At 59.8% G+C, this 57,671-nt stretch carries 52 protein-coding genes and 2 pseudogenes (2 of these 54 running past the window's edge); 45 read left to right on the top strand and 9 right to left on the bottom strand.

The annotated features are described in order from the left end of the window. From BST95_RS17535 to mutT, 17 genes are all read left to right on the top strand, one after another. A protein-coding gene (locus BST95_RS17535) for a peptidoglycan D,D-transpeptidase FtsI family protein (RefSeq protein ID WP_066050498.1) crosses the window boundary here: on the top strand, positions 1 to 747 show its 3' portion. 990 nt of this gene lie to the left of the window's left edge; the window shows 747 of its 1,737 coding nt (coding positions 991–1,737); the start codon falls outside the window, past its left edge; its stop codon occupies positions 745 to 747. Beyond that, on the top strand, positions 747 to 2,204 hold the full coding sequence (locus BST95_RS17530; RefSeq protein ID WP_084200746.1) for a UDP-N-acetylmuramoyl-L-alanyl-D-glutamate--2,6-diaminopimelate ligase: 1,458 nt from the start codon (positions 747 to 749) through the stop codon (positions 2,202 to 2,204). The genes BST95_RS17535 and BST95_RS17530 overlap by 1 nt, the downstream gene beginning before the upstream one ends. Next, entirely contained in the window at positions 2,201 to 3,571 is a 1,371-nt protein-coding gene (locus BST95_RS17525; protein ID WP_084200745.1) for a UDP-N-acetylmuramoyl-tripeptide--D-alanyl-D-alanine ligase, read from the top strand. Before BST95_RS17530 ends, BST95_RS17525 begins: the two co-directional genes overlap by 4 nt. Then, positions 3,571 to 4,653, top strand: coding sequence for a phospho-N-acetylmuramoyl-pentapeptide-transferase (gene mraY / locus BST95_RS17520; RefSeq protein WP_084200744.1), 1,083 nt, complete (start codon positions 3,571 to 3,573; stop codon positions 4,651 to 4,653). Before BST95_RS17525 ends, mraY begins: the two co-directional genes overlap by 1 nt. A 14-nt stretch (positions 4,654 to 4,667) precedes the next feature. Then, positions 4,668 to 6,011 (top strand): UDP-N-acetylmuramoyl-L-alanine--D-glutamate ligase, encoded by a 1,344-nt coding sequence (murD, locus tag BST95_RS17515; RefSeq protein WP_229801618.1) that lies wholly within the window; start codon positions 4,668 to 4,670, stop codon positions 6,009 to 6,011. Next, a complete protein-coding gene (gene ftsW, locus BST95_RS17510; protein WP_229801617.1) occupies positions 6,008 to 7,141 on the top strand; it encodes a putative lipid II flippase FtsW in 1,134 nt (377 codons plus the stop codon). Before murD ends, ftsW begins: the two co-directional genes overlap by 4 nt. Continuing rightward, the gene (murG, locus tag BST95_RS17505) at positions 7,138 to 8,223 is read left to right on the top strand and encodes an undecaprenyldiphospho-muramoylpentapeptide beta-N-acetylglucosaminyltransferase (protein ID WP_084200742.1); all 1,086 of its coding nucleotides are present in this window, start codon (positions 7,138 to 7,140) and stop codon (positions 8,221 to 8,223) included. The genes ftsW and murG overlap by 4 nt, the downstream gene beginning before the upstream one ends. Beyond that, on the top strand, positions 8,216 to 9,652 hold the full coding sequence (gene murC, locus BST95_RS17500) for a UDP-N-acetylmuramate--L-alanine ligase (protein ID WP_205737404.1): 1,437 nt from the start codon (positions 8,216 to 8,218) through the stop codon (positions 9,650 to 9,652). The genes murG and murC overlap by 8 nt, the downstream gene beginning before the upstream one ends. Next, a complete protein-coding gene (locus BST95_RS17495) occupies positions 9,649 to 10,572 on the top strand; it encodes a D-alanine--D-alanine ligase (protein WP_066050480.1) in 924 nt (307 codons plus the stop codon). The genes murC and BST95_RS17495 overlap by 4 nt, the downstream gene beginning before the upstream one ends. 1 nt (position 10,573) lies before the next feature. After that, a complete protein-coding gene (locus tag BST95_RS17490) occupies positions 10,574 to 11,482 on the top strand; it encodes a cell division protein FtsQ/DivIB (RefSeq protein WP_084200740.1) in 909 nt (302 codons plus the stop codon). A gap of 14 nt (positions 11,483 to 11,496) precedes the next feature. Continuing rightward, positions 11,497 to 12,741 carry a cell division protein FtsA gene (ftsA, locus tag BST95_RS17485; RefSeq protein ID WP_084200739.1) on the top strand — a complete coding sequence of 415 codons (1,245 nt, stop codon included), beginning with the start codon at positions 11,497 to 11,499 and terminating at the stop codon, positions 12,739 to 12,741. A gap of 55 nt (positions 12,742 to 12,796) precedes the next feature. Next, the gene (gene ftsZ, locus BST95_RS17480) at positions 12,797 to 13,969 is read left to right on the top strand and encodes a cell division protein FtsZ (protein ID WP_084200738.1); all 1,173 of its coding nucleotides are present in this window, start codon (positions 12,797 to 12,799) and stop codon (positions 13,967 to 13,969) included. A 66-nt stretch (positions 13,970 to 14,035) separates the two neighbouring features. Next, positions 14,036 to 14,950: a UDP-3-O-acyl-N-acetylglucosamine deacetylase gene (gene lpxC / locus BST95_RS17475; protein ID WP_084200737.1), complete on the top strand. Its 915-nt coding sequence runs from the start codon at positions 14,036 to 14,038 to the stop codon at positions 14,948 to 14,950. Between the two features lie 120 nt (positions 14,951 to 15,070). Continuing rightward, positions 15,071 to 16,000 (top strand): M23 family metallopeptidase, encoded by a 930-nt coding sequence (locus BST95_RS17470; protein ID WP_084200736.1) that lies wholly within the window; start codon positions 15,071 to 15,073, stop codon positions 15,998 to 16,000. Between the two features lie 82 nt (positions 16,001 to 16,082). Continuing rightward, complete coding sequence (gene secA, locus BST95_RS17465) at positions 16,083 to 18,785, top strand: preprotein translocase subunit SecA (protein WP_084200735.1); 2,703 nt, start codon at positions 16,083 to 16,085, stop codon at positions 18,783 to 18,785. Between the two features lie 9 nt (positions 18,786 to 18,794). Next, positions 18,795 to 20,021: a bifunctional glutamate N-acetyltransferase/amino-acid acetyltransferase ArgJ gene (argJ, locus tag BST95_RS17460; RefSeq protein ID WP_084200734.1), complete on the top strand. Its 1,227-nt coding sequence runs from the start codon at positions 18,795 to 18,797 to the stop codon at positions 20,019 to 20,021. Further along, entirely contained in the window at positions 20,022 to 20,417 is a 396-nt protein-coding gene (gene mutT / locus BST95_RS17455; protein WP_084200733.1) for an 8-oxo-dGTP diphosphatase MutT, read from the top strand. It begins immediately after the preceding gene. Here mutT and coaE read toward each other — a convergent pair. The 4 genes from coaE to pilB are packed head-to-tail and all read right to left on the bottom strand — an operon-like array spanning position 20,409 to position 24,853. Then, complete coding sequence (coaE, locus tag BST95_RS17450) at positions 20,409 to 20,999, bottom strand: dephospho-CoA kinase (RefSeq protein ID WP_084200732.1); 591 nt, start codon at positions 20,997 to 20,999, stop codon at positions 20,409 to 20,411. The two genes, mutT and coaE, sit on opposite strands and share 9 nt — an antisense overlap. Next, positions 20,996 to 21,859 carry a prepilin peptidase gene (locus tag BST95_RS17445; RefSeq protein WP_084200731.1) on the bottom strand — a complete coding sequence of 288 codons (864 nt, stop codon included), beginning with the start codon at positions 21,857 to 21,859 and terminating at the stop codon, positions 20,996 to 20,998. The genes coaE and BST95_RS17445 overlap by 4 nt, the downstream gene beginning before the upstream one ends. Positions 21,860 to 21,889: 30 nt before the next feature. Further along, complete coding sequence (locus BST95_RS17440; RefSeq protein WP_084200730.1) at positions 21,890 to 23,107, bottom strand: type II secretion system F family protein; 1,218 nt, start codon at positions 23,105 to 23,107, stop codon at positions 21,890 to 21,892. Positions 23,108 to 23,137: 30 nt separating this feature from the next. Next, a complete protein-coding gene (gene pilB, locus BST95_RS17435) occupies positions 23,138 to 24,853 on the bottom strand; it encodes a type IV-A pilus assembly ATPase PilB (protein WP_084200729.1) in 1,716 nt (571 codons plus the stop codon). A 426-nt stretch (positions 24,854 to 25,279) separates the two neighbouring features. Here pilB and BST95_RS17430 point away from each other — a divergent pair, with 426 nt between their 5' ends. The 4 genes from BST95_RS17430 (at position 25,280) to BST95_RS17415 (ending at position 30,620) form a co-directional block, all read left to right on the top strand. Then, positions 25,280 to 25,771: a pilin gene (locus BST95_RS17430; protein WP_157114514.1), complete on the top strand. Its 492-nt coding sequence runs from the start codon at positions 25,280 to 25,282 to the stop codon at positions 25,769 to 25,771. A gap of 164 nt (positions 25,772 to 25,935) precedes the next feature. Beyond that, the gene (locus BST95_RS17425) at positions 25,936 to 27,858 is read left to right on the top strand and encodes a hypothetical protein (RefSeq protein ID WP_157114513.1); all 1,923 of its coding nucleotides are present in this window, start codon (positions 25,936 to 25,938) and stop codon (positions 27,856 to 27,858) included. Continuing rightward, positions 27,855 to 29,744, top strand: coding sequence for a hypothetical protein (locus BST95_RS17420; protein WP_084200727.1), 1,890 nt, complete (start codon positions 27,855 to 27,857; stop codon positions 29,742 to 29,744). The genes BST95_RS17425 and BST95_RS17420 overlap by 4 nt, the downstream gene beginning before the upstream one ends. A gap of 3 nt (positions 29,745 to 29,747) precedes the next feature. After that, on the top strand, positions 29,748 to 30,620 hold the full coding sequence (locus BST95_RS17415; RefSeq protein ID WP_084200726.1) for a glycosyltransferase family 2 protein: 873 nt from the start codon (positions 29,748 to 29,750) through the stop codon (positions 30,618 to 30,620). Between the two features lie 73 nt (positions 30,621 to 30,693). Here the strand turns inward: BST95_RS17415 and BST95_RS17410 are convergent. Both BST95_RS17410 and BST95_RS17405 read right to left on the bottom strand, forming a co-directional pair. After that, positions 30,694 to 32,873: pseudogene (locus tag BST95_RS17410) on the bottom strand (malate synthase G). A gap of 103 nt (positions 32,874 to 32,976) precedes the next feature. Beyond that, the gene (locus BST95_RS17405; protein WP_084200725.1) at positions 32,977 to 33,975 is read right to left on the bottom strand and encodes a LysR family transcriptional regulator; all 999 of its coding nucleotides are present in this window, start codon (positions 33,973 to 33,975) and stop codon (positions 32,977 to 32,979) included. A 188-nt stretch (positions 33,976 to 34,163) separates the two neighbouring features. Between BST95_RS17405 and BST95_RS17400 the strand changes: the two genes are divergently transcribed. Together BST95_RS17400 and rraA are read left to right on the top strand one after the other, a co-directional pair. Continuing rightward, positions 34,164 to 35,933 carry an acyl-CoA dehydrogenase gene (locus BST95_RS17400; RefSeq protein ID WP_084200724.1) on the top strand — a complete coding sequence of 590 codons (1,770 nt, stop codon included), beginning with the start codon at positions 34,164 to 34,166 and terminating at the stop codon, positions 35,931 to 35,933. Between the two features lies 1 nt (position 35,934). Beyond that, the gene (gene rraA / locus BST95_RS17395; RefSeq protein ID WP_066050423.1) at positions 35,935 to 36,417 is read left to right on the top strand and encodes a ribonuclease E activity regulator RraA; all 483 of its coding nucleotides are present in this window, start codon (positions 35,935 to 35,937) and stop codon (positions 36,415 to 36,417) included. Here rraA and nadC read toward each other — a convergent pair. Beyond that, positions 36,412 to 37,266, bottom strand: a complete 855-nt coding sequence (gene nadC / locus BST95_RS17390) for a carboxylating nicotinate-nucleotide diphosphorylase (RefSeq protein WP_084200723.1) — start codon at positions 37,264 to 37,266, stop codon at positions 36,412 to 36,414. The genes rraA and nadC overlap by 6 nt on opposite strands. A gap of 135 nt (positions 37,267 to 37,401) precedes the next feature. Between nadC and ampD the strand changes: the two are divergent. From ampD to BST95_RS17370, 4 genes and pseudogenes are all read left to right on the top strand, one after another. Beyond that, a pseudogene (gene ampD / locus BST95_RS17385) lies at positions 37,402 to 37,967 on the top strand (1,6-anhydro-N-acetylmuramyl-L-alanine amidase AmpD). Continuing rightward, positions 37,964 to 38,803: a regulatory signaling modulator protein AmpE gene (gene ampE / locus BST95_RS17380; RefSeq protein ID WP_084200722.1), complete on the top strand. Its 840-nt coding sequence runs from the start codon at positions 37,964 to 37,966 to the stop codon at positions 38,801 to 38,803. The pseudogene ampD and the gene ampE overlap by 4 nt, the downstream one beginning before the upstream one ends. An 86-nt stretch (positions 38,804 to 38,889) precedes the next feature. Then, the gene (locus tag BST95_RS17375; protein WP_084200721.1) at positions 38,890 to 40,461 is read left to right on the top strand and encodes a sigma 54-interacting transcriptional regulator; all 1,572 of its coding nucleotides are present in this window, start codon (positions 38,890 to 38,892) and stop codon (positions 40,459 to 40,461) included. Beyond that, positions 40,458 to 41,873: a serine/threonine-protein kinase gene (locus BST95_RS17370; RefSeq protein ID WP_084200720.1), complete on the top strand. Its 1,416-nt coding sequence runs from the start codon at positions 40,458 to 40,460 to the stop codon at positions 41,871 to 41,873. Before BST95_RS17375 ends, BST95_RS17370 begins: the two co-directional genes overlap by 4 nt. On the opposite strand, the gene BST95_RS17365 is transcribed toward BST95_RS17370, so the two are convergent. Then, positions 41,858 to 42,523, bottom strand: coding sequence for a lysoplasmalogenase (locus BST95_RS17365; RefSeq protein ID WP_084200719.1), 666 nt, complete (start codon positions 42,521 to 42,523; stop codon positions 41,858 to 41,860). The two genes, BST95_RS17370 and BST95_RS17365, sit on opposite strands and share 16 nt — an antisense overlap. Continuing rightward, entirely contained in the window at positions 42,516 to 43,403 is an 888-nt protein-coding gene (locus BST95_RS17360; RefSeq protein WP_169843989.1) for a 2-dehydropantoate 2-reductase, read from the bottom strand. The genes BST95_RS17365 and BST95_RS17360 overlap by 8 nt, the downstream gene beginning before the upstream one ends. 155 nt (positions 43,404 to 43,558) lie before the next feature. On the opposite strand from BST95_RS17360, the gene BST95_RS17355 reads away from it, so the two are divergent. From BST95_RS17355 to BST95_RS17270, 18 genes are all read left to right on the top strand, one after another. After that, positions 43,559 to 44,701 carry a GGDEF domain-containing protein gene (locus tag BST95_RS17355; protein ID WP_169843988.1) on the top strand — a complete coding sequence of 381 codons (1,143 nt, stop codon included), beginning with the start codon at positions 43,559 to 43,561 and terminating at the stop codon, positions 44,699 to 44,701. Positions 44,702 to 44,775: 74 nt separating this feature from the next. Continuing rightward, positions 44,776 to 45,486: a tRNA (guanosine(18)-2'-O)-methyltransferase TrmH gene (gene trmH, locus BST95_RS17350; RefSeq protein ID WP_084200716.1), complete on the top strand. Its 711-nt coding sequence runs from the start codon at positions 44,776 to 44,778 to the stop codon at positions 45,484 to 45,486. Then, on the top strand, positions 45,479 to 45,661 hold the full coding sequence (locus BST95_RS17345; RefSeq protein ID WP_084200715.1) for a hypothetical protein: 183 nt from the start codon (positions 45,479 to 45,481) through the stop codon (positions 45,659 to 45,661). The genes trmH and BST95_RS17345 overlap by 8 nt, the downstream gene beginning before the upstream one ends. A gap of 233 nt (positions 45,662 to 45,894) precedes the next feature. Continuing rightward, positions 45,895 to 46,800: a type II secretion system protein GspC gene (gspC, locus tag BST95_RS17340; protein ID WP_240500308.1), complete on the top strand. Its 906-nt coding sequence runs from the start codon at positions 45,895 to 45,897 to the stop codon at positions 46,798 to 46,800. Positions 46,801 to 46,888: 88 nt separating this feature from the next. After that, the gene (gene gspD / locus BST95_RS17335; RefSeq protein ID WP_084201226.1) at positions 46,889 to 48,847 is read left to right on the top strand and encodes a type II secretion system secretin GspD; all 1,959 of its coding nucleotides are present in this window, start codon (positions 46,889 to 46,891) and stop codon (positions 48,845 to 48,847) included. Beyond that, positions 48,837 to 50,357 carry a type II secretion system ATPase GspE gene (gene gspE / locus BST95_RS17330; protein ID WP_084200713.1) on the top strand — a complete coding sequence of 507 codons (1,521 nt, stop codon included), beginning with the start codon at positions 48,837 to 48,839 and terminating at the stop codon, positions 50,355 to 50,357. The genes gspD and gspE overlap by 11 nt, the downstream gene beginning before the upstream one ends. Before the next feature lie 13 nt (positions 50,358 to 50,370). Next, positions 50,371 to 51,591: a type II secretion system inner membrane protein GspF gene (gene gspF, locus BST95_RS17325; protein WP_084200712.1), complete on the top strand. Its 1,221-nt coding sequence runs from the start codon at positions 50,371 to 50,373 to the stop codon at positions 51,589 to 51,591. A 4-nt stretch (positions 51,592 to 51,595) separates the two neighbouring features. Next, positions 51,596 to 52,030 carry a type II secretion system major pseudopilin GspG gene (gene gspG, locus BST95_RS17320; protein ID WP_066050383.1) on the top strand — a complete coding sequence of 145 codons (435 nt, stop codon included), beginning with the start codon at positions 51,596 to 51,598 and terminating at the stop codon, positions 52,028 to 52,030. 5 nt (positions 52,031 to 52,035) lie between these two features. Continuing rightward, positions 52,036 to 52,611: a prepilin-type N-terminal cleavage/methylation domain-containing protein gene (locus BST95_RS17315; RefSeq protein ID WP_084200711.1), complete on the top strand. Its 576-nt coding sequence runs from the start codon at positions 52,036 to 52,038 to the stop codon at positions 52,609 to 52,611. After that, a complete protein-coding gene (gene gspI / locus BST95_RS17310) occupies positions 52,608 to 53,033 on the top strand; it encodes a type II secretion system minor pseudopilin GspI (RefSeq protein WP_229801616.1) in 426 nt (141 codons plus the stop codon). The genes BST95_RS17315 and gspI overlap by 4 nt, the downstream gene beginning before the upstream one ends. After that, a complete protein-coding gene (gspJ, locus tag BST95_RS17305; RefSeq protein WP_084200709.1) occupies positions 53,026 to 53,673 on the top strand; it encodes a type II secretion system minor pseudopilin GspJ in 648 nt (215 codons plus the stop codon). The genes gspI and gspJ overlap by 8 nt, the downstream gene beginning before the upstream one ends. Then, positions 53,654 to 54,676 (top strand): type II secretion system minor pseudopilin GspK, encoded by a 1,023-nt coding sequence (gene gspK / locus BST95_RS17300; protein WP_157114511.1) that lies wholly within the window; start codon positions 53,654 to 53,656, stop codon positions 54,674 to 54,676. The genes gspJ and gspK overlap by 20 nt, the downstream gene beginning before the upstream one ends. 30 nt (positions 54,677 to 54,706) lie before the next feature. After that, the gene (gspL, locus tag BST95_RS17295) at positions 54,707 to 55,909 is read left to right on the top strand and encodes a type II secretion system protein GspL (protein ID WP_084200708.1); all 1,203 of its coding nucleotides are present in this window, start codon (positions 54,707 to 54,709) and stop codon (positions 55,907 to 55,909) included. After that, entirely contained in the window at positions 55,906 to 56,379 is a 474-nt protein-coding gene (gspM, locus tag BST95_RS17290) for a type II secretion system protein GspM (RefSeq protein ID WP_169843987.1), read from the top strand. The genes gspL and gspM overlap by 4 nt, the downstream gene beginning before the upstream one ends. A 2-nt stretch (positions 56,380 to 56,381) precedes the next feature. After that, entirely contained in the window at positions 56,382 to 56,945 is a 564-nt protein-coding gene (gene gspN / locus BST95_RS19990) for a type II secretion system protein N (protein WP_084200706.1), read from the top strand. Next, on the top strand, positions 56,837 to 57,124 hold the full coding sequence (locus BST95_RS21175) for a hypothetical protein (protein WP_338073426.1): 288 nt from the start codon (positions 56,837 to 56,839) through the stop codon (positions 57,122 to 57,124). The genes gspN and BST95_RS21175 overlap by 109 nt, the downstream gene beginning before the upstream one ends. A 110-nt stretch (positions 57,125 to 57,234) precedes the next feature. Further along, entirely contained in the window at positions 57,235 to 57,414 is a 180-nt protein-coding gene (locus tag BST95_RS17275) for a rubredoxin (protein WP_066050367.1), read from the top strand. Between the two features lie 51 nt (positions 57,415 to 57,465). Then, on the top strand, positions 57,466 to 57,671 hold the start of the coding sequence (locus tag BST95_RS17270) for an aminopeptidase P family protein (protein WP_084200704.1). 1,582 nt of this gene lie beyond the right edge of the window; 206 of the gene's 1,788 nt are visible here — the first part of the coding sequence; the start codon lies at positions 57,466 to 57,468; its stop codon lies beyond the right edge, outside the window.

The raw sequence follows: 57,671 nt of genomic DNA, 5'->3' as shown, positions 1-57,671 counted from the left end.
GGGCCAAAGACCTATCCAGACCCGCGCAACTATGGCGATATCAGCCTCTCGCGGGTCATCGAGAAATCCAGCCAGGTGGGCGTGACCAAGCTGGCGGTCGAGCTGGGGCATGAGCCTATCTGGGAAGTCTTTAGTCGCTTCGGTATCGGCCAGCCCCTGGGTACAGGCTTCCCCGGCGAAAGCGCAGGCCTGCTGCCAAACCGCCCGCGCTGGTATTCGACCGAGAAAATTTCCCTGGCCTTTGGTTACGGCATTACTGCAACACCTTTGCAATTGGCCCGCGCTTACAGTGCCTTCGCCAATAATGGCGTGATGCAGGAAGTGTCCTTGCTGGCCCACGATGGTGTACCCGAAGAGGGTGTACAGGTGGTAAGCCCCGATGTGGCCGCCCAGGTTCTGACAGTATTGGGGCGGGTCACCGGTGACAATGGTACTGCGCGCAAGGCGCGTGTGGCCGGTCACCAGGTCGGCGGAAAGACCGGTACGGTTCACAAGGTGGGTCCGCAGGGGTATGTCGACAACGCCTATGTGGCGCTGTTTGCCGGCGTTGCACCGGTCGACGATCCCCGGGTGGTCACCGTGGTGGTGATTAACGATCCGCAGGGCGAATCCTACGGCGGTGGTGCTGCAGCAGCGCCGGTCTTCTCCGCTGTGACCCAGGGTGCGCTGCGCCTGCTGGGTGTGACTCCGACTGAACTGCCCGAAGAAGTGGCCGTTGCCGGCGCCGGGCGCGGAGGTGCAGCGTGATGGCGCTGGCTGAGCTTATTGCAAGCCCTGGCTGCGAGGGTGGGGCAACTGCGGTGCGCGGCATTGAGCTGGATAGCCGTAAAGTCCAGCCAGGCGATGTATTTCTGGCGATGCCGGGCGAACTGCACGACGGCCGGCAGTTTATTGAGCAGGCTGTGGCCAACGGCGCTAGCGCAGTGATTGCCGAGCCGCCGGTGGCCGGTTTTGTAGATGCAGTGCCGGTGCCGCTGGTTGAGCTGCCGGAATTGCAGCAGGAGTCCGGTTACCTGGCGGCGAGATTCTTCGGTGAGCCTTCAAGCGCGTTGCACATGGTGGGCGTCACGGGTACCAACGGTAAGACCACAACCAGTCGTCTGGTGGCGCAACTGATGAGGGCGCTGGGTAAACCCTGTGGCGTGATTGGTACGCTGGGAGCAAGCCTGGAAGATGGCGTGGCGCAGGGCGGTAATACCACGCCGGATGCCGTGTCACTGCAGCGCCAGTTGGCGGCCTGGGTCGACGAGCAAGTGCTTGCCGTATGTATGGAAGTGTCTTCGCATGCGCTGGTGCAGGGTCGGGTGAATGGCGTGGCCTTTGAGACAGCGGTCTTCACTAATCTTTCGCGCGACCACCTCGACTACCACGGGAGCATGGAAGCCTACGGGCGGGCCAAACTGGCCTTATTCGACACCGACGGCCTGCGCCAGGTGCTGGTGAATGCAGATGATCCGTTCTCTGCCCGTATTCTTGATGTCATAGGGCCTGACGTGCAGGCCTACCGCTACTCCTTACAAGACGCCTCCGCTGACGTTGTCATCGAGCAGACAGGCTTTGCGAATGGCCGTGTCCATGGCCGTATGCGCACGCCCTGGGGCGAGGGTGACTTCGCCAGCCCGTTGGTCGGTCACTTCAATCTCTCTAACCTGGCTGCTGCAGTGGCAGCGGTGGTGCTGGAGGGAGAAGAGCTGGAACACGTACTTGCTGCCGTGGCCGATCTGCAACCTGTTCCCGGACGCATGCAGGCCATCGAAAACTCGCTGGGTTTTCAGGTAGTGGTGGATTACGCGCACACGCCCGATGCCCTGGAGCAGGCGCTGGTGGCACTGCGCCCCTACGTAAGCGGCCAGCTCATCACCGTATTTGGCTGCGGCGGCGACCGTGATCCCGGCAAGCGCCAGGTGATGGGGCGCATAGCCTGTGCCCGCTCCGACCGGGTGGTTGTCACCAGTGATAACCCCCGAGGCGAGGATCCCGCTGCCATCCTGGCGGATATTGAAACCGGATGCAGCGGCAAATACATGTTGGAAGTGGATCGCAAAAAGGCTATCGAGGCTGCCGTTGGTCTGGCCCGGCCTGGCGACTGTGTGGTGATTGCCGGCAAGGGGCACGAGGACTACCAGATTATTAACGGTGAAAAATTGTATTTCTCTGATGAGGCCGAGGCCCGCAGTGCGCTGCAAATGAGGGCCTCAGTATGATGCGGGCCTATAGCCTCAGTGAATTGCGCGAACCCCTGCAGGCAACACTGCAGGGCGAGGATTGCACTATCGAAGGCGTATCCACCGATAGCCGCGATATAGCCGCCGGCGATTTGTTTGTTGCCCTCAAGGGTGAAAATTTTGACGGCCATGACTATCTCGAGCGCGCTGCCAATAGCGGAGCTATTGCGGCGCTGGTAAGTGATAGCGCCGACGTGTCGATGCCCTGCCTGACGGTGGCTGATACCGAGCGTGGCCTGGGCTTGTTGGGAGCCTATAACCGCGCCCAGTTCGATGGCCCGCTGGTGGCGATCACCGGCAGTTCCGGTAAGACCACGGTCAAAGGCATTGTGCAGTCGGTATTGTCGCAGCGGGGTGAAACCCTGGCGACAGACGGCAACTTTAACAACGAAATCGGTGTACCCCTGACGCTGCTGCGTTTAACGCCGTCGGCGGAGTTTGCGGTGGTGGAAATGGGCGCGGCAGGCAAGGGTCATATTCGCTGGCTGTGTGACATTGGTCGGCCAACGGTATCGGTGCTGCTCAACGCCATGCCTGCCCACCTGGATGGTTTTGGCAGTGTCGAGCAGGTCGCTGACGCTAAGGCGGAAATCTACGATGGTCTGGATGGTGCAGGTGTCGCGGTGATTAATGCGGATCAACCCTGGGCAGACAGCTGGCGTCAGCGTGCCGCACAGGCGCGGGTTGTCGACTACTCCATCGTTTCCGGTGCGGCTGAGGTCAGTCTCGTTCAAGCGCGCTCTCGCGGCATCGAGGGCAGTGAATTGCGGATTTCCACGCCCCGGGGCGAGTTCGATACAACTATTGCATTGCCGGGTGAACACAACCACAGCAATGCCCTGGCCGGTGTTGCGGTTGGCCTGGCCTGCGGGTTGAGCCTGGATGAAATCGCGGCTGGTATCGCTGCGGTGCAGCCTGTGTCAGGCCGCTTGTCTGCGGCGCGCAACGCCGCTGGCACACTGGTCATCGACGATTGTTACAACGCAAACCCGGGATCTGTCCGGGCCGCCATGAAGACCCTGGCAGAGACGGCGGGTCGACGCACCATCGTGCTGGGTGCCATGCGTGAGCTGGGCGCCGATAGTGCCAGCCTGCACCGCGATATGGGTGAATATGCGCAGCAATTGGGTTTGGAACAGTTCTGGGGCGTCGGTGAGGAATTGCGCGATGCAACCGAGGCATTTGGTGCGGGCGGTCGGTGGTTTGCTGATTGCGCCGCGGTGCTCGAGGCATTGCCCGGCGCTTTCGGCACCGAGGATGCGGTATTGATCAAGGGCTCACGCGGTGCGCGTATGGAGCGCGTGTTGGAAGGGCTTATGGTGCGCCGTGGTGGGGGAGAACACTGATGCTGCTATTGCTTGCTGAATATCTGAGTCAGTTTGAGGGCGGGTTCCAGGTCTTTCAATACCTGACACTGCGCGGCATTCTGGCGGCGGGAACGGCACTGGCTATTTCCCTTATCGTCGGCCCCTACATGATCCGTAAGCTCAGCTACTACCAGGTGGGACAGGCTGTGCGCGACGACGGGCCGCAAAGCCATTTGAGCAAGGCCGGCACGCCGACCATGGGGGGTGCGCTGATTCTGGTGGCGATAGCGATCTCCACACTGTTGTGGGCGGATTTGCGCAATGTTTATGTGTGGATTGCGCTAATGGTGACCGCGGTATTTGGCGCGGTTGGCTGGGTGGATGACTATCGCAAGGTGGTGGAGAAAGACTCCCGGGGCCTGCCTGCCCGCTGGAAGTACTTCTGGCAATCCGTGGCGGGCCTTGCGGCCGCGTTGTACATGTATTTCTACATTGATACACCGGTGACCACTGAGCTGTATGTGCCCTTTATTAAAGACTTTGCCTGGAATATGGGGCCGCTCTTCATCTTGCTCACCTACTTCGTGATTGTCGGCTCCAGCAATGCGGTCAACCTGACCGATGGTCTCGACGGGCTGGCAATCATGCCTACCGTGATGGTGGGCGGTGCGCTGGGCATTATTGCCTACCTCACCGGCCACGTGAATTTCGCCGAGTACCTGCAAATTCCCTATGTCGCCGGTAGCGGTGAAATGGCGGTCTTCTGCGGCAGCATCGCCGGTGCGGGGCTTGGCTTCCTGTGGTTTAACACCTATCCCGCCCAGGTCTTTATGGGTGACGTGGGTGCACTGGCACTGGGTGCGGCACTGGGTACGGTGGCGGTTATTACGCGCCACGAGATTGTGTTCTTTGTGATGGGCGGCATTTTTGTGTTGGAGACTGTGTCCGTGATTCTGCAGGTGGCGTCTTTCAAGCTTACCGGTAAGCGGATCTTCCGCATGGCGCCCATTCATCATCACTTTGAATTGAAAGGCTGGCCCGAACCACGGGTCATTGTGCGCTTCTGGATTATTACCGTCATGCTGGTTCTGTTTGGGCTGGCGACGCTGAAGTTGAGATAAAGGTGAATCAGGCAGTGATACAAGGTGTCATAGCAAGCAGTGTGAATCGGGTCGTGGTGGGACTCGGGGTCACTGGTTTGTCGTGCGCGCGCTTCCTGCACTCGCAGGGGCAGGCCTTCTCCATTGTCGACACCCGCGAAGATCCGCCCGGCCTGGCGGAGATTGAGGCCGAGATGCCGGAGGTGCCGGTTTACGTTGGCCAGTTCCCCGCAGAAATACTGGCTGCCGCCGATGAACTCATTGTGAGCCCGGGCATTGCCCCCGACGATCAGATGCTGGCACCGGCGATCGCCGCAGGCGCGCGCATCATGGGCGATGTTGATCTGTTTGTGGCCGAGGCAACTGCGCCAGTGATTGGTATTACCGGATCCAATGCCAAGTCCACAGTGACCGAGTTGCTCGGCGCCATGGCCCGCGAGGCGGGGCTGGATGTTGGTGTGGGTGGCAACCTGGGTACGGCGGCGCTGGACTTACTTGCCCCGGAGCGAAAGCTGTATGTGCTTGAGTTGTCCAGCTTTCAGCTGGAGAGAGCCAGCCATTTGAACCTCGCGGTGGCCACCGTGTTGAACGTGAGTGCCGATCATCTTGATCGTCACGGCAACATGGTGCGTTATCACCAGGCCAAGCATCGTATTTTCCAGAGCTGCCACAAAGCCGTGGTCAATCGCGATGATCCGCTCACAGTGCCCCTGCTGCCGGACGCTGTTGAGGTTGTCAGCTGGCGTCTCGGTGAGCCTGAGCTGCGCGGTTTCGGTATTCGCGACGGGCAGTTGTGTTTTGGTAACGACGTACTCATGCCCGTGGCTGAGCTGGGTATTGTTGGGCGACACAACCAGGCGAACGCGCTGGCGGCCCTGGCATTGGGTAGCGCCGCCGGCCTGCCCGTAAGCGCCATGTGCGCCGCATTGAAAGCATTCCGCGGCCTGCCGCATCGCTGCGAGCTCGTGGCAGTGCACAACGAGGTGCGTTACATCAATGATTCCAAGGGCACCAACGTGGGAGCTACCCAGGCTGCCCTGGCAGGTCTCGGCGGCGACCACGACGTGGTCTTGATCGCGGGAGGTCAGGGCAAGGGCGCTGACTTTAAAGCCCTGAGAGCACTGGTAACACAGCACTGCAAGCGCCTACTGGTGTTGGGTGAGGACGCGCCGCTGATGGCAGATGCCCTGGCTGGCGCAACCGAGATCGAACGGGTCGAGTCCATGGACGAGGCGGTTGCGCTTGCAGCGCAATGTGCTGTCGATGGAGATACGGTGCTGCTGTCTCCGGCCTGCGCGAGCTTTGATATGTTCTCCGGGTTTGCCGCGCGCGGTGACGCCTTCCGCCTGGCCGTGCAAGCGCTTGAGGTGGAGGCATGAGTCGCGCTGTCGCGCCAAACCTGATGCCCGATGCGGGCATTCTGCTGCTCGGTGTGGCACTGATGCTGGTGGGGCTGGTAGCTATCAGCTCGGCATCGATCGAGTATGCTGACATCAACTACAAGAGCACCTGGTTCCACACGATTCGTCATCTGATCTATATGGCGCTGGCCCTGAGTGCGGCCTTTGTTGTGTACCGTATTCCGCTGCAATTCTGGGAACAGACCGGCTGGATCTGGCTGTTCATCGCCCTGGCGCTGCTCATTCTGGTGTTGATACCCGGCGTTGGGCGCGAAGTGAACGGCAGTCAGCGCTGGCTGCCACTGGGACCTTTCACTCTGCAGCCTTCGGAGTTTGCCAAGCTGGCAATGGTGGTTTACCTGGCCGGTTACATGGTGCGCCGTGAGCATGAGGTGCGTCACGAGTGGCAGGGCTTTCTCAAACCTATGGCGGTGCTGTTTGCCGCTACCTTGCTGTTGATGGTGGAGCCCGATTTTGGCGCCACAGTGATTGTGGCGGGTAGCGCTTTCGGGATGTTATTCCTTGCCGGCGTGAAGCTGGGTCACTTCATGGTGGTTGGTGCCGGCGCGCTGGGGGCGTTACTGGTGCTGGTCGTCAGTGAGCCCTACCGGGTCAAGCGCCTGACGGCCTACACCGACCCCTGGGCTGACCCTTACGACACCGGCTTCCAGCTGACGCAATCGCTGATCGCTTTTGGTCGGGGCGAGTGGTTCGGGGTTGGGTTGGGTAACAGCGTACAGAAATTGTTTTACTTACCGGAAGCCCACACTGATTTCGTCTTCTCTATCTGGGCAGAGGAGACGGGTTTCATCGGTGCACTCGCTGTCATTCTTCTGTATGTCGCTCTCATCGGCCGAATTCTCTGGGTGGGCCGGGCAGCGCAGCTGGGCTCACAACCGTTTGGGGCCTATGTCTGCTACGGAGTGGCGCTGGTCTTTTCCGGGCAGGCGTTCGTGAACATGGGCGTGAGCTCCGGTTTGTTGCCCACCAAGGGCCTGACCCTGCCCTTTGTCTCCTATGGTGGCACCAGTCTTATTGTGTGCTGTGTCATGCTGGCGTTAGTGCTGCGTATCGATCACAGCGTGCGCCATGGGGAGGTGCGTTCATGAGCGCGCCCATCCTGATGATGGCAGGCGGCACCGGCGGCCACGTCTACCCGGCACTGGCAGTGGCCAATGCGTTGCGCGACCGTGGTCACGAGGTCGAGTGGGTGGGTACCTCGCGTGGCCTAGAACAGCGCGTGGTGCCGGCGGCCGATATCAAACTTCATCACCTCGCAGTGCGGGGTGTGCGAGGCAAGGGTCTGTTGGACAAGCTCCAGAGTCTGCTGGCGCTGGGCTTCGCTTCGGTGCAGGCACTGTGGCTGGTGTTGCGCTTGCGCCCGGCCGCGGTTGTCGGCATGGGTGGTTATGTCGCGGGCCCCGCGGGTGTTGCCGCCTGGCTACTGCGACGTCCGCTGCTTATCCACGAACAAAACGCCGTTGCCGGGACAACGAATCGCATGCTGCAACCGCTGGCGGACGTGGTTGTCACCGGTTTTCCGGGAGCCTTCAAAAGTGATGTGGAGGCGATCGCGCTGGGAAATCCGGTACGCGAGGATATCGTCGCCCTCGGTGAAGCCCAGCACTATGACTACGATGGTAAGCGGAGCTTACACGTACTCGTGCTCGGCGGGAGTCTGGGCGCGAAGCCGCTCAATGAAACCGTGCCTGAGGCGGTGAGCAAATTGCTCGAAGAAGGCGTTGATTTACGCGTCTGGCACCAGACCGGTGAAGCGCATGTCGGTCCGGTCAGCCATGCCTATCCCGCCGATCACGCGAATGTGCGCGTCGCTCCTTTTATCGAGAATATGGCTGAGGCCTATGCCTGGGCCGACGTTGTGATCTGCAGGGCGGGTGCGCTGACAGTGGCCGAGCTCGCTGTGATGGCGCGTCCGGCCATTCTGGTGCCCCTCCCGCATGCCATCGATGATCACCAGACGGCGAATGCGCGGTCATTGGCAGACCGCGGCGGCGCCATCTTGTTGCGCCAGGCAGACATGTCGGTAGCTGCGCTGATGCAGTCACTGCGCGGTTATCTCAATCACCCGGAGCGCCTGCGCGCAATGTCTGCCGCGGCCAGGGCTGTGGCGGCACCGGATGCAACGGCCAGGGTCACTGACCGGTGCGAGGAGTTGTTCCGTGATAAGTGACAAGAATATCTACTCCGTGCCTGAAATGCGCCGCGTACGCCGCATCCATATGATTGGTGTGGGCGGAACGGGCATGAGCGGTATCGCGGAAGTGTTGGTGAATCTCGGCTACGAAGTCGGTGGCTCCGACCTGCGGGCCAGTCCGGTGACAAGGCGCCTCGAAGCCCGTGGCGTGGAAGTATTTATCGGCCATGAGGCCGGGAATGTCGGCGCGGCGGACGTGGTTGTCACTTCCAGTGCTGTAGACGAGTCCAACCCCGAGGTTGTTGCAGCGCGCGAGGCCCGTATTCCTATCGTGCCCCGGGCAGAGATGCTGGCAGAGCTGATGCGCTATCGTCACGGTATCGCAGTAGCAGGTACCCACGGTAAAACCACCACCACCAGCCTGATTGCCAACGTGTTTGGCGAGGCGGGTCTGGATCCCACGTTTGTCATCGGCGGCCTGGTTAACAGTGTCGGCAGTAATGCACAGCTGGGCGCCAGCAGGTTCCTGATTGCTGAGGCCGATGAAAGCGACGCCTCATTCCTGCACCTGCAGCCGATGGTCACCGTGGTGACCAATATTGAAGCCGATCACATGGATACCTATGGCGGCGACTTCTCTGTGCTGCGCCGTACTTTTCTCGACTTTCTTCACAACCTGCCGTTCTACGGTATTGCGGTGCTGTGTGTGGATGACCCTGTGATTTGCGAGATGTTGCCCGAGGTCAGCCGTCAAATCATCACCTACGGCTTTGCCGACGATGCAGACTATCGCATCGACGATATGCAGCGCGAGGGCCTGACCACGCGCTTCACCGTGCACCGTCCCGGTGACATGGCGCCGCTTGAGGTGAGCCTGAACATGCCCGGCGAGCACAATGTCCTGAACGCCGCGGCAACGATTGCCGTGGCCTGTGACGAAGGGCTCGACGATGCCGCGATCCTGCGCGGTCTGGCGGGCTTTGCCGGGGTGGGTCGCCGTTTCTCGCCGATGGGCGAACTGCAATTGCCTGCCGGGCAGGCCCTGCTGTTCGACGATTATGGCCATCATCCCACCGAGGTTCGGGCCACACTCGATTCTGCGCGCCAGGCGTTTCCCGAGCAGCGCATCGTCATGGTGTATCAGCCTCATCGATACTCGCGCACCCGCGACCTGTATGAAGACTTTGTGGCAACGCTGTCACGCTGTGATGTGCTGGTACTCCTCGATGTGTATGCCGCGGGCGAAGAGCCCATTCCTGGAGCAGACAGCCGCAGCCTCACACGCAGTATTCGTCAGCGCGGCCAGCTGGAACCCATCTTTGCCGAGAGCATTGACGACGTGCCGCGCATTCTCTGCGACGTGGTGCGCGAGGGTGATGTGATTGTGACCCAGGGGGCTGGCAACATCGGCGCGTTGGCGAGAGATCTGGCTGGTTTGGATTTTTCAGAGGTAGACGGTTCATGAGTGCGGCGAATTTGAAACAGGGCGAGATAGCTGTGCTGCTGGGCGGAACATCCGCCGAGCGCGAAGTGTCGCTGAACAGTGGTGCTACCGTGGCTGAGGCGTTGCGCTCCCTCGACTACCGGGTGCGCGAGGTCGACCCCGCTGATGCGGGTTGGCTGGCGCAACTGGACGGCGTCGACTTCGCATTCAATATCCTGCACGGCCCCGGTGGTGAAGATGGCTGTATCCAGGGTGCGCTGCAGGCCCTGGGTGTGCCCTATACCGGCTCTGGCGTGCTCGGCTCGGCGCTGGCAATGGACAAGCAGCGCAGCAAGGAATTGTGGCAGGGCATTGGCATATCCACCGGCGGTTTTGCGATGTTGCGCGCAGACACCGACTGGCAATCAGTGATCGATCGCCTTGGCCGGGTGTTCGTCAAACCTACCTGCGAGGGTTCCAGTATTGGCATGGCGCCCGCCAGCAATGCCGAGGAGCTTGAAGCCGCTTATCGCGAGGCGGCGCGCTACGGAGGCGCCGTGCTTGCCGAGCAGTTTATCAACGGACCTGAGTACACCGTGAGTATTCTCGGCGGGCGAGCCCTGCCTTCTATCTGCATGGAGACGGATAACGAGTTTTATGACTATGAAGCCAAGTACATATCCGATGACACCACGTACAACTGCCCCTCAGGGTTGTCCGCCAGCGATGAGGCAGAAGTGGCTGAGCTGGCACTGGCGGCGTTTAACTCCCTCGGCTGCGCTGTCTGGGGGCGCGTCGACACCATGCGCGACGCCGACGGCCGCTTCTATGTACTCGAAGTAAATACGATTCCTGGAATGACCTCACACAGCCTGGTGCCAATGGCGGCCCGGGAAGTGGGCATGAGTGTGCCGCAACTGGTCGAGCAGATCCTGCTCCTGAGCGCGGAGGCACAGAGATAGCATGGGCGTCGCGATTAAGTTGCCATTGTTCGGGCGCCGGCCCGAGGAGAAGCGCAAGCGCAAACCCGGCAAGCGGCCGGTGAAAAAGCAGGAAGCTTCCGCGCAGGCCAAGCGCAAGCCGCGCCAGGCGCCGGCCAAGGGCGCAACCCGCAAGCAGCAGGCGCAGGCCGATAAGTCGCCGGCCAATTTTGCCTGGCTGAACCGCCTGCTGATCATCGTGGGCATTGGTGTGGTATCCGCCGTGGGGCTGCAGGCGTGGATTTTCCTGGCCGCGATTCCTGTCGAGCGCATTTCCGTCACCGGCGAGCTGGCCAATACCCGCACCACGGCCGTCCAGGACATGGTGCAGCCGGCACTGGTGGGGGGCTTTTTGGGCACCGACCTTGCCGAAGTGCGCGGTCAACTGGAGGCGCTGCCCTGGATATACGAGGCCAATGTGCGGCGCGTCTGGCCGAATGCGCTGGAGATACACGTGGTCGAACAGCTGCCGATCGCCCGTTGGGGTGATGGCGGTTTTCTCAATCATCAGGGCGAGGTGTTTCGGCCCAGTGATAGCGAGGCTTGGGGCAGCCTGCCTCAGCTGCGCGGCCCGGAAGGGGCTGCAGGTGAGTTAATGCACACCTACCAACGACTGGTGGATATTCTCACGCCGCTGCGGCTGAGCGTGACCCAGCTGGTAGTCGATGAGCGCGGCCAGGTGGAAGCGGTGCTCTCCGGTGGTCAGTCGCTGATGATTGGCGGCGGTGAGTTCCGCGAGCGGATGCAGCGATTCAGTCGCCTTTACCGGGCGGAACTGGTGTCGCGCATGGACGAAGTGCAGCGGGTGGATTTGCGGTATCGCAAGGGTGTTGCGGTGGCTTACCGCGAGCCCGTGGCGCCAGAGCCACCTACGGATAACGAAAAAGCGTAAGGGGAGAGACTGCCATGGGCAGCGCGCAGGACAAAAGAATGATCGTCGGCCTGGATATCGGGACATCCAAGGTGGTTGCCATTGTGGGGGAAGTTGGCATGGACGGCGAGATTGAAGTGGTGGGCATTGGCTCGCACTCCTCCAAGGGCATGAAAAAAGGCGTGGTGGTGAATATCGAGTCCACTGTGCAATCGATCCAGCGCGCGGTGGAAGAGGCCGAGCTCATGGCCGGATGCCAGATTCACTCTGTGTATGTTGGCATTGCCGGTAGCCATATTCGCAGCCTGAATTCGCACGGCATCGTGGCGATTAAGGACAAAGAAGTATTCAGTCACGATCTCGAGCGGGTGATCGACGCGGCCCAGGCGGTGGCGATTCCCGCTGACCAGAAGATATTGCACATCCTGCCGCAGGAATACGTCATCGATAACCAGGAGGGCATTAAGGAACCCCTGGGAATGTCTGGCGTGCGCCTGGAAGCAAAGGTGCATCTGGTGACCTGTGCCGTGAACGCGGCCCAGAACATTGAGAAATGTATTCGCCGCTGTGGGCTGGAAGTTGAAGAAATTATTCTCGAGCAGGTGGCGTCGAGTTATTCGATTCTCACCGAGGACGAGCGCGATCTGGGTGTGTGCCTGGTCGATATCGGCGGCGGCACCAGCGATATTGCCATCTTCACCGAAGGCGCCATTCGTCACACCGGTGTGATTCCGATTGCCGGTGACCAGGTGACCAACGATATCGCCATGGCCCTGCGTACACCGACCCAGCACGCCGAAGAAATCAAGATCAAGTACGCCTGCGCGCTGACTCAGCTGGCAGGTGCCGAAGAAACGATAAAGGTGCCCAGCGTTGGCGATCGCCCGCCGCGGGACTTGTCCCGGCAATCACTGGCAGAGGTTGTTGAGCCCCGCTATGACGAACTGTTCACGCTGGTGCAGGCCGAGCTGCGCCGCTCCGGCTTTGAAGACATGGTGCCCGCGGGCATCGTGCTGACCGGCGGCACCTCCAAGATGGAGGGCGTGGTGGAGCTGGCCGAGGAAATTTTCCATATGCCCGTGCGGGTGGGTTACCCCCAGAGTGTGCAGGGCCTCAATGACATTGTGCGCAACCCGATTTACGCCACCAGCGTGGGTTTGCTCCAGTACGGTGTCGATCACATGGAAGAAAACAATCAAGGGGGTGGGCGCAGCCAGAGTGGCGCGCCTGCCGAGAGTTGGATCAATCGGGCCAAGGCCTGGATCTCAAGCAATTTTTAAGCGGTAAACCGTCGCGCTGACACGCGGCTTTTTTATAAAAGGGGAGAAATAAACCATGTTTGAACTGATAGACAATGTACCAAGTAACGCGGTCATAAAAGTGATCGGCGTGGGCGGAGGCGGCGGCAACGCCGTGAAGCACATGATCGAGAACTCGGTTGAAGGCGTTGATTTCATCTGTGCGAACACTGATGCCCAGGCGCTGTCGGACATTGAGTCCAAGACAGTGCTGCAGCTCGGTGGCGAGATCACCAAAGGTCTCGGTGCGGGTGCCAACCCGGAGATCGGCCGGGCGGCGGCCATGGAAGATCGCGAGCGTATCGCCGATTCCATCCGCGGCGCGGATATGGTCTTCATCACTGCCGGTATGGGCGGTGGTACCGGTACCGGCGGCGCGCCTGTGGTGGCGGAAGTTGCCCGTGAGCTGGGTATTCTGACCGTGGCGGTTGTGACCCGTCCCTTCCCCTTTGAGGGCAAGAAGCGGTTAAAAATTGCCCAGGAAGGTGTGGGTGAATTGCAGCAGCACGTGGACTCTTTGATCACAATTCCCAATGAAAAATTGCTGGAAGTGCTAGGTAAAAATACCAGTCTGCTCGATGCCTTTAAGGAGGCAAATGATGTATTGTTGGGCGCAGTTCAGGGGATAGCCGATCTGATTATCCGTCCCGGCATGATCAATGTGGATTTCGCCGACGTGAGGACGGTAATGTCCGAAATGGGCATGGCGATGATGGGCACCGGCAGCTCCAAGGGCGAAAATCGCGCCCGTGAGGCAGCTGAAAGAGCCATAAACAGCCCCCTCCTGGATGATATTGATTTGCAGGGTGCACGCGGAATTCTGGTGAATATCACCGCGGGTCTCGATCTCGCACTTGGCGAGTTCGCCGAAGTTGGCGACACGATCGAGGAATTTGCATCCGAAGAAGCGACAGTTGTAGTAGGTACGGTTATCGATCCGGAGATGACGGACGAGCTGAAAGTAACCGTAGTAGCCACCGGTTTAGGTAGTGAAGCGGCGCGTGCGCCGTTGCAGGTCGTAGATACCGCACCTGCCAAACCGGCGGTCAGCACTGAGACCGAGCTGGATGAGCCCAATTACGCCGATCTGGACCGCCCCGCGGTACAGCGTCGGCAACGGGCCGCCGCAGGCGCTCAGGCTGCTGTTGCTGCAGATGCAAGCGAGGAGTATTTCGATATTCCCGCTTTCCTGCGCAGACAGGCCGACTGAGGTACGCCCCGGAGAAACCCGGTGGTGCCCAGGGCCAAAAGCTTATGGGCTACTGACGGAGTGATTATGATTCGACAGCGCACACTGAGAAACGCGATCAAGGCGACGGGCGTAGGCTTGCACACGGGCGATAAAGTCTACCTGACCCTGTCCCCTGCGCCGGTGGATACCGGTATCGTATTTCGCAGGGTCGATCTCGATCCGGTGGTAGAAATCCCCGGACGAGCGCACAACGTTGCCGAAACAACGCTCTCTACCAGTCTTCACGCTAACGGCGAGAAGGTGTCCACCGTGGAACACCTCATGGCAGCCATGGCGGGCCTGGGCATTGACAACGCATACGTGGATGTCAGCGCTCCGGAAGTTCCGATCATGGACGGCAGTGCCGGACCATTCGTCTTCCTGCTGCAGTCGGCAGGGATTGAAGAACAGAATGCGCCCAAAAAGTTTATCCGGATCAAACGCAAGGTCACGGTCGAGGACGGCGACAAGGTAGCCAGCTTCCTCCCCTTTGATGGCTTCAAAGTCTCCTTTACCATCGATTTTGACCACCCCGTTTTCCGCGATAGAGCACCGCATGCCGAGGTGGATTTCTCCACGACGTCCTTCGTCAAGGAAATCAGCCGGGCCCGTACGTTCGGCTTTATGCATGAAATCGAGTACCTCCGCTCCCAGGGCCTGGCCCGGGGCGGAAGTGTCGACAACGCCATCGTGGTTGATGATTACCGCATCCTCAACCAGGATGGCCTGCGTTACGACGATGAGTTCGTGCGCCACAAGATTCTCGACGCCATCGGCGATCTGTACCTGCTGGGTAACAGCCTGATTGGCGAATTCCGCGCCTACAAGTCCGGCCATGGGCTCAACAACGACTCGCTTCGGGCGCTGATTGCCCAGCCCGATGCCTGGGAAGTGGTGACTTTTGAAGACGAAGCCACTGCGCCTATCTCCTACGCCTTCAACCCTGTTCCCGCGGTTTAAGGTCGATCGACGCTGATCGGCCCAAATTGGGTACCAGTTCACACCGTTTGTGGTTATTTCGTGGTCAATCATGCCGGTTTGTGGCATAGTCCGCGGCCCTGTGACCGATTTTTCTTGTAGATGAAAGTCATTCTCATAAATCGCAAGCACGGCGGATCCCGTTCGATTGAACTGGGTCGCTGGTCTCGTGCGTTGCTCTCCCTGTGCTGTCTGGGCCTGCCCCTGGGTATGGTCGGTGTAGGCTACATGCTGGGTCAGGACTCTGACGCCAATGCGATGCGCGAAGTAGCCCTGGATCGCCTCCAGGACGAGCTCGCTGAGCAGGAGCAGGAATTGGCGCAGCTGCAGGCTCAGGCCGAGCGCAAGATGGCCGCAATGACCCGTAATGTGGCCGAAATGCAGGCGCGGATGACCCGCCTGGATGCACTTGGTCAGCACCTCACCGCCATGGCAGATCTCGAAGAGGGTGAATTTGATTTCAGCGAGCCCCCGGCTATGGGTGGTCCGCTGGGCGGCGAATTCAGCGTTGAATACAGCACCTCGGACCTGATGGCCGAGCTCGGCCTGTTTCAGGCCCGGGTAGAAGACCGTGAGCAGCAGTTGGAAATTCTCGAGACGCTGCTCAGTAACCGCAAGCTAGATGAGCAGACGTTCCTCTCCGGGCGCCCGGTCGAAAAGGGCTGGATTTCCTCTTTCTATGGCAAACGCAACGATCCCTTTACCGGCAAGCCCGCCTTCCATCACGGCGTCGATTTCGCCGGTAAGGAAGGCACCAATGTCATCTCTGTGGCGGCCGGCGTTGTTACCTGGACGGGGTCCAAGAGCGGTTACGGTGAGACCATTGAAATTTCCCATGGCGATGGCTTTGTCACCCGCTATGCCCACAATAAAGAGAGCCTGGTCAAGCCGGGTGATGTGGTGCGCAAGGGCCAGCCGATTGCCTTAATGGGTTCCACCGGTCGCAGTACCGGTGCCCATGTCCACTACGAAGTCTACAAGCACGGTCGCTCAGTCGACCCGTCAAGTTACATACGACGAACCCGCCGCTGACGCGTATAATCCCTTCTTTTTGTTCCCGCCCGTCCACGTAGGTCCGGCGGGTTGTTTCGTATACAAGACAAGTTGAACAGCTATGATTGGCAATCCCCTGAAGATGATTTTTGGCACCCGCAATGACCGGGAGCTCAAGCGCCTGGGCAAGGTGGTCAAAAAGATTAATGCCCTGGCCGAAGACACGGCGGCGCTCAGCGATGAGCAGCTGAAAGCCAAGACGGAAGAATTCAAAGGTCGGCTGGCGAACGGCGATACCCTGGACAAGATACTGCCCGAAGCGTTTGCCGTTGTGCGTGAGGCTGGCGAGCGGGTTCTGGGCCTGCGCCATTTTGACGTGCAGCTGATCGGCGGCATGGCGCTGCACGAAGGCAAAATTGCAGAGATGCGCACCGGTGAGGGTAAGACGCTGGTAGCGACCCTGCCGGCCTACCTGAACGCGCTGGCAGGCAGCGTACACCTGATTACGGTCAACGATTACCTCGCCACCCGGGATGCTGCCTGGATGGGGCCCCTGTATGAATTCCTCGGTGTCAGTGTGGGTGTGATTCGCTCCGGGCAGTTGCCGGAACAGAAAACCGCCGCCTATAGCGCCGACATTATCTACGGCACCAACAACGAGTTTGGTTTCGATTATCTGCGCGACAATATGGCCTTCACCCTGGGTGACAAGATGCAGGGCAACCTGGCCTTTGCCATTGTCGACGAGGTGGATTCCATCCTGATCGATGAGGCCCGTACACCGCTGGTGATTTCCGGCGCCTCTGAAGACAGTTCAGAGCTTTACAAGCGCATTAACAAGCTCATTCCTTCGCTCCAGGCTGATGTTGAAGGCCAGTCCGGCCACTTCACTGTGGATGAGAAGGCCCGCCAGGTGGAGCTGACTGAAGACGGTCATGAGTTCATTGAGGGACTGTTGATTCGCGAAGGTCTGCTGCAGGAGGGCGACAGCCTCTACGCGGCCACCAACTTGAACCTGCTGCACCACGTGTATTCAGGCCTGCGTGCCCACGCCATGTTCCAGAAGGATGTGGAGTACATTGTACAGGAAGGGCAGGTGGTGCTGATCGACGAGCATACCGGTCGTACCATGCCCGGCCGGCGCCTCTCTGAAGGTCTGCATCAGGCGATCGAGGCGAAAGAGGGCGTGGCGATCCAGAGTGAAAGCCAGACCCTGGCGTCCACCACCTTCCAGAACTATTTCCGCCTGTACGACAAGCTCGCCGGCATGACCGGTACCGCGGATACAGAGGCCTTTGAATTCCGCCAGATTTATGGTTTGGAAGTGTTGGTCATTCCCACCAACAAGAAGCAGGAACGCAAGGACCTCAACGATGTGGTCTACCTCAGCCGCGAAGAGAAGTTCGACGCCATTGTTGCCGACGTGAAGGATTGTATGGAGGCAGGTGCACCGGTACTGGTAGGTACGGCCTCTGTTGAAACCTCAGAAGAACTGTCGGCGCGTTTCCGCAAATCCAAGATTCAGCACAAGGTACTGAACGCCAAATACCACGAACAGGAGGCGGAAATTATCGCCCAGGCGGGCCGCCCCGGTGTTGTGACCATCGCCACTAACATGGCGGGCCGCGGTACCGACATCGTGCTCGGCGGTAATCTGGAGGCAGAAATGACTGCCGCTGGCGAAATCTCCGATGTGCGCAAAGCCGAGCTCAAGCAAGCCTGGGAGCAGCGTCACCAGCAGGTGCTGGAGGCCGGCGGCCTGCATATTCTCGGCACTGAACGACACGAATCACGCCGTATCGACAACCAGCTGCGCGGCCGTGCCGGGCGCCAGGGTGACCCCGGTGTGTCGCGGTTCTATCTGTCGCTGGAAGATAACCTCATGCGCATCTTCGCCTCTGACCGGGTGAAAAACTTCATGCAGGCCCTGGGCATGGAGAAGGGCGAGGCGATTGAGCACCGCATGGTGACCAACGCGATTGAAAAAGCCCAGCGCAAAGTAGAAGGCCGCAACTTCGATATCCGCAAACAGTTGCTGGAATATGACGACGTCGCCAATGACCAGCGCCAGATCATTTACGAGCAGCGCAATGACCTGCTTGGTGAAGCGGACATTTCCGACACTATTACGGCTATTCGCGCTGATGTGGTGAACGAGGCGGTCGACAGCTTTATTCCGCAGATGAGCGTGGAAGAGCAGTGGGATATTCCAGCCCTGGAAAAGCAGCTCGAAGCCGAGTTTGCGCTGCCGCTGCCCGTGCAGTCCTGGTTGGACGCCGACGACAAGCTTCACGAAGAAGCCCTGCGTGAGCGAATTGTGAATGAAGTTCAGGCGGCCTATGAAGCCAAGTGCGAATCTGTGGGCCCTGACATGCGCAAGATCGAAAAGCAGATCATGCTGCAGGTGCTCGATACGCTGTGGAAGGAGCACCTGGCGACGATGGACCACCTGCGCCAAGGTATTCACCTGCGCGCCTACGCCCAGAAAAACCCCAAGCAGGAATACAAGCGCGAGTCCTTTGCCCTGTTTGAAGACCTGCTTAGCAATCTCAAGCTTGAGGTGGTGAAATTCCTCAGCCATGTGCAAATCCAGCGCCAAGATGAAGCAGAGCTGATTGAGCGGCAGCGCCGGGAAGCTGCCGAGCGTGAAAAGCTCGCCTTCCAGCACGCCGAAGCATCTGCGATGGGTGAGTCCGAGGCGGAAGAGCCGCAAGCGCCGCAGCAGCCCTCCACCTTTACCCGCGAAGCGCCCAAGGTGGGCCGCAATGATCCCTGCCCCTGTGGCAGCGGCAAGAAATACAAACAGTGTTGCGGCAAGCTCTAAGGTGATTTGATGGCCGTAGGAAACGATACGCTCCCCAAGCTCCTGCCCGTGCCAGGGCTGCGCCTGGCCACGGTATCTGCCGGTGTAAAGACACCGGGACGCAAGGACCTGGTATTGATGGAGCTGGCCCCTGGCGCCAACTGTGCCGGCGTGTTTACCCAGAATGCATTCTGCGCGGCGCCGGTAGCGGTGGCCGAGTCACATCTGGGTGCAAGCCAGGCACAGCCTCGTTATCTGCTCGTTAATACTGGCAATGCCAACGCGGGCACCGGAGAGACTGGCCTGCGTGACGCACGTGCCTGCTGTGCTGCTGTGGCAGAAGCCACAGGGTCAGATGCGGCAGAGGTTTTGCCGTTTTCGACGGGCGTCATCGGTGAGCCGCTGCCGGTAGAGAAAATCACCGCGGCAATTCCCGCGGCGGTAACCGGCCTTGATGCCGACGGCTGGGCCGATGCGGCGGAAGGTATTCTTACTACTGACACGCGGCCCAAGGGTTTGTCGGTGTCTTTCAACTGCGACGGCATCGACTATGTTGTGACCGGTATTGCCAAGGGCGCGGGTATGATCCGCCCCAATATGGCGACCATGCTGGGCTATATTGCCACTGACGCTGCGGTGGCTCCGGAGCTGCTGCAACGTCTGCTCAGCGAGGCGACCGACATGTCGTTCAACCGGGTCTCGGTTGATGGTGATACCTCCACCAACGACGCCTGCGTCTTGGTGGCAACCGGTGCCGCGGGCAATGCTGTCGAGCAAGATGCCGGTTCAGCATTGGCGCTGGCACTGCGCGATGCCGTGCAGGAAGTCGCGGTGACCCTGGCCCAGGCGCTGGTGCGCGACGGCGAGGGTGCCAGCAAGTTTGTCACCGTCGCTGTCGAAGGTGGCCTGAATGAGCAGGAATGCCTGGACGTGGCCTTTACGATTGCCCATTCGCCGCTGGTGAAAACCGCGCTGTTTGCCTCTGACCCCAACTGGGGAAGACTGCTGGCGGCCATCGGACGCGCCGGTCTGGCTGAACTCGATGTGGATCGCGTCGGCCTTTATCTCAATGATGTGCTGATTGCCGAGCGCGGCTGTCGTGCGGCCAGCTATACCGAAGAACAGGGTGTTGCAGCAATGGCGGCCGAAGATATCGTCATTCGTGTGTGCCTGAATCGGGGTGACGCCGCTGCCAGTGTCTGGACCACTGATTTTTCCTACGACTACGTGCGTATCAATGCTGAGTACCGTACCTGAATGACTGAGGTGCATGTCGCTGTGGGCGTTATTCTCGACGCCGAGCGGAATATTCTTCTCACCCGCCGCGCCGCCGATGCCCACCAGGGCGGCCTGTGGGAATTTCCCGGCGGGAAAGTGGAAGCCGGCGAAACTGTACAGGCGGCCTTGTCGCGTGAGCTTGCCGAAGAATTGGGAATCGAGGTCAGCGCTAGCGAGCCGCTGATCGAAATTCGCCACGACTACGGTGACAAGCGGGTCTTCCTGGACGTACATATTGTCCCGGCGTTTGCGGGGCAGCCCAGTGGGCTGGAGCAACAACCCATGGCCTGGGTGTCTGCTGCGGAACTGGCGGGTTATGAATTTCCGGCGGCCAATGTGCCGATTGTTAAGGCAGTGCAGGCCTACCTACGCTGATTGCGCGAGAAATTGCGCGTGCAATTGCTCGACGATACCATCCAGGGCGTTCAGTGATTTCGAATTGTCGATCACAATATCCGCTTTCCCCACACGCTCCTCGCGCGACATCTGCGCCGCCATAATCCGTTTCACCTGAGCCTCATCATTATTGTCCCGGGCAACGGTACGCGACAGTTGAATATCTTCCGGTACATCAACAACCACAATGAGGTCGGTGAGGTCTTTCTGCTGCGTCTCCAGCAGGAGTGGCGAGGCAAGAATAGCGTAGGGCGATGTGGCAGCGGCGAGCTGGTCGCGAATTTCCTGGCCGATCAAGGGGTGGGTTAAGGCCTCCAGCCAGTGGCGTTCGGCTTCATCGGCAAACACAATCTTGCGCAGCGCTGCCCTGTCCAGGCTGCCATCTGGCAGTAGAATGGCTTCACCGTGGCGCTGGGCAATGGCCTCGAGTGCAGCGCCGCCGGGTTCTACCACAACGCGCGCAGCGATATCCGCGTCGACCACGGTTATTCCCAGCGCCTCAAACCGTGAGGTGACGGCAGACTTGCCGCTGCCGATGCCACCGGTCACACCGACAATCACTGGGGCGCAACTCCCAGCAGCGTGCTGTTAAGCGTGTCTCCCACTATCAGCGCCAACCATCCGGCCGCGGCGAGATAGGGGCCAAAGGGGATGGGTACTTCGCGGCCGCGATTGCGGGCAATCATCAGCCCGATGCCGACGACAGCGCCAACCACGGAGGATAGCAGGATAATCAGGGGCAGCATCTGCCAGCCCAGCCAGGCCCCGAGGGCGGCCAGGAGTTTAAAGTCGCCATAGCCCATGCCTTCCTTGCCGGTGAGCAGTTTGAATATCCAGTAGACGCTCCACAGGCTCAAGTAGCCGCCCATGGCGCCGATGACGGCCTGCTCAATGGGCACAAAGGTACCGCACAGGTTAAACAACAGTCCGAGCCACATGAGTGGAAGCGTAATGTCGTCCGGGAGTAACTGATGATCGATGTCGATCATGGTGAGTGCGATCAGTGCCCAGGTCAGCAGCATGGCGCCCAGCAGTGCCGGCGAGGGCGGAAAGAACCAGGCCAATGCCAGTGTCATCAGGCCAGTGAGCAGCTCAATAATGGGGTAGCGAACTGAGATGCGCACTCCGCAGTTGGCGCAGCTGCCACCCAGCAACAGATAGCTAAGCACAGGAATATTCTGCCAGGGTTTAATCGGTGCCTGGCAGGCCGGGCAGTGGGAGTTGGGTGTCGCGAGGGTGAGTTGCGGCTCTTCTTTCTCCGGCTCAACCTCGAGCAGCTCACAGCAGTCGCGCCGCCAGCGCGACTCCATCATGATGGGCAGGCGGTGAATTACCACATTGAGAAAACTGCCGACAATAAGACCCAGTGCCAGCAGCACGGTGTAGGTCAGCCCCGGGTGCAGGGCGAGGATTTCAGACATCGTAAACCTTGTTCCCGGAGCCGTGGCGCGTTAGATGACGGTACCGAGCATGAAGATGGGGAGGTACATGGCAACCAGCAGGCCACCTACCAGCACGCCGAGGATTGACATGATCATCGGCTCCAGCAGGGCGCTCAGGTTGTCCACCGCGTTGTCGACGGCCTCTTCATAGTGGTCGGCCACCTTGTCGAGCATTTCATCCAGAGAGCCTGACTCTTCACCAATTGAGACCATTTGCAGCAGCAGATTCGGGAACAGGCCGGTGGTGCGAATGGCGTTGTACAGGGTGGTACCGGTAGTAACGTCGTCCTTGATCTGGCGAATGGCCTTGGCATAAATCGCGTTGCCCGCGGCGCCAGCGGTCGATTCCAGCGCGTCGACCAGAGGCACACCCGCTGCAAATGTGGTCGACAGCGTGCGCGAGAAACGCGCAATAACCGCATCGTGGACGATGCCACCGATCACCGGGGCTTTCAGGGCCATCTTGTCGAGAAACTCGGCAAATTTGACCGAGCGGAATTTGGCTTCCTTGAACGCAAAGAATGCGGCGATACATGCAATAAGGAATATAAACCACCACTCCTGCACGAACTCTGAGATCTTCAATACGAACAGTGTGAATGCGGGCAGATCTGAACCAAAGCCGCGGAAGGTCACCGCAAACGTCGGCACCACCTTGACCAGCAGAATCACGGTTACCACGACAGCCACGGCAATCACCGCCAGTGGGTAGGTCATGGCCTTTTTAATCTTGCGTTTCAGTGCTTCGCTTTTTTCCTTATAGGTGGCGACCCGGTCAAGCATGACTTCCAGGGTGCCCGACTCTTCACCGGATGCTACGAGGCTGCAGTAAAGGTCGTCAAAGTGGCGAGGGTACTTTTCGAGGGATGGCGCCAGGCCGGTGCCGGATGCCACGTCGTTCTTGATCGCGACAATCATCTCGCGCATGGTTTCCTTGTCAGCGCCATCGGCGACAATTTCGAAACTTTGTACCAGTGGCACACCCGCCTTCATCATGGTTGCCAACTGGCGGGTGAAGGTGGCGATGTCTTCGGGTTTAATCGGCTTGCCTTTGCCACCGAAGAGCGGCTTGGGCTTTTTCTTCACAGATTTGGGCACCACGCCCTGGCGGCGCAATTGTGCCTTCGCCATGGCCTGGCTGGAGGCGCTGATTTCGCCTTTGGTATTGCGGCCATTTTTGTCGGTACCGCTCCAGATGTATAAATCGTTTCCGGTCGCTGTTGCCATTTGGTAACGCCTCGTCCCCTAGTCTTGTTATTAATCCACGGTAATCCGGTTGGCCTCTTCCAGGCTGATCAGCCCCTGGGCCACCTTGCGCAGTGCCGAAACCCTGAGCGTATTAAAGCCCTCCTGGGTGGCCTGATCTTGGATTTGCAGTGAATTCCCTTCTTCCATGATGATCCTGGCAATAGGTGGTGTAATCCTGACGACTTCATACACACCGACACGGCCCTTGTAGCCATCCTGACACAGACTGCAGCCAACCGCTTTCAAAATGGTCGCTTCGGCCAGCAGTGCTTCGGTAAAGCCCTGTTTAATGAGCACGTCGTGCGGAATATCATCCGCAGGCGCGGCGCATTCCTTGCACAGCCGCCGGGCCAGACGCTGGGCAATAATCAAATCAACAGACGTCGCCACGTTAAACGCGGGGACGCCCATATTCAGCAAACGGGTTACCGTTTCCGCGGCGCTGTTCGTGTGCAACGTCGACAGTACCAGGTGACCGGTCTGGGCGGCTTTAATCGCGATCTCGGCGGTTTCGAGGTCACGAATCTCACCCACCATGATGATGTCCGGGTCCTGGCGCAGGAAGGAGCGCAGGGCCTCGGCAAAATTCAGGCCGACCTTCGGGTTCACATGAACCTGGTTAATCCCCTCGAGGTTAATCTCCACCGGGTCTTCGGCGGTCGAGATATTGCGCTCGGCGGTGTTCAGAATGTTAAGGCCGGTGTAAAGCGAGACTGTCTTACCGGAGCCCGTGGGGCCGGTGACCAGGATCATGCCCTGCGGTTGTCCCAGGGCTTTAAGGTACATCTCGCGCTGATCGTCCTCATAACCGAGGGCATCAATACCGAGCTGAGCGCTGGTTGGGTCGAGAATACGCAGTACGATTTTCTCGCCAAACAGTGTGGGCAGGGTGTTCACACGGAAGTCGATGGCCCGATTGCGGGACAGTTTCATCTGAATACGCCCGTCCTGGGGGACCCGGCGTTCGGAAATGTCCATCTGCGACATCACCTTGAGGCGGGCCGCCAGCCTGTGTGACAGGTTGCGCGGTGGCTTGACCATCTCCCTGAGTACGCCATCGGTACGAAAACGCACGCGATAGCTGTTCTCGTAGGGCTCGAAATGAATATCCGATGCACCCTGTTTGATGGCGTCGATCAGCACCTTGTTTACAAAGCGCACGATAGGCGTTTCATCGACGTCGCTGGTTTCGTCGTCGTCACTGGATTCGCCTGTGCCTACGTCGATGCCGTCGAGGTCGCTCGCGTCCAGGTCATCCAGGCCATCGGAGAGGGTGTCCTGCATATCCACCCAGTTGGCAATCAACTTGCTCAGGGTGGCTTCCTCCAGCAACACGGCATCTGTGTTAATGCCGGTGTGGAATTTGATTTCGTCGAGTGCCGCCAGGTTGGTGGGGTCTGAGACTGCGATGAACAACCGATTGCCGCGCCGGTAGAGCGGCAGGGCGTGATGTTTGGTGACCAGTTCCACGTCCACCAGACCGGTGGGCATGGCTGCCATATCGAAACATTCGGTGTCGAACTGAGGGACACCGAACTCCTGGGATGCCACCTCGGCCAGGCGGTAACCGTCTACATTCTGTTTTTCAACCAGATATTGTACGAGGTGCATCTGTTCCATAGACGCAGTGCGCTGAGCCTCTGTGGCGGTTTCAGCCGAAATGACCCCCTCGGCCACAAGCCGACCTGCAAGGCCACTCAGTTGCCCGATGGCTTTGTCGTTCATCTGCTCATAATCCTTTTAGCAGCGTTAGTGTTTACTTATTTTTTAAGCGCAATTTTCACTCAGTATAACCACGGCGCTGGGGTGCTCCTAGCCTTGACCCGATTTAAGTCGAGAAATATTGAACGAATATGACATTGTACACAGGCGTCAGTGCGCCTGCCTGGAGCGCTAAGTCGCTATAGTGACAAAAATGGTCACATTATGGCGAGAATAGTAGGCTCGTGCGGCGACCTGCTTAACGTCGCTATTGTGTAGTGGTGGTCTTTAACTTTCTGTTTTATTTGGATTAATTTTTTTGAGGTGATCTGTTCACATGTTGGCTCAGTTTGTGCATTATCCATCAAGCACCAAGGAGTCCGTGAGCGTTTGCGGGAACTCACGGGGCCAAAAAACCACAATCTTTATCCTCTAATGGAGTAGGGAAACATGAACATCCAAAAGAAACAGCAGGGTTTTACCCTGATTGAACTGATGATCGTAATTGCGATCGTCGGCATCCTGGCTGCGATCGCACTGCCCGCGTATCAGGATTACACTATCCGTGCGCGTATGTCTGAGCCGATGGCGTACATGTCTGAGCTTAAGACCAGTGTTGCTGAGTACTATTCCGCGCTTGGAGACGTGCCCGTTGGTGATACACAGGCTGGCGTAGGCGATGCGCCTGATACTGAGATCACAACCACAGTATCTTACTACGCGCCTGACGATTCGAGCGATCCAGTAATCTATGCTGTAGTGAAGGGCTCTGTATTCCCAGATGGAGACTCTCGTGTCTTCCACCTGTCCGGTACAGTCAGCAACGCTGCGCGTGAGATTTTCTGGAAGTGCAAGCCTGGCGACCCTAGCGGTGCGACCGATGGCGCTGATACTGACTTCACCAGCGACACCAACTGGCTGCCAGCGACCTGTCGTGGCTAAACGCCTTGTGGTGTAGAGAAAACCCGGCTCAGGCCGGGTTTTTTTATGTCTGATGAATGATATCTGATATTTCTATTTGTACTTTTGCCGCTTCGGTGTGAGCATGCCCAGCAAAACTACGGGGGAGTTCACAGGAATTGATGTCGACCAGGCGTGTTACAGGGGTGCATTGGTTGCTACTGCTGGGAATCGTGGCGGTGTGCCTGATTTACAGCCGTGGCCTGGATGGCCCCTGGCTGTACGACGACATGCCCAACCTGGTGGACAATCATCAACTGGCTATCCAGGCCGATGTGGTTGATGAGTGGCGCACCGCCAGTTTCAGCTCGGGTGCCGGTGTACTGCGCAGACCACTGTCCATGCTCAGCTTTACCGCCGAGCATGCGCTGCAGGGCGAACTTCGGCCGGCAACTTCCAAGGCAGTTAATCTCGTTATTCACTCGTTCAACGGCCTGTTGGTCTATTTGCTTTGCCTGCAGTTGATGCGATCGCCGCGTATGCAGGGTGTGGCGGTGCACCGCGGTGAATGGATTGCCGCGGGGGCTGCGCTGTTGTGGCTTGTGCTGCCCCTGCATCTGTCGACGGTGCTCTACGCTGTGCAGCGCATGGCGCAAATGTCGACCCTTTTTGTGCTGCTTGGCCTGTACGTGTTTGCGCGCTATCGACACGCCTGGTCTGAGCAGGGCGGTACTCCGGGAGATGTTTTGGCCGCGGTGCTGTGGATGCTGTTGTTGTGGCTCGGCGCATCGCTCAGTAAGGAAAATGGCCTGCTGTTGCCGTGGCTGGTGGCCGTCGTGGAGTTCTGCTTTTATCGCGGGCGATGGAGGGGTAAGCGTATTGCCTGGTTTAACACCCTCGCCTGGTTTGCCCTGTTACTGCCGGCCATTGTGCTCGTGCTGATTGGTCTGGTTGGGCCTGACTGGCTGATCAATCGCTATGCCACACGGGATTTTACGCTGGGCGAGCGTATGTTTACTCAGGCACGCCTGCTATGGCAGTACCTGGGTTGGATAGTGTGGCCGGATATCGCGCACATGGGCTTACACCATGACGCAGTGCGACTTTCCACGGGTCTGCTGGCTCCCGTCACCACCCTGATATCCCTACTTGCATGGTGCATGGTCATATTGGCGGGCCTGGTACTGCGAAATCGTGCCCCTCTACTGCTGTTTGCGCTGGCTTTTTACCTGGTAGGACATGCTTCTGAGTCCACAATCTGGCCACTAATGCTGGCCTTTGAGCACCGCAGTTATCTCCCCTCGGTAGGCGTTTGCCTGTTGTTGGCTTCGCTGCTGTGCTGGCGGCCTCGCGGCGTATCTCAGGCGCGTTTTCCCTGGCCGCTGGCAGGCGCGCTGGGTATTTGTCTGGTCATGCTGAACTTCCGCGCGGCGGCCTGGAGTAACGCCGACACCCTTCATGCGGTTGATGTTCACAACCACCCAGATTCTTCACGATCGCATTACGTGTATGGCAATGCGCTACTGCGCGACTTTCAAGCGCAGCGAGCCGAGGCGACGCTGGAAAAGATCGAGCGTCGCGACAGGCTGGTGGCTATCCGCTATCACTTTGGTGAGGCGGCGCGGTTGTATCCTGAGGACGTCGCGGTGCTTGTTACGCTGTATCAGTTGGACAGCAATTATTTTGCGGCGCTCAACACGGCTCCTGACTGGCTAGCCAGACTGCGGCAAGAGATTGCCCGCCGGCCGCTTCGGCCGGCGGACGTTGGCGCACTGAAGTCGCTGATGCGCTGCCTGGCCAAGGAGAGCTGCCCTGGCGGCGAGTCACTGACGGAAGATATTCTGGCGGAACTGGAACAGGTGCATCCTGGCCGAGCGGACCGGTTTATCCTCCGTCATCTCTACCAGGAGCAGGCCGGGGTTGAGGCGGCGCGGCGCATGGCAGGCTTGCGCGACGGGCTGGTACTGTTCCCTGGCGACCAACGCCTGCAGTATCGCCTGCTAAGGGAAGCTGCGTTTGTCGGGAATGCCGGTCTCGCCTATGAGATGGGGCGTCAGATCATGCGTGGTGATCCGCATCGCTGGCAGCAGTCCACATTGCGCAAAATTTATCATGTGGCGCCTCAATGAAGATGATTGCTGCGAATAGCCGGGTGATATTGGGGCTGAGCTTCCTGCTGCTGTGCCTGTTTACCCTGTGGATATACTGGCCCGGTCAGAGCGGGCCGGCGCTACTCGATGACCGCGTGGTGTTGGGGCCGTTGTCGGAGCTTGAGCAGTCGCCGTCACTGGCCTGGGACTTCGTTTTTCGCGATACGTCGGGATTGCTGGGCCGCTCAGTATCAATGGCGACCTTTGTTGCCGAGAAAGTCCTGCTCGGCGATGACATCGCCATCTCTAAAACACTTAACATAGTCCTGCACATCGCCAACGGTGGCCTGCTGTTCTGGCTGCTCACACTCATCTTCTCGGGTGTGGGTGAACGGCGGGCTACATCGCTTGCCCTGGTCCTGACTGCCATATGGCTGCTGTCTCCATTGTTCGTCAGCTCGGTGCTATACGCCGTGCAGCGCATGGCTATGTTAAGCAGCACGTTCATGCTTGCGGCCTGTATTTGTTATGCGCTGTGGCGTCGCAGATTGGCCGCGGGCGAATACCGCGGTGGCTATCTGGTGGCGCTGGGTTTGTGCGTGGCACTGGGCCTGCTGGCCAAGGAAAATACCATTGTGGTGGTGCCGGTGATTCTTCTATTGGAGGCCTTTTGGTATCAGTTTCGGGACGAGCAGGGTCGATTGATGCCGCGCTTGCGGCTGGTGGTCTGGGGCCTGATTGTCGTCGGTGGGGTCGGCCTGCTGGTGGCTTTGGCCGTGCTGTACCAGGACCTGGCCGCGGCGTTTGCGCGGCGCGCGTATACTATGGAAGAGCGCGTTATTACCCAGCTGTCGATTCTGTGGGACTATGTGGGGCAGCTGATCTGGCCCGATGTCCTGCGCATGGGCATTTATCATGATGACTATCCTGTCTCTCATTCGTTGGCAGAGCCCACAGCGCGCTCGGCACTCATCGCCTGGCTGGCAGTATTGGCATGTGTGGCTGTGGCCAGCCGTTGGCCCTGGGGTCGCCGCTTCGCGCTGGGCCCGCTGTGGTTTCTGGCGGGGCACAGTATCGAGGCGTCGGTGTTTTCGCTGGAGCTCTATTTCGAACATCGCAATTATTTCCCTGCCATTGGGTTGCTCATATCGCTGGGAGTTCTGCTGTCAGTGTTGCTCAGGCGCTGGCCACAATTGCACAAACCGTTGCTGGCGTGGTCAGGTGTTATCTGCCTGTGGCTGGCCTTGCTGACGGCCTCACAGGTTCAGCTCTGGTCCAGCCGCCCGCTTCTCACGTTTGCTCACTACAACGGCCATCCCCGGTCCTACCGAGCGACCAGCGATATGGCGCTGTTAATGGCCAGTGCGGGTGATATGGCCCTGGCCCGCCAATACTCGCTCGAAGCGTTCAAGGCGGCACCGCACGAGCGCTCCTCGGATCTGGCGATTCGAAATCTCACGCTCTACTGTATTGTCGACCAAGCCGCGCCGGGGGAAATGATTGCCCAACTGGGTCTTGAGCATCCCCAGCGCCCGTTCCGCTCGCCGGCGAGCCTACTGTACCTGGCACGGCTGGTGCAGGAGGGTGAGTGCCCCACCTTCAACGCGATCGCACTGGCCGATCGCATGTGGCAAATTTTCGGGATGGAGAACGCCGTCGCTACTGCGCATTACTCACTTTTTTATGGCCTGGCGACACTGGAGAACACGCTGCAGCGCTATGAGCATGCCCTGTTCTATAACCAGCGATACCTGCGTCTGCGACCGGGTAATGTGGATGGACTCTTGATGCAATTGCATTTCGGTACGGCACTACAGGACGCAGAGCATCGACAAGCGGCTCTGGATGCATTGCTTCGTATGCAGGCTGACGGTACATTGAGTGTTGCTCAACGCCAGACCCTGGCGCTATATATGGAGAAATAAAGCGTGGACTTTTCCATTGTCATTCCCGCCAAGGACGAAGAGCAGGGGCTGGCCAAAACCTTGCCGCTGCTGCGGGAAAAATATCCTGAGACCGAGATTATCGTGGTGAACGATGGCTCGACCGACGGGACTTTGCAGGTGTGTGAGGCGCACGGTGTGCGCGTGGTGACCCATCCCTACCCCAAGGGCAATGGAGCGGCGATCAAGTCCGGGGCGCGCGCGGCGCGCGGTGAGCACATCGTGTTCATGGACGGTGATGGTCAGCACAATCCCGCCGATATTGAGCGTTTACTGTACAAGGTAGAGGAAGGTTACGACATGGTGGTCGGTGCCCGTGGCGGCATTGACGATCAGGCCAGTCTGGCGCGCTGGAGTGCGAACAGCCTCTACAACTGGCTGGCGAGTTGGATGGTGAATCGCCGCATTCATGATTTGACCTCGGGTTTCAGGGTGGTGAACCGCAAGAAATTCCTGAGTTTTCTGTACCTGTTGCCCAATGGCTTCAGTTATCCCACTACTTCCACCATGGCATTTTTCCGGGCCGGATACTCGGTGGGGTTTGTGCCGATTTCAGTCGCGGCGCGTCTCGGTAAGAGTCACATCAACCTGGTGCGTGACGGTGTTCGATTTTTTCTGATCATTTTCAAAATCGGCACCCTGTATTCACCGCTCAAGATATATTTTCCCACGTCGATGCTGGTGGCGGGCCTGGGGGTGATGAACTATTTGCTGGGTAGCATTTCCTCGGGAGGCTGGCGTTTCACGAACATGAGTACGCTGTTAATTCTGGCGGGAATGGTGGTGTTCTTAATGGGGCTGCTCGCGGAGCAGCTTACCAACCTGCAATACAAGGATGCGGTAGAGCACGACGACTAGTTGCGCGATGGGTCGAGTTTGCAGAGACACAAAAAAGCCGGCGCAAGCGCCGGCTTTTTTGTGTGCGGTTTGATCAGGCGCCGTACTTGGCCTTGGCTTGCTTGCGGCGGGCATGCAGCACCGGCTCGGTGTAGCCGCTGGGCTGCTCTTTGCCCAGGAATACCAGGTCGCAGGCGGCCTGGAAGGCCACGTTGTCGTCAAAGTCGGGTGCCATGTTGCGGTAGGCGGGATCGCCGGCGTTTTGCTCATCGACGATGGTGGCCATGCGCTCCAGGGTCTCGCGTACCTGCGCTTCGCTGCAGACACCGTGGCGAATCCAGTTGGCGAGATGCTGGCTGGAAATACGCAGGGTGGCGCGGTCTTCCATCAGGCCGACGTTGTTGATGTCGGGCACTTTGGAGCAGCCCACACCCTGGTCGACCCAGCGCACCACGTAACCGAGAATGCCCTGGGCATTGTTATCCAGCTCACGCTGAATGTCCTCGGCGGACAAGCCCTCGGCGCCCTTGAGGGGAATGCTGAGAATGTCATCCAGTGAGGCAATGTCCCGGGACTTGATCTCTTCCTGACGGGCAGCCACGTTGACATCGTGGTAGTGCATGGCATGCAGGGTGGCGGCGGTGGGAGAGGGCACCCAGGCGGTGCTGGCACCGGCCATCGGATGGCCCACCTTGGCGGTCATCATTTCTGCCATCATGTCAGGCATGGCCCACATGCCTTTACCGATCTGGGCTTTACCCAGCAGGCCACAGGCCAGGCCCTGGTCGACGTTCCAGTCTTCGTAGGCGTTAATCCAGGGCTCCTGCTTCATGGCGCCCTTGGGCGTCATGGCGGCGGCTTCCATGCTGGTGTGGATTTCGTCACCGGTACGATCGAGGAAGCCGGTGTTGATGAACACCAGGCGCTCACGGGCCACGCGGATACACTCCTTGAGGTTAACGGTAGTGCGGCGCTCCTCGTCCATGATGCCAACTTTGAGCGTATTGCGAGCCAGCCCCAGTGCGTCTTCAACGCGGTCGAACAGTTCGCAGGTAAAGGCGACTTCCTCGGGGCCGTGCATTTTCGGCTTTACGATGTACACGCTGCCCTCGCGGGAGTTGCGCGGCTGATCGGCGCCCTTGTTGAGGTCGTGCATGGCGATCAGGGCGGTGAACATGCCGTCCATAATGCCCTCGGGAATTTCATTGCCGCTGGCATCGAGAATCGCATCGTTAGTCATCAGGTGGCCCACGTTGCGCACGAACAGCAGGCTGCGCCCGGGCAGGGTCAGGGTCGAGCCATCCAGCGCGGTGTAGCTGCGGTCCGGGTTGAGGGTACGGGTCATGGCCTGGCCGCCCTTCTGGAAGCTGTCGGCGAGGTCGCCGCGCATCAGGCCCAGCCAGTTGGTGTAGACCACGGCCTTGTCGTCGGCATCCACCGCCGCCACGGAATCTTCGCAATCCTGAATGGTGGTGAGAGCCGATTCCAGGGCCAGGTCCTTAACGCCGGCTTTGTCGGTGGCGCCAATCGGACTGTTGGGGTCGATCTGAATTTCGATGTGCAGGCCATTGTGGCACAGCAGGATTGTGTCGGGCTGCGCTGCATCGCCGGTGTAACCGCGCAGCTGGTCGCTGTCGGCAAGGCTGACTGTGCTGCCGTCTTCCAGGGCCACCTGCAGCTCACCGCCTGAAATGGTGTAAGCGGTGGCCTGGGTGTGATCGCCCGCGGTGAGCGGGCAGTGCTTGTTGAGAAAGGCGCGGGCGTAGGCAATGACGCGCTCGCCGCGGACCGGGTTATAGCCGCCGGCGCGCTCAGCACCACCGTCTTCGGCAATCACGTCGGTGCCGTACAGGGCGTCGTACAGGCTGCCCCAGCGGGCGTTGGCGGCGTTGAGCGCATACCGTGCGTTCATGACCGGCACTACCAGCTGTGGGCCGGCGAGGGTAGCCACTTCCGGATCGACATTTTCGGTGCTGATGGCGAAGTCATCGCCTTCGGGCAGCAGGTAGCCAATCTCCTGCAGGAATGCCTTGTACGCATCGCGGTCGTAGTCGGCGCCTGGGTTGGCCTGGTGCCAGGCATCGATGTTGGCCTGCAGGTCGTCGCGCTTCGCGAGCAGTTCGCGATTTTTGGGCGCCAGGTCCGCCAGAATGGCTTCCAGGGCGGCCCAGAAGTCCGCCGGGGCAATACCAGTGCCGGGGCAATGTCATTTTCCAGCAGGGTGTGGAGTACGGGGGCGATCTGCAGCCCACCTACTTGAATGCGATTAGTCATGGCTTGTTCCTTGTAACGCTGGGGGAAGCCCGCGATGGCGGGCTCCGAATCACAGCGGGAATTCTAGGAGACAGACCAAGATTTAGCTAATTTATCGTTTTTATCACTGCCATTGTTTGGGTGAATTTAAGTTCGGGGCACCTCGGTCAGGGGGTGGGGCCTGGCCGTCCAGTTCCCTGGCGGTATCGGTAATCAATTTGCGCAGCCAGCGGTTAGCGGGATTGTGCTGCAGGAGCGGGCTCCAGGCCATTTTCAATTCCAGTGGCGGGATTTCCAGCGGTGGATCACGCAGCACCACCCGAGGGTTGTCCCGCTTCAGTTGCGCGGCGCGCGTGGGGATGGTCACAATCAGGTCATTCTGTTCTGCCAGGGTCATGGCCGCCTGGTAGTGGCGGGTGAAGACCCGGATCTGGCGCTTCTCGCCGAGTTTGTCCAGTGCGGAATCCACCCAGCCGAGGCGCTGCACATCGTCGGGATTCACACCTACACCCACGCCCATGCCAGTTTTACTTACCCAAACGTGGTCACTGCTGAGGTAGTTCTGCAGTGTGAACTCGTCGAGTAGCGGATGATTGGCATTCAATACGCAAGTGAAGGTGTCATTCCACAGGTGGATCTGGTGGAAGGACTGGGGCATGGAGTCGAAGCGGTTGATCACCATGTCGACTTTGCCGCGCTCCACATCCAGAAAGCTCACGTCCGAGGGCGTCATAATGTCCAGGGTAATGCCGGGGGCAAGTTCGCGCAGTTTGACCAGTACAGTGGGAAACAGCGTGGCCTCGGCGTAATCGCTGGCCATGATCCGGAATACCCGCTGGGCGTCGCCGGGCTCAAATTCACTGCGCGGTTGGACAGCGCGGTCTATGCTGGTCAGTACCTCGCGAACCACCGGTTCGAGTTCGAGGGCGCGTTCCGTGGGGGTCATGCCCTCGCTGGTGCGCACTAACAGCGGATCATCAAACAGCTCGCGCAGGCGACGCAGGCCATTGCTCATGGCGGGCTGGGATAAATTGAGCTGGTTGGCGGCCTGGGTGACATTGCGCTCTCGCAGCAAGGCGTCCAGGTAAACCAGCAGGTTGAGGTCGACTCGGTTGACGTTCACAGGTGCTCCGCATTCACTTGGTGAATGATGAAAATACTGGGTATTGCTTAGGCGAATTATACGCGTAACGCTAAAATTGCCAATCTCTATGGCATTGACCAAAGTCTGATCGTCGGTCGGCCTTCCCGCGTAAAAACGCGTACCCCGAAAAATACCGCCCAATACACTACGAAGTAGCAGGAGTTAGCATGGGAACTTACCGCGCCCCCGTTGAAGATATGAACTTTCTCGTCGATGAGGTGCTCGACGTTGAGGCTGTGCTTGGCAGTTTGCCAGACTTCGCTGACTACGGCCTCGGCCCCGAGCTGACCACTGCGCTGCTGGACGAAGCTGCCAAACTCGCCGGCGATGAGCTGGCGCCTTTGCGCCGGGTCGGCGACGAGCACCCGGCCACCTGCGCCGATGGTGTGGTGACCGCATCCCCGGGTTTTGAAGACGCTCTGAACAAGCTGGGCGAGGGCGGCTGGATTGGTATTTCCTCCGATGCCAACTACGGCGGCCAGGGCCTGCCCGAAATCTACAATACCGTGGGCACGGAGATGTGGAACTCCGCCAACCTGGCGCTGGGCCTGGCCCCCATGCTCTCCAGCGGTGCGGCGTTGGCGATTCACGCCCACGGCACTGAGGCGCAGAAGCAGACCTATCTGGAAAAAATGCACACCGGCCAGTGGATGGGCACCATGAACCTGACCGAATCCGGGGCCGGATCCGATCTGGGTGTCATGAAGACCCGCGCTGTGCCTGAAGGTGACCACTACCGTATCACCGGTCAAAAAATCTATATCACCTGGGGCGATCATCAGGCCACCGAGAACATTATCCACCTGGTGCTGGCGAAACTGCCCGATGCGCCCGCCGGTAGCCGCGGTATTTCCCTGTTTATTGTGCCCAAGTTCCTGGTGAACGAAGACGGGTCACTGGGTGAGCGCAATGATGTTTACCCGGTGTCCACCGAGCACAAGCTCGGCATTCACGGCAGTCCCACCTGTGTCATGGCCTTTGGCGACAACGAAGGCGCCATTGGTTACCTGCTGGGTGAGGAAAATAACGGCCTGGCGTGCATGTTCACCATGATGAACGAGGCCCGTCTGAAAGTGGGTGTACAGGGCCTGAGTGCCTCCGAAGGTGCACTGCAGAAAGCCGTAGCCTACGCTCGTGAGCGCGTTCAGGGTGGCAAGCCCATTATCGAACACGCGGATGTGAAGCGCATGCTGCTGGTTATGCGCTCGCTTACCGAGGCGATGCGCGCGCTGGCTTACGCTGAAGCCATTACCATGGACCTGGCCCATCGCGGTCCCCAGGAAGTGCGTGGCGAACAGCAGCGCCGGATTGACCTGATGATTCCGGTGATCAAGGGTTGGCTGACCGAAGTGGGTCAGGAGGTCGCCTCGCTTGGCGTGCAGGTGCATGGCGGCATGGGCTACATCGAAGAGACTGGCGCCGCGCAGTACCTGCGCGACGTGCGTATTACACCGATTTATGAGGGCACCAACGGTATTCAGGCCGCGGACCTCGTGGCTCGCAAGCTCGGTCGCGATGGCGGTGCCACCATGGAAGCTGTAGCCGCTGAGATCCGCGCGACAATCGCCCAGCTGGAGGCCAGCGACGATGTGCGCCTGGCGCCCCTGGCCGCGCCTCTGGCTGCGGCCCTGGCTGAGCAGGAACACTGTACGCAACTCGTTCTGGCGGCCCTGAAAGAAGATGCCAGTGTGGCCATGGGCGCGAGTTTTGAATACATGATGCAAACCGGCTATTTGTTCGGCGGCTGGCAAATGGCGCGTAGCGCGCTGGTTGCCGCCGGCAAGCTGGCAGCGGGCAGCGACAATCCCTTCTATGAGGCCAAGATTGCTACCGCGGCGTTCTACGCAGAGCAGATCCTGCCGCGCTGTGCCGGGCATGCAGGTGCGGTTGCGGGCGCCGCGGGCCAGCTGCAGTCATTCCCGCTGGAGTGGATCTGATATGACGGCGGTCATCTCTACGCCTGACCTGACCGACGAGCACCCCGGCGCACGCGCCATCGAGTTGCAGTTCGTCAACTTTGGTAAGGTCGCTCATTTTGGGGGTCCTGTGGTGACCATTAAGTGTCACGAGGACAACTCGCTGGTCAAGCAGGCTGTCGGTGAACCCGGCGAAGGCCGGGTGATAGTGGTCGACGGTGGTGGCTCACTGCGGCGTGCGCTGCTGGGCGATATGCTCGCTGAGCAGGCGGCACAGAATGGCTGGGCCGGGCTGGTGATTAACGGCGCAATTCGCGATGTCGATGAAATCGGCGCGACGAACCTGGGCGTTCAGGCACTGGGGACGACGCCGCTGAAGACGGAGAAGCTGGGTATGGGCCAGCGTGATGTCACTATTGCTTTTGGTGGCGTTACCATTGCGCCGGGAGAGTACATTTACGCTGACAATAACGGTGTTATTGTCAGCGCTGAACCACTGCTATAGCAACCGCATGGAAAGATCGAGCGCCTTGCAGTCTTTGGTCAGGGCGCCGATCGAGATAAAGTCCACGCCGGTCTCGGCAATCGGACGCAGGGTTGTCTCGGTGACATTGCCTGAGGCTTCCAATTCGGCCCGGCCCGCGGTTGTTGCCACGGCTGTGCGCATGTCCTCCAGACTGAAATTGTCCAGCATCACGCGATCAGCGCCTGCCTGCAGGGCCTGATTCAATTCTTCGAGGTTCTCGACCTCCACTTCCGCTGGTTTGCCCGGCGCAATTTCCCGGGCGCGCGTTACTGCTGCCGCGATACCGCCACAGGCAGCGATGTGGTTTTCCTTGATCAGGAAGGCATCGAACAGGCCAATGCGATGGTTGTGGCAGCCTCCACAGCTCACTGCATATTTCTGGGCGACGCGAAGCCCCGGAATGGTTTTGCGGGTGTCGAGCAAGCGCACACCGGTATCGGCAACCAGACTGGCGTAGCGTGCGCAGGTGGTTGCAGTGCCCGACAGCAGCTGTAAAAAGTTCAGCGCACATCGCTCGGCTGTGAGCAGTGATCTGGCGGGTCCTCCAAAGTGGAACAGAACCGTGTCCGGTTCGAGTACATCGCCATCCGCCACGCGCCAATCCAGGGACATGTCCGAGTCGACCTGGCGAAACGTTTCTTCCACCCAGGCCCGTCCACAGAGCACGCCTGCTTCACGGGTGATGACTCTCCCGGATGCGCGGCTGTCCGCCGCGATCAGGCGGGCAGTAATGTCACCGTCGCCGACGTCTTCCGCCAGGGCCGCGGTAACATTTGCCTCGATCAGCGCGGGTGCCGGAGGTAGAAGCAGTGGGTTGGACTGGGTCATGCGTGGGTGCTCTTGCTGGGGGCGCTGATTGTAACAGGGCTACCGGGCGCGAGCGAACCAAAGTGGTCGTTGAGCGCGCGAGGGAATGTGGCCTATGATGCATGCCATGGTGACTTCCCCGCACAAGTATTCAAGATGAGTCTCGTCGTCCAGGACGGTTGGCTGAAGGACGCCCGGCGCGCGCCATCGCCGAACTTTGAGGCTCGCCCCGACGGTTGTGAGCCGGAGCTGCTCGTGATTCACAACATATCGCTCCCCCCGGCGAATTCGGCGGGCACTGTATCGAAGAGTTCTTCTGCAATCGCCTCGATTGGGATGCGCATCCTTTTTTCGAGGAAATTCGGGATGTGCGCGTTTCTGCACACCTGTTAATTCGCCGTGATGGCGAGCTGATCCAGTTCGTCAGTTTTGACGATCGCGCCTGGCATGCGGGGCAGTCTCACTACGCCGGGCGCGACAACTGTAACGATTTCAGCATTGGTATTGAGCTGGAGGGCACCGATGTCGCAGCGTATACAGAGCACCAGTATCAGGCATTGCAGGCGGTTTCACTTGCGCTGTTCGCCGCCTATCCGAAAATGGCGCCAACCCGGGTAGCGGGCCATGCCGACATCGCACCCGGGCGAAAAACTGACCCCGGCGAGGCTTTCGACTGGGCGCGCTACCGGCGCACTATTGGTGTACAGGAGGTACCCGCATGACGTTTCTTGCCCTGATACTCGCACTGGTGCTGAGCCTGGTATGGCCGTATCGCCAACTGCTGCATCACGATGCCTGGTTTCGGCAACTGGGCGAGCGGCTCGCCGGCTGGGGGTTGACTGAGACCCTGGGGCTAGTGGTGCAGGTGGGCTTGCCCGTAACCATCCTCTCACTGCTCCTGGACGTATTGAGGGGCGTGCTGTTCGGGCTGCCGTGGATCGCGGCTGCGAGTGTGGTGTTTCTCTATGCGCTAGGGCGGGGTAATACCGGCCAGGCCGCCGAGCAGTATCGCTCCCAGTGTCGACGCGGGGACTTCGAAGCGGCCTGGCATACGGCGATGGAAAACGACCCGCAAAACTTCGCCGAGAGAGACAGTCCGCAGGCAGTGGGGGATGTTCACATGGCAGTGCAACGCAATCTGTTGCTGCAGAGTCTGCGTGGCTGGTTCGGTGTGCTGTTCTATTTTGTCTTGCTGGGGCCGGCGGCGGCGCTGGCTTATCGGCTGCTGGATCTGGGGTGCAGCTCCGCCCAACACCGATCCTGGATGACCATCGTCGATTGGATTCCCTCACGGCTGGCGGCGCTCTCCTTTACGGTCATGGGTAATTTTGTGGAGAGTATCGACGAGTGTTACGCCGGCTTTCGGCACCCGCGGCAGTCCGCCCGGGATCTGTTGCTGAGCGTGGGTAGGGCAGCGGTTGGTCACGACAAGAGCGCCACTCCTGAAGATGGCTTTGGCGACTATGCCGCGCGCCAAAATGAGGATCTCAGTGCCCTGGTGCAACGCGCAGCGGTCTGCTGGATAGTGGTGATTTCACTGTGGGCGCTGGCGGGCTGACGGCGGCCGATTAGCGAGCAGGATTTCCGCCAGCTGCTAAGCTTTCCTGTCATCTCCGACTGACCGGAGTAGCGACAGGAGCGAGCATGCCTGATCCCCATAGCGACGATGCCACCTTGCCCTCCCTGGACACGGCTCTGCCTGGCCTGCGCCCACGCCTGAGTCTGATCGCCACGATAGTTTTTCACCCGGACCTCACCCGGGTCGGCGAGTATGCTGTCATGCACCGCTCGCGCCTGCCTGTTGTGCTTGGTCGCGAGACGCTGGACTTTCAGCGTGAACCCTCAGGTCCCGCGCAATGTCTGGCTGAACCCTATGTCAGTCGACGGGCACTGAGTCTCGAATACAGTGCCCGTGGCTTGCATCTGCAGCGCGACCCCGGTACCAGCCGTTGTCGCGTCAATGGTGTCGAACTGGATTCGGAGATGGCACTCACGCCAGAGCAGTTGACGACCGGCGTGGCCATTTTGCTGGCCCACACGGTGGTGCTGTGGCTCGCGATTGGACACGAGCGCGAGCCTGCGGGCGCTACTCCCGGTCACGGCCTTGTGGGGGGCAGCGCCTATTCACAGGGGCTGCGACAACAGATCTCGACGGTGGCCGCGGCAGATATGGATATTCTGTTGCGCGGCGCCACCGGTACGGGCAAAGAAGTACTTGCCCGGGCAATTTATGCCGCCAGCGAGCGCAGCGGACGGCCCCTGGTGACTGTGAATATGGCCGCCATACCGGCTTCTCTGGCACCCTCAGCGCTGTTTGGCGCTAGCCGTGGCGCTTACACCGGCGCTGACAAGTCGCGCCGCGGTTACTTTCAGCAGGCGGCGGGCGGGACCCTGTTTCTTGATGAAATTGGCGATACCCCGGCCGAAATTCAGCCACAGCTATTGCGCGCCTTGCAGGAGCGGGAAATCCAACCGGTTGGCGGCGATTTGGAGAAGGTCGAGTTGCGGGTGATCTCGGCGACCGATGCGGATGTGGACAGCCGCGAGAGCGGATTCAATGCGGCCCTGCGCCATCGCCTGGCGGCCCTGGAAATTGTCTTGCGTCCGCTGCGTGAGCATCGCGAGGATCTCGGTGAGCTGCTGGGTCACTTTCTGCGCGATGCGTTTTACGGGCAGGGCCGCGCCTCATTGCTGCCGGGGCCGGACAGCACCGCTCGACAAATTGCTAGCTGGGCCAATTTTTACTATGCCTGCCTGTGCTATACCTGGCCCGGCAACATCCGCCAACTGCAGAATGCCTGCCGGCAGGTCGCCGTCGCGAGTCGCAGTTCGCTGGTGTTGCCGACGATCCTGCTGGACCTGCTTTCACGAGCGCAGGAAGCTGCCGAAGAGACCGTTACGGCCAATGCGGTGGCCGAAAAATTGCGCCACATCGCAGAGGTGAGTGACGAGGAATTCGCCCGCGCGATGCATGACCATGGCCACGAAGTGCGGCCTGTAGCACGCAGCCTCAATGTCAGTCGGCAGGCGGTGTATCGCAAAATTGCGAGTGATGCCCGCTATCGTCTTGCCGGTGAAGTTGCTCAGGATGAGCTCGAACAGGCGCTCGAGCGCTGTCGCGGTAATACCGCAGAGGTGGCGCGGCAGCTGGAAGTGTCGGCCAGTGGTCTGCGAGCGCGGCTGCGCCAGGAGCAAGTTCGGCACCCCGTGCCGTGAACACCACAGTAGGTCCTTATGAACTTGTCCGTCTGATTGCCTCCGGTGGTCAGGGGCAGGTTTATCTGGGCTATGACGCGCGGCTCTGTCGGCAGGTGGCGATAAAAATTCGCCCTCTGCCCGAGGGGCGTGCCATGCATCGCATCGTGATGCGTGAGGCACGTCTGGTCGCCAGCCTGAACGACGAGCGCATCGTCAAAATTTTCGATGTCATCGAGACGCCAACCCATCTTGCGCTGGTGATGGCCTATGTGCCAGGCACAGATCTGGAGCACTTGCTCGGGCATGTATCGCTGAGCCTGGCCAGCACCTTGAAAATCGCATGCGATGTGGCTGCGGCGCTGGCGGCCGCCAGCCAGATAGGGCTGGTGCATGGCGACATCAAGGCGTCCAATGTGTTGGTGAATGAGGCGGGTGGTATATGCCTCGCGGACTTCGGTACCGCCGCCATTCCCTCGTCCCCCGAGGCTGCACTCGCCGGCGGGAGCCTCTCTGCACTGGCGCCGGAGCATGTCCTGAGTGAACCGGTTGACTTGCGTACTGACCTGTTTGCCCTGGGCCGCTTACTCCACAGAATGCTTACCGGTGAGCACGCCTTCCCAATGACACTCCAGGCGGCGGAGCGGGCACTGGCTGCGAGTCGCTATGAACTGCCGGCGCTGACCGAGTGGGAGTCTCATTCCGGTCATCCGCCTGCGCTCGCTGCGCTGGTGCGCCGGTTGTTGCAGGCGGAGCCCGCGCGCCGCCCGCAGGATACGCATCTCGTGCGTCGCGAGCTGCGCACCCTGAGATTGGAGTGTTCGCTGCTGAGTGAGCCCGGTCTGCAGGCACAGGCTGCGCCCTATTTCCGGCCCGAGTCGGCGACCGAAGAGCCCTTGGATATACCCGATGAATTTGGCCAGATCAGTGGCCGCAGGCGCGCGGGTATGGAGCTGCGTTCACTCTGGCGTCAGCGCATGCCAGTGTCAGGTGCTGCCAGGGCTGCGCTCGCGCTGATGCTGGTCGGCGGTATGGCCGGCATCATGTGGTGGACGCGACCGGCGCAGTCCGTGATAGAGGTTGATCTTGCTGATATCGAAATATCACCGTCGGCTGTGTCTGTATTGCGGGTCACTGCCGATGATGTGCTGGGCCTGGTGAGCCGTGAGTTGGAACAGCGCCTGCCCGGTGTGCGTTTGCTCGGAGCCGCTCGGCCCAGTGTCATTTATGGTGATGGAGACCTGCCACTACCGGCGGCTGCGAAGCTGTCTGTGCAGTTGCGTTGTGGCGACGATTTCTGCCTGTTGGCCATGCAGCGTGGTTTGCTGCCAGGCGAGCACCGAGTCCAGCGACTGCTGGTCGCCGACGCTGCACCTGAACGTTGGTCGGACGAAATCCGCCAGATGGTCGTGACGGTTTACCCTGCTGAGTAGAAGCACACTGATGCCGCCAGTAGATACTGGGCAGCGAAGTACAGCGGCGTGCCCCACAGCTGGTTAATCCGTGAAGAGCTGATGAACTGGCGCCGCGCCACAGCCAGATCGGAGAGGGCGAAACCCCAGGCCCCGAGGATAATAAGCCCGGCACCGGCGAGGCCCAGCGTTCCCCCCGCCGCAACTAACATGACCGCAATAACACCGATATATGCGGGTACGGCATGCCGCATCGGGCCTTCAAGGTGCGGGCAGAGCCAGCGCAGTGTTATGGCTACCAAAATGATGGTGGGGGACAGCGACAACAGCACACCATAAGTGTTAATGGGGAGCTGCAAAAACGCTGCCACATACGCCAGATGTCCGCAGAGAAAAGCCACCAGTCCGGTGAGAAACGCGCCTTCGGATTCGAACATCAGTGTGATGTCGCCCAGCATACACAGTATCAGCCCAGCGAGCATAACAAGGCCGTAATTCGATGCCGTGGCCCCCAGGCTCAGTGCCAGCCATATGAAGCACGCGGCAGCCAGGGGCTTGAGCAGGTAGCGACCGGGACGCCAGCCACCAAAGTCCGCGGTCACCAGTGCGATGGTTGCCGCCCCGCCTGTGAGGAGTGGCAATTTCGCAAGTTCCCAGAAAAATTCAGGCATTGCGGATCTGCTCCAGTAAGTCGCGATTGGCGGGCACCTCAATATCTAACTGCTCCGCGCGGTTAACAAGGTGGCCGGTGATAAATTCTATCTCAGTGCTGCGGCCGGCCAGTGTGTCTTGCAGCATGGATGAACGATTGGCCGCTGTGCGCTGGATGACGTCAAAGGCGTCTCCTTTGATGGAGTGGGCAATGTCATCAAAGCCCGCAGCGCGCGAGACGTCCGCGATTTCTTTACAGAGCTCGGTGACCTGCCGCGCAAAGACCGGATTATTGGCCAGTTCGCCGTTGTGGCAGCGGTGTCGCGCCGTCAGGGGGTTGATGGCGCAGTTGATCGCCAGCTTGTGCCAGAGTGCGGCGTGAATGGTGTTCGTCCAGCGACATTCGAGCTTGAGCGCCTGCCAGTCGTCGAACCAGTCAGGCGTACTCGCCCGTCCGGCAAATGCGCCCAGCAGCGTCTGGCCGCGGCCCGCATGACAAATGTGCCAGGGGGCACGGCGAAATGCTCCTTCAGTGGTCGTTCCGCAGTACAGGTTGGCCCCGGGGACCAGACTGGCCACATCCTCCGCGTAGCCCAGCCCGTTGGCGAGGAGCACGATAGTGGCGTCCGCGGTCAGGCGGTGGCGGACTGAGTTGACCGAGCTGACTACGTCATAAGCCTTGGTGGTGACCAGCAAGTGGTCGATGGGGCTGACGTCGGGTGCGTTTGTGGAGGACAGGGAGCGTGTGTGGGTCTGGCCATTCCGCTCCATCTGCAACGGGGGCGCTGAGGGTGTATTGGCGCGCAGCACCAGTGTGGTGGGCGCGCCGCTGCTTGCCAGCGCGTCCGCAAACAGGCAGCCAATGGCTCCCGCGCCCAGTATATGCCAGCCTTTGGCCATAGGTATCTCTTGTCCGGTTGAGCGCGTCACTATGCCACTGTTCGGCCGCCAGGCCCAATCCGCGACGATTGCAACGGCGCTATCGGGGGCATAAACTAGGCTCATATAACAATCGGTCCGGCCCGATGTCGAGGTCAGGGCAGCGTGGGTGGTACATGGTAGATTCCGACGGCATCGGCCGTTTACAGCGCGAGGAAATCCAGGGCGCGCCCCCGGCGACCTCGCGCGCCGAACTGCGTGAAAGGCGCCTGACCGAGAGCGTTCAGCTCAACCGTTATCTCTATCTGCAATGCCAGCAGTTCGAGCACATGCTGCTCGACAGCCAGGACCTTACCTCCCTCCTGGAAATCCTGATATTCAATCTGCCGCGTCACTTTTCCTATCGTGTGGCCGAGTTGTGGTTGCTGGATCAGGATGGCGAACTCGGCGAGCTTATTGGTGGGGGAGAGCGGTTCGGGCACTATCTGCAGGTCCATAACGACGCGTTCGTCCTGCAAGAGCTCTATGAGCTGGAGCCGGATATTGAGCTTATCGACGCTACCGATTCGCGCATGTTCGAGGTGCTTAAATCCGAACATGGCATCGACTACGCGCTGATGCTGCCGCTGATGGAATCAGGGCGCCTGGTGGGCAGCCTGCACCTGGGGATTCAGGAGGAAGGGCTGAGTTTCGGGGATGCCGAGGAGGATCTTATTGCCCATCTGGCGGCCATCGTGTCCCGAAGCTACCTCGCTGCGGTGCAGCGCCAGCAGATCGATAATCTGGTGCGCCTCGATCCCCTGACCCGAGTGGCCAATAAAACCGGCTTTGAACAGGATCTGGCCCGGGAGATTTCCCGGGCGCGGCGCAACAACCAGCCGATTACCATTTTGCTCATGGAGGTGGATGAATACGCCGAACTGCATGATCACTATGGCGAGGAGCGCAGCCAGTTTGTGCTCAAACGTGTGGCCCAGCGGGTGGCGTCCGATCTGCGTTTGACAGATCTGATGGCGCGGCTCGAGCAGTCCCGGCTGGCGGTGCTGTTAACCGGTTGCGGCGAGACACTGGGGCAGGATATCGCCGAGCGCATGCGTGAAGATATCGAGGATTTTGCCATTGACGATGGCCGTGGCGCGGTGCTGCAGGTGACGCTGAGTATCGGGCTGGTGTCCTGGGAGCCCCAGCACTATCCGGCGGTTGATATGCAGCAGTTGGCCCGGCAGATTGAGTCGGTTGCCGACAAGGCGCTCGAGGCTTCCCGGGCCAAAGGTGGCAACGCGACCACTATTTCCCGGCTCACCACCCTCATCGTCTGAGTTCTGCCGTGGTATTTTCCGCCATGGCCTGGCTGAGTCGTTCCTCGCTTCCCCATATGGATACCCCGTAGATCATGACGCCTGAGCGGATTGCAAGGCTGCGGGGGGTGCTGGACCGTCGTCAGCCCGACCTGACCGTGGTCACCGACTTTGTCCACAAGCAGCGAAATTTATCTGCCATCGTGCGCAATTGTGATGCCGCGGGTGTTGCCCGCATGCACGCGGTGATTGGCGATGAGGACTACACCGCCTTTCGCGGTACGTCCATGGGTTCCCACAGTTGGGTTGAGGTGGTCAGGTACAGCTGTGCCGAAGACGCCCTGACGAAACTTCGCAGCGAGGGGTACCAGGTGGTCGCTGCCCACCTGGAGGATGATGCGGTAGATTACCGTGATGTTGATTACACCGTGCCTACGGCACTGGTCATGGGCGCCGAACGGCGCGGCCTGAGTGCGAGTGCTGCGAACTATGTGGATCGGTGCATTACGATACGCATGGTTGGCATGGTGGAGTCGTTCAATGTCTCAGTGGCGGCGGGGATTATCCTGGCCGAGGCGCAGCGCCAGCGACAAATCGCCGGGCTCTATGATTCGCCCCGGCTCGACCCTGCGACGTACGATAAGATATATTTCGAGTGGGGGCATGCGGCAGTAGCACAATTCTGTCGCGAACGGGGCCTGGCCTATCCGCCACTGAACGCCGAGGGGGAGATCGACAACCCCTCTGACTGGTATGCAAGCGTGCGCCGCGGTGATGCGCCACGCTCTGGAGCAAACAATGGATAATTTACTCATCCTGCTGGCGGCCATTTTCGGTGGTATTGCCCTGATTTCGTTCGTGCTGGAGCGGGTCGCCAAGCCCATGGAGCCGGAGCAGGCACAAAAAATCAGCCGCTGGATTTATCCCTTGGTGGGTTTGTCTCTGGTGCTGGCCATCGGCCGGTATTTTTTGCAGGGCTAATCTTCTCGCATTCACTGCAATACCGCGGTTTTATCTTTAGCCTGCGCACCCTATAATCGAGCGAATCCATCAACCTGCGCGCCTCGCGTGTACAAAGAGAGCAGTCAGTCCTTGCCAGCCCAGTGGCTCACCACAACCAATGAAGTCTCGGGAAACTCAGCCAGACCCTGAGCCCCGCGCTGCACCAGCTCGGTCAGCCGGTCAATCTTCGCCGTGCCCGTAATTTGACCGTCGTGCTAATGGTGGGCTGGTTGCTGTATTCCCTGGCGCGTATCGTGTGGGCCCTGGTGGTTCCCGCTGAAGAGGTTGCGTCGGTGGTGCCCGTGGTCAATCCGGTCGTGCAGCAGACGCGCAGTGCCGGACCCGCCGAGGTGGACATCGAGGCTATGCGTGGTTGGCACTTGTTCGGCGAAGCCGGAGTAGAGGAGACTCCTGTGCCTGAGGTGGTGATAGCCGAGGCAAATGTCTCGGAGCGTGACGGCATCGAAAAAGGGGCTCGTGAAACCCGCTTGCAGCTGAAGTTACGGGGCGTGGTTGCCTCGACGGAGGACGGGTTCGGGCACGCCATTATTGAACATCGCAACAAGCAGGCTGTTTACGCCATCGACGACAAGCTGCCTGTGTCCAGCCGGGTCACGCTGGCCAAGGTGATGCCCCATCAGGTCGTGCTTGATAACGCTGGCACCTATGAACTGCTGGTATTGTTTGAGGAAACCGAGCTGGATGCCCAGGCGAGCGCATCGGCGCAACCCAGGAACGTGCGCCGGGCGGCACCGGCAGCACAAGTCGATAAGCGCGAGGATGCCACCGCCACCGAACTGGCCCGAGGCTACCGTCAGCGGCTGTACCAGAACCCCCAATCCCTGGCAGAGGTCGTGAATGTGGCTGCGGTACGCAACGACGGCGACTTGCAGGGCTACCGGATATCACCCGGAAAAGACAAAGACCAATTTGCACAGCTGGGCTTCAAGTCCGGTGATCTTGTAACCAGCGTCAATGGAATAGCGCTGGATGACCCTTCCAATACCATGCGTCTTTACCAGACGTTGAGAACGGCCAGCGAAGCAGTGTTTGAACTGCAGCGGGGCGATCAGCAGGTGTCGCTGACCGTCAGCCTGGGCGAAGAGCAGGCGCAGTGACAAGCGCACAGAGGACAGAGGATATTTTTTCGTGAACGTGATTTCTACCAGACTGCGCCAGTCATGCGGTGCCCTTTTGCTGACCCTGATGATGTCAGCAATGCCTGCCGCCGGTCAGGACTTCACGGTGAATCTCAAAGAGACGGACATCCAGGAACTGATCAAGTTTGTGGCCGAGGTGACCGGCACCACGATCGTTGTCGATCCCGCGGTGAAGGGCAAGGTCAAGGTCGTCTCCAGCAAGCCCGTGTCGCGCGATGAATTGTACGATCTGTTCCTGTCCATTCTGGAAGTGCACGGCTATACCGCAGTGCGCAGCGGGGGTGTGGTCCGTGTTATTCAGAGTAAGGATGCCCGTTCGGCACCGGTCTCGCTTGCGGATGAGAAGGTCCGCCCGGGCGATGAGTACGTTACCCAGGTGATTCGCCTGGACAATATCTCCGCCGCCAAGTTGATTCCTGTGCTGCGGCCGCTGGTGCCCCAGCAGGCGCATATGGCGGCCTATGCCCCGAGCAATGCCATTATCATTTCGGATGTGTCTGCCAATATCGAGCGTATTCGCGGCATTATCGAGCGCATGGATAATTCGGCCGTGCAGAAAACCGACATTATCCAGTTGCGCTATGCAGTGGCTGAGGATGTGGTGTCCATGCTGGACCAGCTCAACAAATCCGAGGCCAAGCAGAGTGGTGGCGCCGAACCCGAGGTTTTACTGGTAGCCGATTCCCGCACCAATAGCGTGCTGGTGACCGGTGATGAACTGGAGCGCGCCAGGGCAGCGCAGTTGATTCGCCATCTCGACACGCCCCTGGAGCAAAGCGGCAACGTGAAAGTCGTTTACCTTGAGTATGCCCAGGCCACAGAGATCGCCGAGGTCCTCACCCGGGTCATGCAGAACATAGACAAGCTCGACGAAAATGAGAACAAGCGTCGCTCCGGGGGCAATACCTCCACGATTGAAGCTGACGAGGGCACCAATGCACTCATCATCACCGCCGACGCCGATGAAATGGCCGCGTTGGAGGCAGTGATTCATCGACTCGATATTCGTCGCGCCCAGGTGCTGGTCGAGGCCATTATTGTGGAAATGACGGCGTCTGATGCGCAAGAGCTGGGCCTGCAGTGGTTGTTTGCCAACGATGACGGTTTCTACGGCAGTAACATTAACAGCCAAAGCACCGCCGAACGCCTTGCGGGTGCGTTGACGCCACCCAGTGACGGTGACGACGACTCCGGTGATGGTGAATTCAGTTCTCAGGATCTGGCCGGCGCATTGTCCGGGATTCCCGGTTTGTCTCTCGGGTGGGGCAGTGTCGATGACGACCTCACCATGACGGTGATTCTCAATGCACTGAAAACCGCGGGCAATGCCAATATTCTCTCCACGCCCAGCTTGCTGACCCTGGATAACCAGGAGGCCTACATTACCGTGGGCCAGAACGTACCTTTCATTACCGGATCCTACACCAATACCGGTGCTAACAGCGGCTCTACCAACCCGTTCCAGACCATTGAACGTGAAAGCGTGGGTATTACCCTGTCTGTGACGCCGCGCATTAATGAGGGTGATTCGGTGGTGCTGGATATCGAGCAGGAAGTGTCCAATGTGATTTTGGGCGCCTCGCAGATTTCCGACGCGGCAGACCTGATTACCAGTGAGCGCCTAATCAAGACCACGGTGCTGGCCAACGATAATCAAATTGTCGTTCTCGGCGGCCTGATTGAAGACAACGTTCAGGATGGCCAGCAGAAGGTGCCCATTCTCGGCGACATTCCCGTACTGGGGCGGCTGTTCCGTTCGGACAGTGTCGAGGTTGATAAGACCAATCTGCTGATCTTTATTCGCCCGACCATTATTCGCGATGACGAGGCCCTGGACGGCGCCACGGCCGAGAAGTACCGCTATATTCGTGAACAGCAGCTGCTGCGTCGCGAGCAGGGCCTGATGTTCCTGGACGATGGTAACTTGCCGGTACTGCCTGATTGGGATGCGCAGATCAAACAGCTCGAACAAATGACCGAAGAGGCCGCGGCGGATGACCGCTGAGGCTGACATAGCACCGGAACCGCTGCAGGCTTCACAGCCGGCGGGTCGCCGCAGTCTGCCCTTCACCTTTGCGCAGCAACAGGGCGTGTTGCTGGTTGACGGCAGCGAGGGGCCGGAAATTCTTTATCATGGTCAGCCCACGCTGCCGGTTCTGACGGAGCTTCGGCGTTTTCTGCAGGAGCCATTTACCTTGCAGGTGGTCAGTGCCGAAGAGTTTCAGCGTCGTCTGACAGTTGCGTATCAGCGCGACAACAATGAGGCGGTGCAGATGGCCGAGGACATCAGCGCCGACGTCGATCTCGGTCGTCTCGCCGACGAAATCCCGGAGGCGGGCGATTTGATGGAGGCCGAGGACGACGCGCCCATTATCCGGCTCATCAATGCCATTCTCTCCCAGGCGGTGCGCGACCAGGCTTCAGATATTCACATTGAGACCTTCGAGGACCGCCTCAGTGTGCGCTACCGAATAGACGGTGTGCTGGCCGAAGTGCTTTCGCCCAAGCGCATGCTGGCGCCACTGTTGGTGTCGCGTCTCAAGGTAATGGCCAAGCTGGATATTGCCGAGAAACGTGTGCCCCAGGACGGCCGTATCTCGGTCAAAATTGCCGGTCATGCGGTGGATATCCGCATGTCGACCATTCCCTCAGCCCACGGCGAGCGGGTGGTGCTGCGTCTATTGGACACTGCCGCCGGGCAGCTGCAACTGGAGCAGCTCAATATGAACGAGCAGGTTCAGGAGGCCTACAGCCGCCACCTGCACAGTCCCCACGGTATTATTCTGGTGACCGGCCCGACTGGCTCGGGTAAGACCACCACGTTGTATGCAGGCCTTTCCAACATCAATGAGAGTTCGCGCAACATTCTCACGATTGAAGACCCGGTGGAATACATGTTGCCGGGTGTTGGCCAGACCCAGGTGAATACCAAGGTCGACATGACCTTTGCCCGGGGTTTGCGGGCCATTCTGCGTCAGGATCCCGACGTGGTGATGGTGGGTGAGATTCGCGATCTGGAAACTGCCGAGATTGCGGTTCAGGCCTCACTTACAGGACACCTGGTGTTATCCACACTACACACCAATACCGCGATCGGCGCGGTCACCCGCCTCAAGGATATGGGCGTGGAGCCCTTCCTCCTGTCCTCCAGCCTGCTTGCGGTCATGTCGCAGCGCCTGGTGCGCCTGCTGTGCCACGAGTGTAAGGATTCGGCGCCTGCTACCGAGGCTGAGCGGGAACTGCTCCGTATCGAGGGCGATGAGCCGGTTGTGCTGTGCCAGCCCCGCGGCTGCAAGCGCTGTAACTACACCGGCTATCGCGGTCGTACCGGTATTTATGAATTGATCGAGGTGGATGAAGCCCTGCGCGGCCTGATCTATGAAGGTGCCAGCGAGCAGGACATGCTGGCCCACGCCCGGCAGCACTACCCCGGTATCGAGAGCGATGGCCGGCGCCGTATTCTGGCGGGCGAAACCAGCATTGCCGAAGTCCTGCGTGTAACGGCCGTTAGCTGATCGAGACGTCGCCGTGACCGCCTATCGCTATCGTGCCCTCAACCCCGATGGAAAACTCGTCAAGGGGATTGTCGAGGGTGATTCCGAGCGTCAGGTTCGCGGACAGCTGCGCAGCCAGAGCCTGCGCCCGGTAGAGGTCGCTGAGGCGAATCGTCAGGCTGCCAATACGGGGAGCTTCCGCATATCGCTGTTCAAGCCGCGTATCAGCCCGGGTGACCTGGCCATGGTTACGCGGCAACTATCCACACTGGTGCAGAGTAACCTGCCTATTGATGAAGCGCTGCAGGCCGCCGCGGAACAAAGCCGCAGCCCGCGGATCAAAGCGCTGTTGTTACAGGTGCGCAGCCGGGTGGCGGAGGGCTATACGCTGGCCTATGCCATGGGTGAGTTTCCGCAGGTCTTTAACGAGATGTATCGGGCCATGGTGAATGCGGGTGAGCACGCCGGCTATCTCGGTCCGGTGCTGGAACAGTTGGCCGATTACACCGAACAGCGCCAGTACACAGGCCAGAAACTGAAGATGGCCATGATTTATCCGTTTATTTTGGTCGGTGTGGCGATAGCGGTGGTCACCGCGCTCATGGTCTTCGTGGTGCCTGAACTGGTGGGGATTTTCGCGCACTCGAGTCGCGAACTGCCGGCCCTGACCCGCGGGCTCATTGCCACCAGCGATTTCCTGCGCGAATGGGGTGGCTGGATGTTGCTTGGCCTGGTGCTGCTGGCGGTGCTGGTGCAGCGCTTGTTGCGCAACGAATCGCGCAAGCGTGCCTGGCACGCACTGTTGCTGCGTACGCCGGGTATCTCGCGTCTGATTATTGCATTGGATACCGCCCGCTTTGCATCGACACTCAGTATTCTTATGGCCAGCGGCGTGCCGCTGCTGGATTCATTGCGCATCGCCGGCCAGGTCCTGACCAACCGGGTGCTGCGTGAAGACAGCCAGAAGGTGGCGGAAATGGTTGCCGAAGGTGGCAGCCTGCACCGGGCCCTGCGCGAGAGCGGTCGCTTTCCGCCGATGATGGTACACATGGTGGCTAGCGGTGAGGCCAGTGGCGAGTTGGAGACCATGCTGGAACGCTCCGCGACCAATCAGGAACGAGAGCTGGAGATGACGCTGGGCACAATCATGGCCCTGTTTGAGCCGCTGATGGTCGTGGTAATGGGAGGCTTGGTGCTGGTGATTGTGCTCGCCATTCTCCTGCCGATTTTTGATTTGAACACAATGGTGAAATGACAATATGAATGCTTCTAAACAGGCGGGTTTCTCGCTGGTGGAAATCCTGGTGGTGCTGGTCATCATGGGCCTGTTGATCAGCGTGGTGGCACCCACGGTGCTGAACCAGGCTGATGATGCCCGGGTCCAGAAAGTCCAGGCCGACTTCAAGGCCATTGAAACCGCCCTGAAAATTTATCGCCTGGATAACTACGTTTATCCCACTACCGAGCAAGGCCTTGAAGCCCTTGTTGAGGCGAGTACGCTCGACCCCGAGCCCCGCAACTTTAAGCAAGGTGGTTACCTGCCCGAGGTGCCACTGGATCCCTGGGGTCGCCCCTACCTCTACCTGAGTCCCGGCGAGAACGGCGAAGTCGACATTTACTCGCTGGGGGCCGACGGACTGTCTGGCGGAGAAGGCCAGAATGCCGATATCGGCAACTGGAAAAGCCAAGAGTAAGTTGCATGGGGTTGCCAGCGCGGCGGATTGACCAGCGTGGCTTCAGCCTGCTGGAGTTGCTGGTGACCCTGTTTGTGGTCGTACTGGTCACATCGCTGGTCACGCTGAACGTCGGTTCCGGCGCCGGCGATTATGAACTGCAGGGCCAGATGGAAGAGATCGCGGATACTGCCGCCTATGCCCTGGATGAAGCCCAGTTTGTGGGCTGGGATTTCGGCTTGTTGCTGCTGCGCAGCGATGAACCGGACAGCGCCTATTCACTGGACTGGCTGGAGCGCGGACCGGAGCGATGGCGGGCTCCCGCCAGTGGCAAGGACGTGTTCCGCCCCATGGATCTCCCCGCTGACATTACCCTGGAGTTGGAGCTGGATGGCGTGCTGCAGGAGCAGGAGGTCTTCCTGCCTACCGAGGAGTTTCCCGCCCCCCAAATGGTGTTCTATGCCAGTGGTGAAACACCGCCGGGCAATCTCTCGGTGATCGACGATCGCAATGGCGAATTACTGTGGCGCCTAGAATGGGACCTGCTCGGCAACTTCCGCGCACTCTATCGCGGCGAAGAACCGGAGCTGCAAGACCTGTGAGCAGGCTGACGAGCAAGGGCTTTACTCTCGTCGAAGTCATGGTCGCCCTGGCCATCGTGGCGCTGGCCTTGCCGGCGTTGCTGGTCGCGCTGTCGCGCCAGGTAGATGCAACTGCGTATCTGCGCGATAAGTCCATGGCCAATATAGTGGCCGCAAACAAACTCGCCGAGTTGCGCCTGCTGTCGCGGGCCAGACAGGAATTGTTCAAGGGCAAGGAGAGTGGCTCCGAAGAATTGGCGGGCCGCGAGTGGTACTGGTGGCTGGAGAGTGCTGATACCGAGGTGCCGGATTTTTATCGCGTCGAAATTGATGTCGCCCTCGATGAGAACGGCGCCGATGAGCCGCTGTTTACGCTGGTGGCGTTTCTCAGCGGCGATTTGACATCGCTGCAAAACCCCGAGGGGGAGGCTGGCGGTGAATAAGGCACGTGGATTTACGCTGGTCGAAGTGCTGATTGCCCTCGCGATTACCGCCTTCGTGTCGACCATTGCCTATTCCAGCCTGTCCACCGTGATGCTCGGTGCTGAGGCCAATGAAGATGCCGCCCGGCGCGGCTATGAGATCAATCGCGCCTGGATGATTCTCAGTCGGGATCTTGAGCACTTTGTAGAGCGCCCGGTGCGCGATGAATTTGGTGAGCTCGAATCGGCGCTGGTGGGAGGACCCGCGGCCCGATTTCCGCTGAGCTTTAGCCGCGGTGGATGGCACAACCCCATTGGCGCGCCGCGCAGCGAAGTACAGCGGGTGAATTATCGCCTGGAGAATGACGTGCTGTGGCGCGATGCCTACCCGGTGCTGGACCGTGCCGATGATACCGAGCCGCAGTCGGCTCGACTGCTTGAAGGTGTGGCGTCAGTGAGTGTGTTGTTCCTGGAGTCGGAAGCGGCGCTGCAGGGCGGTGTCAGAGGCACCCAGATAGAGACCCGCAACTGGCCTGAAAATTGGGTCGCCGATCCATCGACGCCGGGCAGCCTGATAGAGCCGCCACTTGCGCTGGAAGTGCGCCTGGAACTCGAAGACTGGGGTGAAATGAGAAGGCTGTATGTCCTGCCGCCGCTCTAGTCCTCGTCAGCAACAGGGTGCAGCGCTGGTCCTGGCGCTGTTGGTTTTTGCCTTGTGCGCGGTGCTGATTGTCGCCATGACGCGAGATTTCGACCGCCTTTACACCCAGGGCTCAAATACCTTTGTCATGGCCCAGTCCCGGGCCTATCTGCTCGGTGCCGAGGGGCTGGCGACGCTGGCTCTGCTGGCAGATGATGATGCCGACCGCGAAGCGCAATTAAACCGCGATGATCTCGGTGAGGTCTGGGCGCGGGAAGCACAGCCTTATCCGCTGGAAGAGGGCGGTTGGCTGGTCGGTGAGTTGGAAGACTTACAGGGGCGTTTCAATCTCAATTCACTGAGTGAACGTGCCCCGGAGCGTGAAGGCCAGCGGCCCCTGACTGCCAGCCAGAAGCAGTTCGTGCGGCTGGTGTTGGCTGTGGGTGTGGAAAATGTGGGCGAGTTCGAAGCCATTGCGATTGCGCGCGCTATTGGCGACTGGCTGGATGGCGATAGCAATGTGCGTCCTGACGGGGCGGAAGATGACTTTTACTCCGGGTTAGTTCCGGCCTATCGGGCCGCCAACCGGCCGATGATGAGCGCCAGTGAGCTGCGCGCAGTGCGCGGCGTCAGCCCCGAATTGTATACAGCGCTCGCGCCCTGGGTGACAGTATGGCCAACGCAGCCGGCGCTCCTGAATATCCACACCGCACCGGCCATGGTGTTGCGATCATTGGGCCCGGACAACAGCCTGGAGCCGCTCAGTGAGTTTGATGCCCAGAGCATTGTCCAGTTCCGGGAGGAAACCGGGTTCAGCGACAAGGAAGATTTTTTCAACCACCCGATGCTGGTAGACCGGGCTGAGAACATGACCGAGGCGCGCGCCATGGTCACGGAATTCTCCTCCTGGTTTCTGCTGCGCGCCACGGTGGAAGTTGCCGACCGTCGAACGCAAATGTACAGTGTACTCGAGCGCGTTAACCGCCAGATCAACGTTGTACAAAGATCAACCGGCGGCCTGTAGCGCCGACCATTCCCGGGAGTAGGAACCACCTTGCAGAATACAGCGATAATCCGCAGGATCGACGGCGAACCGGCCTGGTACCCGCCGGGTGCCACCGAGGGTGCCCGCAGCCTGGGTCACGAGACCGAGCTCGCCGCCCTGCGCGCAGCCGTGGCGGAGCGCCGGCAGGTGCCGATCTTCGCCGTCCCGGGTGAAGATGTGCGCCTGTTACCCCTGACGATTACCGCGCCTGAAAAACGCCACTTCGCCAAGTCCTTGCCTTTTATGTTGGAGGAGGAACTGGCAGAGGACGTCGATGATCTGCACTTTGCCAGTAGCGAGGTCGCGCCCCTGGAATACGCCGTCGCTGTCTGTAGCGATGACCATATGCGTGAGTACGAGGCCCTGTTGTCCGGCCTGCCAGACGTTGGTCAGTGGATACCGGAACCGCTGTTGCTCCCCTGGCAAGCGAACGAGTGGTGTCTGGTATTGGAAGATGACAGCGCCATCGTGCGTACCGGGCGCTGTGAAGGATTTTCGGTTGAACGCGTCATGGTTCCCGCGCTACTGGCGGCTGCCTTGGCGGATACGACTGAGCCTGGAGCGGTGGTCATTTACGGCCAGCAGCAGGACAGCGATATCGAATTATTGCCCGCGTCGTTGCGCAGCAAAGCGCAGTGGCGGCGCGGTGACCTGTATGCGGCAATGATGCTGACGGACGCCCCTGAGCCTGCGCTCAATCTACGCCAGGGCGACTACGCAAGGCGTTTGCCCCTGCAGCGCTGGTGGCGTCAGTCGCGGGTAGCGGCGGCGTTGTTTGGCTGCGCACTGGCACTGCATCTGGTGGCGACCGGTCTCGATTACCGGCAGCTCAAGGAGCAGAACCTGGCGCTGCGCGGTGCCCGCGAGGCGAGCTTCCGTCAGGTGATTCCCCGCGGCGCCATATCTGACGTCGAGAAGCAGCTGCGCAATCAGCTCAATGGACTGACCGGTAGCGGCGCGGTCAGCGGCTTCGCCAGCCTGATGGAGCGCGTTGGGCGAGTGGTGAGCACCCGCAAGAGCACGGACATTGTCAGTATCAACTACAACGCCAAATCCGATGAAATGCGCCTCAACATCGTCGCCGCCGATTACGGCGAAGTGGAGCAGGTGCGCGAGGGTATTAACGAAACAGGACTGGAAGCGATAATGGAGAACTCTAGCGCCCAGGGTGAGCGGGTCCGCGCCCGGCTGCGAGTGAGGGATAGATCGTGAAGGACTGGTACGAAGGGCTGACACAGCGTGAGCAGCTCAGTGTGGTGGTGCTGGGGGTGGCCCTGGCGCTCTACATGATCTACCTGTTGGCGGTGGCGCCCATCGCGGGTGCGCGGGCCGAAATGGAGCGCCAGAACAGGGCGCTGTCGGAGTCACTGCAACGCGTGGACGTTATGGCGTCGCAGATTTTGCAGTTGCGTGAGTCCGGTGCCGGTAAACAGAATCGCCGTAATCTCACGGCAGTCATCAACCGCACCACCGGTGCGCTGGGGCTGCAGGTAGCGCGCCTGCAACCCAATTCCCGGGGCGAGGTGCAGGTGCGGCTTGAAGCTGTCGCCTTTGACGACCTGCTGGCCTGGTTGCACCAGATGGAATATCGCGAAAGCCTGCTGATTCAGGAAGCCTCGATAACGCCTGGTGGTGGCAGTGGTCGTGTCAACGCCACGGTTCGGCTGGCGCAGGCGGGATAATCATGCAACGTTTTAAGTTCGGGCTGGTTGCAGCCCTGTTTCTGTTGGTGTGTCTGCTGGTGTTGGCGCCAGCGCGACTGGTCACCGTGTTTATTCCCGCCGGACAGGCCCAGCTTCAGGGCGTCAATGGCAGCCTGTGGCACGGCACTGCAAGCCGTGCCGTTGTGAGTACCCAGGTGGGTGCACTGCAGTTGGGGCAGTTGGAGTGGCGGATCAAACCCTGGTCGCTGCTGCTGTTGGCGCCGCGTGTTGAGCTGCGCAGCCAATGGGGCCAGCAGTACCTGAATGCGCAACTGTTGGTGCGCGGCGCCGAAGACATCGATCTCAATGCCGTCGACGTACGCCTGCCGGCAGAACTGGTCAAGCAGGTATTGCCCCTCGAATTGGCCGGTCTGGTGTCGTTGCAGGCATCACGGCTCAGCGTCCGGGCGGGGTGCCGGTGGCGGCGGAAGGTCGCCTGGTCTGGCAGCAGGCCGGTTGGCGAGCCTCGGGCGCGATTCGGCCTCTCGGCGACTATGCCCTTGAGCTTACATCGAGCGAAAACGGCAACATTGCCGGCGAAGTGATCACGCTCTCGGGTGACCTGGTCGCCGAGGGCGGACTGGCGTTAGAGGGAAACCAGTACAGCGTCGATGTATTGCTGAGCGGCCCGGGCCTTGATGACCGTATGCTGCAGCAGTCGCTGCAACTGGTGGCGACCCCCGAGGGCCAGAACTTCCGGGTCAAGCTGACCGGTGCTTTGTAATTACTGGTTCACTAGCTTGAGCCGTATTTTTCGCCAGTGTGTCTGTCAGTCTCTATAATCGGGCTCAGCTGAATCAACCACACTGATCGATAACAACAGGGAGACTGACCATGAGCGACAGCGACTACAAAAAATACGAATGCGTGATCTGCGGTTTTATCTACGATGAGGCCGAAGGCCTGCCAGATGATGGCATTGCCCCGGGCACGCGGTTTGAAGATATTCCCGAGGATTGGGAGTGCCCTGACTGCGGTATCTCCAAGGCCGATTTCGACCTCTACGAGGAGTAATGTCCACCCATTTCGGGTAGAATCGCGGCACATTTTTCCCGGAATTCCCAAATGTCTTTGATTGCCGATCGTCTGGCCGCGGTTCGCTCCCTGATGAGTGAGCGCGGCTACGATGCACTAGTGATCCCCAGGGCCGATGAATACCTGGGTGAGTACCTCCCCGAGCACAATGAGCGCATGCTGTGGATGGCCGGTTTTACCGGTTCTGCCGGCGCTATTGTGGTGCTTGCCGAACGCGCCGCGATATTCGTCGATGG

It is taken from the genome of Halioglobus japonicus (genome assembly GCF_001983995.1).
Taxonomy (GTDB): domain Bacteria; phylum Pseudomonadota; class Gammaproteobacteria; order Pseudomonadales; family Halieaceae; genus Halioglobus; species Halioglobus japonicus.
This window is presented reverse-complemented; position numbering and strand designations above follow the sequence as displayed.

Coding starts and splice junctions, on each gene's coding strand:
- BST95_RS17470 (WP_084200736.1), top strand. CDS start 15,071: ATGAAAGTCATTCTCATAAATCGCAAGCACGGCGGATCCCGTTCGATT.
- BST95_RS17490 (WP_084200740.1), top strand. CDS start 10,574: ATGGGCGTCGCGATTAAGTTGCCATTGTTCGGGCGCCGGCCCGAGGAG.
- BST95_RS17315 (WP_084200711.1), top strand. CDS start 52,036: ATGGGGTTGCCAGCGCGGCGGATTGACCAGCGTGGCTTCAGCCTGCTG.
- gspE (WP_084200713.1), top strand. CDS start 48,837: ATGACCGCTGAGGCTGACATAGCACCGGAACCGCTGCAGGCTTCACAG.
- pilB (WP_084200729.1), bottom strand. CDS start 24,853: ATGAACGACAAAGCCATCGGGCAACTGAGTGGCCTTGCAGGTCGGCTT.
- BST95_RS17445 (WP_084200731.1), bottom strand. CDS start 21,859: ATGTCTGAAATCCTCGCCCTGCACCCGGGGCTGACCTACACCGTGCTG.
- BST95_RS17355 (WP_169843988.1), top strand. CDS start 43,559: ATGGTAGATTCCGACGGCATCGGCCGTTTACAGCGCGAGGAAATCCAG.
- BST95_RS17430 (WP_157114514.1), top strand. CDS start 25,280: ATGAACATCCAAAAGAAACAGCAGGGTTTTACCCTGATTGAACTGATG.
- gspK (WP_157114511.1), top strand. CDS start 53,654: ATGTCCTGCCGCCGCTCTAGTCCTCGTCAGCAACAGGGTGCAGCGCTG.
- ftsA (WP_084200739.1), top strand. CDS start 11,497: ATGGGCAGCGCGCAGGACAAAAGAATGATCGTCGGCCTGGATATCGGG.
- gspD (WP_084201226.1), top strand. CDS start 46,889: ATGATGTCAGCAATGCCTGCCGCCGGTCAGGACTTCACGGTGAATCTC.
- mutT (WP_084200733.1), top strand. CDS start 20,022: ATGACTGAGGTGCATGTCGCTGTGGGCGTTATTCTCGACGCCGAGCGG.
- mraY (WP_084200744.1), top strand. CDS start 3,571: ATGCTGCTATTGCTTGCTGAATATCTGAGTCAGTTTGAGGGCGGGTTC.
- BST95_RS17530 (WP_084200746.1), top strand. CDS start 747: ATGGCGCTGGCTGAGCTTATTGCAAGCCCTGGCTGCGAGGGTGGGGCA.
- ftsZ (WP_084200738.1), top strand. CDS start 12,797: ATGTTTGAACTGATAGACAATGTACCAAGTAACGCGGTCATAAAAGTG.
- BST95_RS17420 (WP_084200727.1), top strand. CDS start 27,855: ATGAAGATGATTGCTGCGAATAGCCGGGTGATATTGGGGCTGAGCTTC.
- ftsW (WP_229801617.1), top strand. CDS start 6,008: ATGAGTCGCGCTGTCGCGCCAAACCTGATGCCCGATGCGGGCATTCTG.
- gspG (WP_066050383.1), top strand. CDS start 51,596: ATGAATGCTTCTAAACAGGCGGGTTTCTCGCTGGTGGAAATCCTGGTG.
- BST95_RS17360 (WP_169843989.1), bottom strand. CDS start 43,403: ATGGCCAAAGGCTGGCATATACTGGGCGCGGGAGCCATTGGCTGCCTG.
- BST95_RS17525 (WP_084200745.1), top strand. CDS start 2,201: ATGATGCGGGCCTATAGCCTCAGTGAATTGCGCGAACCCCTGCAGGCA.
- ampE (WP_084200722.1), top strand. CDS start 37,964: ATGACGTTTCTTGCCCTGATACTCGCACTGGTGCTGAGCCTGGTATGG.
- BST95_RS17345 (WP_084200715.1), top strand. CDS start 45,479: ATGGATAATTTACTCATCCTGCTGGCGGCCATTTTCGGTGGTATTGCC.
- nadC (WP_084200723.1), bottom strand. CDS start 37,266: ATGACCCAGTCCAACCCACTGCTTCTACCTCCGGCACCCGCGCTGATC.
- gspN (WP_084200706.1), top strand. CDS start 56,382: ATGCAACGTTTTAAGTTCGGGCTGGTTGCAGCCCTGTTTCTGTTGGTG.
- lpxC (WP_084200737.1), top strand. CDS start 14,036: ATGATTCGACAGCGCACACTGAGAAACGCGATCAAGGCGACGGGCGTA.
- BST95_RS17495 (WP_066050480.1), top strand. CDS start 9,649: ATGAGTGCGGCGAATTTGAAACAGGGCGAGATAGCTGTGCTGCTGGGC.
- rraA (WP_066050423.1), top strand. CDS start 35,935: ATGACGGCGGTCATCTCTACGCCTGACCTGACCGACGAGCACCCCGGC.
- BST95_RS17440 (WP_084200730.1), bottom strand. CDS start 23,107: ATGGCAACAGCGACCGGAAACGATTTATACATCTGGAGCGGTACCGAC.
- argJ (WP_084200734.1), top strand. CDS start 18,795: ATGGCCGTAGGAAACGATACGCTCCCCAAGCTCCTGCCCGTGCCAGGG.
- BST95_RS17375 (WP_084200721.1), top strand. CDS start 38,890: ATGCCTGATCCCCATAGCGACGATGCCACCTTGCCCTCCCTGGACACG.
- BST95_RS17365 (WP_084200719.1), bottom strand. CDS start 42,523: ATGCCTGAATTTTTCTGGGAACTTGCGAAATTGCCACTCCTCACAGGC.
- secA (WP_084200735.1), top strand. CDS start 16,083: ATGATTGGCAATCCCCTGAAGATGATTTTTGGCACCCGCAATGACCGG.
- BST95_RS17275 (WP_066050367.1), top strand. CDS start 57,235: ATGAGCGACAGCGACTACAAAAAATACGAATGCGTGATCTGCGGTTTT.
- murG (WP_084200742.1), top strand. CDS start 7,138: ATGAGCGCGCCCATCCTGATGATGGCAGGCGGCACCGGCGGCCACGTC.
- trmH (WP_084200716.1), top strand. CDS start 44,776: ATGACGCCTGAGCGGATTGCAAGGCTGCGGGGGGTGCTGGACCGTCGT.
- BST95_RS17400 (WP_084200724.1), top strand. CDS start 34,164: ATGGGAACTTACCGCGCCCCCGTTGAAGATATGAACTTTCTCGTCGAT.